Genomic DNA, 57,671 nt, shown 5'->3' on the forward strand with positions numbered 1-57,671 from the left:
CCGCATGTGGGCGAGACACCAGGCCTCGTGCGTCAGATGGCCGATCCGTGCCACCTGTGCATTGATATAGACAAGACTCTTCGCGCCGGGCCGGATATGCGGCCGGACCAGGTCGAGAAGCCGCTTGAGATGATGCGCAAGCCGGTCCGGCTCGGTCAGTTCCGCTTTGAAGAGTTCTGTGCGGTCCCGGTACATATGGCTGTGCCTTCGTCTTTTGAATCAAGCACGTGACCATAGCATTGCGAGCAACGCTAGGCGCCGGATTTTGTCAGGCGGCCGCGGCCTTCGGATCGTAGTCGAGGTTGGACGCCAGCCAGCGCTCGACCTCTTCCACCGTAACGCCCTTCCGCTTGGCATAATCGGCGACCTGATCGCGGCCGATCCTGCCGAGGCCGAAATAGCGGGCTTCCGGATGAGCGAAATAGAGCCCCGAAACCGACGACGCCGGCCACATGGCGCAGCTTTCCGTGAGCGAGATCCCGGTCGCGGCTTCGGCGTCCAGCAAACGGAACAGCTCCGGCTTTTCGGTATGGTCCGGACAGGCCGGATAGCCCGGCGCCGGCCGGATACCCCGATACTCCTCGGCGATCAGCTGCTCGTTGCCGAGATGCTCGTCCGGCGCGTACCCCCAGAACTCTTTGCGCACCCGCTCGTGCATGCGTTCGGCGAAGGCTTCCGCCAGTCGGTCGCCAAGCACCTTCATCAGGATCGCGTCATAATCGTCATGCTTCGCTTCGAGGCGTTTCGCCCGCTCGTCGATCTCGGCGCCTGCGGTGACGGCGAAGCCGCCGACATAATCCGGCACGCCACTGTCCAGCGGCGCCACGAAGTCGGCCAGCGCCAGGTTCGCTCGATCCGCGCGGCTGTGGATACGCTGCTGGCGCAGGGTGTGGATCGTACCGAGCTTCTCGCCCCGGCTCTCGTCGGTGAAGAGCGAGATATCGTCGCCGACCGACGCCGCCGGCCAGAAGCCGATGACACCGCGCGCGCGCACCCAGCCTTCGGAGATCATGCGTTCCAGCATCCGCATGCCGTCATCATAGAGCGGCCGTGCCGCCGCGCCGACCTTCGGATCGTCGAGAATGTCCGGGAAGCGTCCGTGCAGCTCCCAGGCCTGGAAGAACGGCTTCCAGTCGATCCGGTCGGCGAGTTCGGAGAGGTCGTAATTGTCGAACACCTTCGTCCCGAGGAAGGACGGCTTCGGCGGCACATAGTTCTGCCAGTCGATCGCCTCCCGGTTCTCCCGCGCCTCGGCCAGCGTCAGCCGTTTGGCGCCGCTGCTGCCGCGAGCGTGATGGGCGCGGATCTTCTCGTACTCATTCGCCACCTCGGCGGCGAAGTTCTTGCTGTTGCTGGCGGAGAAGAGATTGCCGGTAACGCCGACCGCGCGGGAGGCATCGGTCACATAGACCACTGGCCCGTCATAGTTCGGCGAGATTTTCACCGCCGTATGCACCTTGCTCGTGGTCGCGCCGCCGATCAGCAGCGGCACAGCCATCTTCTCGCGCTTCATTTCCGAGGCGACGTAGCACATCTCCTCGAGGCTCGGCGTGATCAGACCCGAGAGGCCGATGGCGTCGACCTTCTCGGCCTTGGCCGTCTCCAGGATCTTCGCGGACGGCACCATGACTCCGAGATCGATGACCTCGTAGTTGTTGCACTGAAGCACGACGCCGACGATGTTCTTGCCGATATCGTGTACGTCGCCCTTCACGGTCGCGAGCAGGATCTTGCCGTTCGAACGGGAGCCGCCGTCCTTCTCCTGCTCCATGTAGGGCAGCAGCACGGCGACAGCCTTCTTCATCACCCGCGCGCTCTTCACCACCTGGGGCAGGAACATTTTGCCCGCACCGAAAAGGTCGCCGACGACATTCATGCCGTCCATCAGCGGGCCCTCGATGACATCGAGCGGGCGGCCCATTGCGAGCCGAGCTTCCTCGACATCGGCCTCGACGAAATCGGCGATGCCGTGCACCAGCGCATGGGACAGCCGCGACGCGACATCCTGTTCGCGCCAGGCGAGGTCCGCTTCCTTTTCCTTGGCCTGACCGCGGAAGCTCTCGGCAATCTCCAGCAGCCGCTCCGTCGCGTCCTCGCGCCGGTTGAGCACCACGTCCTCGGCCCGCTCGCGCAGCTCCTTCGGAATGTCCTCATAGACAGGCAGGGCGCCCGCATTGACGATCGCCATATCCATGCCGGCCTTGATGGCATGGAACAGGAAGACGGAATGGATCGCCTCGCGGACCGTGTTGTTACCGCGGAACGAGAAGGAGAGGTTTGAGAGACCGCCAGAGACATGCGCGCCCGGAAGCTCGGTGCGGATCCGGCGCGCCGCCTCGATGAAGGCACGGCCGTAATCGTTATGCTCCTCGATCCCGGTCGCCACCGCGAAGATGTTCGGATCGAAGATGATGTCCTCGGGCGGGAAGCCGACCTTCTCTACCAGCAGATCGTAGGACCGCTTGCAGATCTCGAACTTGCGCTCGGCCGTATCCGCCTGACCGTTCTCGTCGAACGCCATGACGACGACGGCGGCGCCGTAGCGCCGGACCAGACGGGCCTGTTTCAGGAACGGCTCCTCGCCTTCCTTCAGGCTGATGGAATTGACCACCGACTTGCCCTGCACGCATTTCAGTCCGGCCTCGATCACCTCCCACTTGGAGCTGTCGATCATCACCGGGACCTTGCAGATGTCCGGCTCGGAGGCGATCAGATTGAGGAAGCGGACCATCGCCTCCTTCGAATCCAGCATCGCCTCGTCCATGTTGATGTCGATGATCTGGGCACCGTTCTCGACCTGCTGGCGCGCCACTTCGAGCGCGGTCTCGTAATCGCCCTCAAGGATCAGACGCTTGAAGCGCGCGGAGCCGGTGACGTTCGTGCGTTCGCCGATATTGACGAAACGGGCGGTGCTGTCGGTCGCGTTGCTCATGCCGGCACCTCGAACGGCTCGAGGCCGGACAGCCGCATGCGCCGCGGCGGGACAGGAATGTCACGCGGCGGCACGTCCTTCACCGCCTCGGCGATGGCGCGGATATGATCGGGCGTCGTGCCGCAGCAGCCGCCGACAATATTGACCAGCCCGTCCCGGGCCCAGGCGCCGATCTCGGCGGCGGTCTCCTCGGGAGTCTCGTCATAGCCACCGAAGGCGTTCGGCAGGCCGGCATTGGGATAGGCGCTCACATGTGTCTCGGCGACCCGGGAGAGCTCGGCGAGGAAACCGCGCAGCTGCTTCGCTCCGAGGGCGCAATTGAGGCCGACGCTGACAGGCTTCGCGTGCCGGACCGAGTTCCAGAACGCTTCCGGCGTCTGGCCGGAGAGCGTGCGCCCGGAAAGATCGGTGATGGTGCCGGAGATCATGAGCGGGAGGTGAAACCCCATCTCCTCCCCGAGTTCGTCGATGGCGAAGAGCGCCGCCTTGGCGTTCAGGGTATCGAAGATGGTTTCGACCAGCAGCAGGTCCGCGCCGCCCTCGACAAGGCCGCGCGCCGCCTCCTTGTAGGAAGCGACCAGCGCATCGAAACTCACATTGCGGAAAGCGGGGTCGTTCACGTCCGGCGAGATCGACGCGGTCCGGTTGGTCGGGCCAAGCGCTCCCGCGACGAAACAGACGCGACCCGGATTGTCCGCTTCCACCTTGTCGGCAGCGAGTCGCGCGAGGCGCGCGCCCTCGACATTGATCTCATAGACCAGGTCCTCGGCGGCGTAGTCCGCCTGGGCAATCGAGGTGGCACTGAAGGTATTGGTCTCGACGATGTCCGAACCTGCCTCGAAATAGGCGCGGTGGATCTCCTCGACGATGTCCGGGCGAGTCAGGTTGAGGATGTCGTTGTTGCCGCGCAGATCGTGGCCGTGGTCCTTCAGCCGCTCGCCGCGATAGCCGGCCTCGTCCAGTTTGTAGCCCTGGATCATCGTGCCCATGGCACCGTCCATCACCAGGATGCGCTCGCCGATCAGCAGATCGAAGGCGGCCCTGCGCTGTTCGCGTGTCATGTCAGTTTCTCCGTTGAATGACCGCCGCGGCGGTTCCGAGGCTCGTCTTGATGACGCGTCTCAGGTCGCGCGGCGAGGAAGAGGGAAGGAAGGCGAGACGTCCGCCGAGCAGCGGATCCTCGCAAAGCGTACGGACCGTCGCCGCATCCGCCGCCGGACTGAGGGCAATCGGCCCTTTCCAGAACGGCAGCACATGCTCGAGCAGTTCCGGTGCCGTTTCGGGAAGGTCGCCAGGATTGACGCCCAGTGCCGACACGCGCGCCGTGGCGGCCACCACCGCGGCTTGGGAAAGCTCGTCATGCAGCCGGTCCCGGTCGATCTGGCCGGGCATCATCGCGGGGCGCAGGAGGAGTAGCAACGGCACTCTACGTTTCGCCTCGCTCATGCCCCAGCGCGCGCCGTTGAGCACCGCGGCGAGCTGGGCCGGACGCGCCGGGAGATCGAGCAGGACCGCGTCGACCCCGCCCGCAACCTGCGCCGAAACCAGGCAGCGCGCGGCCGAGCCGAGTTCGTCTTCGGTCATGAAGCCCGTCACCGGTACCCGCGACGGCAGGCGCACGTCGCCGATCACATGCACCCGGTGTGCCGCCTCGTCCGCAACCGTGCGGGCGAGCTCGGCACCGAGATAGCTGACGGCGAAGGCCTCGTCGAACATGCGGAAATTGCGCAGCAACTGCGGCGCCGCATTGCCGGAATTGGTGAAGATGATCTCCGCCCCCGCCTTCACGAAGCGGCGGTGCACCTTCATGACAAGCTTGGGCCTGTCGATATTGAGCGCTTCCACGCAGCCGCTCTGTCCGACCCAGCGCGCAAGCTGGGCCGCCGGCGCGGGCGCCGCGTGCGGAATGCGCTGTCCGCCTCCGGTCATGCCGCCTCCGAGACGTCCGGACGGATGCCCAGCAGATGACAGACCGCATAGGTCAGGGACGGCACATTGAGGGTGTAGAAGTGGAAGTCTCGCACTCCTTCGGCCATCAGTTCGTGGCAGAGATCGGCTGCGGTGCTGGCGGCGACCAGCTCGCGGGTCTCCGGGTCCTCGTCCAGCCCCTCGAAGCGCTCGTGCAGCCAGGCGGGAACGGTCGCGCCGCAGGCCTTGCTGAAATTCACCGTCTTGCCAAAATTGGTGATCGGCATGATGCCCGGCACGATCGGCACGTCGATCCCCGCCGCGGCGACCTTGTCGCGGAAGCGCAGGAACAGCTCAGCATCGAAGAAATACTGCGTGATCGCGCGCGCAGCGCCATTGTCTACCTTCGCCTTCAGGTTCTCGATGTCGGCCGCCTCGGACGGCGAGTCCGGATGCGCTTCGGGATAGGCCGCGACGGAAATGTCGAAATCGCCGATCCTGCGCAGCCCTTCCACCAGCGCGGCGGCATTCGCGTAGCCGCCCGGATGCGGAATGTATTGACCGCTACCCTTCGGCGGATCGCCACGCAGCGCAACGAGATGCGTGATGCCCTCGTCCAGCCAGCCGCGCGCGATGGCATCGATCTCCGCCTTCTCCGCGCCGACGCAGGTCAGATGGGCCGCCGGCACCATGCGGCCGTCGCGCTTCAGGGTCCGCACGATGTTCAGCGTGCGCTCACGCGTCGTACCGCCGGCCCCATAGGTCACAGAGGCGAAGGCCGGACGCAGGGGCGCCAGCTTTTCGACCGTGTTCCAGAGGCGTGCTTCCGCCGCTTCGCTGGTCGGCGGGAAGAATTCGAAACTGACGGACAGATCCTGGGTCATCAGAGGGCCTCCGCAACGAGATCATTGGCGACTTCAATTCGGCTACGGCCGGTCCAGATGCAGACGGTGAGCGTGCCGCCATCGATCCGCTCGACATTCTGGAGTTCGAGCCCGGCCTTCTTGAACAGACGCTCGACGTCGCTGTCCGAGAAACCGAGCCAGCGATGAGCATGGCGTTCGCGCAGATCGGTCAGGTCGTGGGTCGCGAAATCGACCACCACCAGCCGGCCGCCCGGACGCAGCACCCGTGCCGCTTCCCGTACCATCTCGCCCGGATTGTCGGCGTAATGCATCAGCATGTTCGCGGTCACCGCATCGAAGCGGTGGGCGGGGAACGGAAGGCGGTACATGTCGCCGTGCCGGACCTGGCAGTTCCGCAGCGTGTCCTGGTCGAGATAGCTTCGGGCGATGGCCAGCATCTCGCGGGAATTGTCGACGCCGACGGCGGAGCGCACCTCGTCGCCGACCAGCCGGAGCACACGCCCGGTGCCGGTACCGATGTCCAGCAGGTCGCGGACCGGCGCGCTCAGAATCCGGCGTTTCAGCCGCGCATCGACATCGTCATCGTCGATATGCTCGCCGCGCAGATCGTCCCAGTTCTTCGCGTTCCGGCGGAAATACTCCTCAGCCACCTGGGCCCGCTGCACCTTTATTTCTTCAAGGCGTTCCAGGTCGACGGCAATGACGTCGTCATCGTCGGGGGTGAGGTCGACCAGGATGCGGGCCAGATCGGAAACCTCGCTGTCCTCGGCGAGGCGGTAGAAGGCACGGCTGCCTTCCTGATGCCGGTCGAGCAGGCCGGCATCCACCATCAGTTTGAGATGGCGGGAGACCCGGGGCTGGCTCTGTCCCAGCACCTGCACCAGTTCGGTAACGGACAGTTCGGCATGGGCGCAGAGGACCAGGATACGCAGCCGCGTCGGCTCGGAGACGGCCCGCAGGCCCTGCAGCAATGTTTCCATGATCAACCGATACAATCATATAAAGATGTCTTTATGTTTTTATGCGTTGATGTTTTTCGAGTCAAGCGCGTTCACCCGGAACGCCTCGGCTGGATCATGATTTCTGGGGAGAAAGCGGAAGCTCGCGAAGCAGGCCTGCAGAAAAACCACCGAAGTCAGAACACCGCAAATTCTTTGACATTGCGGCGCCGAGATCCCATAGAAATGTCAATTCGGATGCTCGATCACCTCACGGAATGGCACTAAGCAATGTTCCTGGAATTTCTTGAATCCGCCGGGTCGGTTGTCGCGATTCTCGCCGGGATCGCTCTCTTCTTCTGGACAAGCCTCACGCTCGCGATTAACCGCCTCAAGAAAGGCGGAACCGTAGTGAATATGGCGAAAGAAACGGAATCGCTTGAAAAAGAGATCGACGAGATCATCGTTGAGATGCGGAAGAACAACGGCCGCAAGACTCATCCGCCGATCACTGCCTGACAGCCACCGGCGGTTTCTCATTTTTTAAATATGGTCTCTGGAAGCAGACGCGGCCAGGCTACCTGACCGCGTCTGCTTCCGGTTTTCAGCTGTTGCTGCCGGCGTCCAAAGTCCGTCCGATCGCAGCCGCGACCGGTCGCATAGCCTTCATCATGTCGTCGAACTGCTCGAAGGAGCTCGCCTGCAACGGGTCCACCGCGGCATTGCGCGGATCGGGATGCACTTCAAGCATCAGCGCATCGGCGCCGGCGGCGAGCGATGCCAGCATCATCGACTTGACCCAGGGCTGCCAGAAAGTGGCGTGCGACGGGTCGGTCATGACCGGCAGGTGGGTGACTTCCTGCGCCGCGGGAACGACCTGAAGGTCGAGCATGAAGCGGGAGGTCGCACGATGGGTATGCGGCGCAACGACACCGCGCTCGCACAGCACGATCTGCGGCTCCATACCGAGGCGGTCATGCTCCAGAGCGATATATTCCGCCGCCATCAGCCAGTCGCGCAGGGACGAGCCATAACCGCGCTTCAGCATCACCGGCATGCCGGCCTTCCCGACCTCGGTCAGCAGCGGATAGTTCTGCATGTTCCGCGTGCCGATCTGCAGCATGTCAGAATGCTTTGCGACGATGTCGATCTTGGAGATCTCCATCACCTCGGTGACGATCGGCAGGCCGGTTTCCTGCTTCGCGACGGAGAGCCATTTCAGGCCGTCTTCCCGCGGCTCGAAGAACTTTGGGCTGCGATAGGGGAAGCTCAGCGGCTTGAACGCGCCACCGCGCAGGAAATGGCCGCCCGCGGCCTTGATCGCCTTGGCGCTCTCGACGATCAGGTCCTCCGTCTCGACCGTGTTCGGACCGGCCATCACCGGGACCAGCGCACCGCCAATTTCGATGCCCCCGCAGGTCACGATCGTCTTGTGGTCGGGCGACTTCTTGGCCACCAGAGGGATCTTGCCCGCGATATCGTCCTCGCTCAGATCCTTGCCCGGAAACTTGTTCTCAACAGCCATGGTTCATTCCCTCCTGGTGGCTCCTTGGGTGTCAGCGCCTTGCCAACGTCGATAGGATATAGTCGGTGATCTCCGCAAGCAGATTGAACGGCCCGCGGCGTGCAAGGTCGTCTGCGGCGCGGTGGGCCCTTTCGGCAAATTGCGGTCCGGTGAGCACGGCCGCGATGGCCTGGTCGGCGTGATCCTCGGTGAACCGGTTCGAGCTTCTGAGAACAGTCGCGGTACCGAGCTTTCCGGCGAACTCACCGTTCTTCTGTTGCTCGAAGTGCCTGGGCACGATGCATTGCGGCCGGCCCAGCGCCAGAACCTGCTCCAGCGTTCCGAGCCCGCCATGATGGACGACCGCCCGAGAGCGTGCGACGACCTCCTCGATCGGCTGCGGCGCCGCGTGGATCTTGAGACCGCGTTTGCGCCAGGCGGCGCGGATCTCGTCATTGGCGTCGCGCAGGAAGATCTCGCCTGTCCAATCCTTGCCGGCAAGCGCCGTCAGGACCTTAGGCGTTCCCGGATAGCTATAGGACAGATAACCGAAATAGTCCTGCGACGGCGCCACTGTTGCGGGCGCCGGAAGCGGGCTGAGCGGCGAGCTCGAGGTGTTTTCCCGGAAGGCGTGGTAGGGGTCGAGTTCAGGGATGGTGACAACGAAGTTCCGCTCGCCGTGCATCAGCGCCGGAACGCGGTCCGGGACCGGCTTGCCGCGGCGACGCTGCACTTCCTGGACCGTCTGCAGCAGCTTCGCCGGGTCGACCCTGTTAGGATGGTCCTTGAAGGTCCGGAACTCCGACCAGTTGCCAGGCGGCAACGTGAACCAGTCGCCGACCGGGACAACCGGACGTTTACCGAAAGCTGCGAGCCCTGCCGTCGGAGAATAGTCCGAGACGATGAGGTCCGGATCGAAGGACTCGATGATTGCCGACCAGCCGTCTGTCAGGGCCGCGAGGAGATCCGCGTCGATATACCCCACCGTCGCCAGCACGTCGCCGATCGAGGCGATCGGTTTGCCTTCGACCTCCTTCGACACGTAAGGCTTCACCAACGGACACTGGAACACACGGAAACCGTCCCGTGCGATGACCGGGTGGGTCACCGTCAGATTGCGCACGGCGAAGGCGCAGGTGACGCCTTTTTCCTTCAGGACTCGCGCGATCGGGAGCAGGCGGTTCACATGCCCGAAGCCGTCGCCGAGTTCCCAGGCAAATAAGACGCGTGTCACGATATCCCTTTCGCATCCCTGAGGTCCGCGAGGGCGGCGCCGACTCTCTCAATCACCCCGGCCCAGTCTCCCGGTTCGGATTGGCGGAACAGGCGGGCCGAAGGATACCAGGGACTGTCGTCACGATGCTGCAGCCAGCGCCAGTCCGGATTGTGCGAGAGCAGCACGAAGACCGGACATCCCATCCCGCCGACGAGATGCGCTACAGACGTGCATGTGGTGACGGTGACATCGAGCTGACGGACGATTGAGACGGTATCGGCGAAGGACTTGATGTCCTTGCTCAACGGCACGAGCGAGGCCGGAGCCCTGTCGATATCCGCTTCCCGCGGCCCCTTCTGCAGGCTGTAGCACTGGACGCCGCCGAGGTCGAAGAGCGGAAGGTAATGTTCGACCTTCGACGACCGGATATCGTCGCCCGGGAAAGCCGGATTGCCGCCCCAGACGACGCCGACATTGAGCTTTCCGGTATCGAGGCCCGGGACCGGGAACCGCTCCGGACCGATCGCATTGATGTAGGGGGCCTTCGGAAGATCATCGACGGTATCGATGCCAAGCAGCCGCGGCAGGGAAAGCTGCGGATAGTGACAATCAAATTTCGGTTCTTCGCCAGGCTTGCGCGGCACCAGTTCGACGATCGACTTGTAGTCGGAATAGACCTCGAGAATCTCTTCGTGGGCCTCCAGAAGGATCCGGCCCTTTTTCTTGCCTGCTTGGGCACGTTCGACGGCCGCGGGCACAAACCGCAGGAATTGCAGTGCATCTCCGATCCCCTGTTCCGCGAGGATCAGGAGTGTGCGTCCCTCCAGCGGAGAACCATCCCATTCGGGCTGTTTCAGATCCCGCTTCTTGGTCGGAAAGGAGGCGGTTTGCCAGCGCCACTCATATTCCTCGAACCCTTCCCGCAATTCGCCGTCTGCGAGAAGCGCCAGCGACAGGTTCCAGTGGAAGGTCGGCTCGTCCGGCCTGAGCACGAGGGCCCGCCGGAACGACCGGATCGACTGTTCCAGGTCAGCCGTCTCCTTCTTCAGATTACCGAGATTGTAGAACGCCCCTGAATTGTCCGGCTCGATCATGATCGACTTCTTGAGAGCCCGCTCCGCCTTGTCGAAAAGGCAGGATTGCCGGTAGACGGAGCCCAGGTTTGAATAGGCCGACGAGAATAGCGGCTCATATGCCACGGCCAGTTCGTAGGCTTGGATCGCGCCCGGGAAGTTCGGGATCTTGTAGCGCTGGTTGCCGATCTCGAGGACCTTGTCCCGTACCTTGGGATCGAATTCGCAGGCCCGCCTGAGAACACTGACCGCCCGGTCCCTCTCGCCCATCTCGAAGTAGAGTATCGCGAGGTCCCGCATCGCATCGATGAAGCGCGGCCGCAGATTGACTGCAGCCTCGAGGTGGGCTCGAGCCGCCGGCAAGATACCTCTGCGGTAACAATAGCCTCCGGCGGCATAACGCACGGCGGCATCGCTGGGGACTTTGTCGAGCGCGATCCGGAACACGTCCTCGGTGAATTTGTTGTCGCCGATCTTCCGCGCCAGGTCGATTGCCACCCGAATGAGCGTCAAGTCCCCCGGGGAGGCCATCTTCAGGGCATCGCCGAGCAGTTCGCGGGCACGGGCGGGGTTCTTGCGCTCGAAAGCCAGTCTGGCCTCAATACCGGCCTGGATCGCGGTCCGGCCGACATCCTTGAGCATCTGGGCAGAAGTTTTCTGCGCCTCGTCGAGTTTGCCTTCGGCAATTTGCGCCAAGGCTGCTTTGGTATCGTTGTGCAGCTTCACGCGTGCCTGCAAGTCGATTGCTTTCATCTTCAGCTCAATTTGATCAGGCCGAACTTGGCCAGCCACGGCAGGGTACGGCGGAGATGCCGGCGGAGTTCCGGAGCGACACTGCTCTCCATGTCACCGGCCGAAAGCGGTCCCTCAGCGGCCAGACGGGCGAGCATGTCCGGCAGGAGCCGGCTCGGAAGCATCAGGTCGCTCGAGAAGGTGCAAAACGGATGACGCGCGAGGTCCTCGATCCTGTAAAGGTCCGATTGCGGATCGATGCTGACCAAGGTATCCGCGGAAAGGACCGCGCTCGGATGCGGCGCGAAGATGCCGAACGGATCCGGGTAGAGTGGATGAGGGCTTTCCTGCGTGCCCCGCGGAGCGACTTCGGGAGCCGAAGCCCGCAGCTCCCGCAATTCCAGCCAGAGATCCTCATAGGCACGGATCACGACCGACCAATCATAGTGGGTCCGGGCCCTTGCCCGCCCCGCCTCGCCCATGCGGGCGCGCAATTCCGGATCCTTTGCGAGCTGCACCAGGGCATCCGCCGTCGCCTGCAAATCACAGGACGTCGACATGCAGGCCCGGCCCACGAAACGATCATAGTCGTCCCGCCGGGTCTGATACTTGACCGCGAGATCGAGCCCGCTCCCGGCGCCGGGAGCGGCTGTCGGGACGCGGAACCCGGTCTCGCCATGAATGATCGTGTCTTTGTAGCCGTCCCAGTCGCTCACCACCGACGGCAAGCCCGCCGCCATGGCCTCGATCGGTGTCAGCCCGAAGGTTTCCTGGATATTGTCGGAAAGGGACAGGAAAACATCCGCGCCTTGCCAGGAGCCGTTGACGAGATTGTCGTCCCGTCCGTCGACAAAATGGACCTCGGCCACATCGGTGTAGGTTTCAGCTCCGCTCTTGAAGAGCTTCAGGATGTTGTCGTTCGGCGCCTGCCCGACCATAACGAGATGGACCTTCCGGTCCGTGAGCCGCTTCGCCGCCCGCTCGGCCGCGAGATACATCGGCACCGGATGGGCCTTGGCGTGGAAGGTGAAGCGACCGAGAAACAGGATCACGAAATCGCCGTCGCGCGCACCGATCCCTGCACGGAACGACTGTCGGGCCGCCTGGTTTTCTGAATAGCGCGCACCGTCGACGCCGAGCGGAATGATCGGAAGCTTCAGGGACGTCTCGCACCTGGCTCCGGTCCTGCGCGCCAGATAATCGGCGTAGGTCTCCATCGCGTTCTCGACCACATCGCGGGCGACACGGGAGGTGCAGACCAAGGCATCCCAGGGCTGCAGCGGCAGTATGTGAAAATTGGCGAGGCCGGCAATGATCCGGTCAGAGGCCAGGGTATGCGTAACGCCGCAAATACTATAGGCGCGCTGGTCCCTGACCCTGCGTTCCCAGGCGAACTCGTCGAGAACCGGACCTGGAACCATGAGGCACTCGGCCGCGGAACCGGCCGCCAGCATGGTCTGGAAGTTCCGGATTTCGCGGGCCCGGGGGTCGCGTTGCCTGGCCGCCTCGGCGAACTCGGCCGCATGACGCTCGTTCGGCGTCACGCTGACATGCATAGGCGCACGCCCATGCCGAAACAGTCCGGTCAGGAACCCGCTGCCTGCGGAATGGCGGCCCTTCACTCCGACGCGATCCGCCTTGTAGGCGTCGGGATGATAATGAATGGCGCAAACAGGGGTGGCTGACACGAAGAACCGTCCGGCAACGGAATAATATGAAGACGAAATCTGAAGCGTTGCGTTTATAGAGGATGGCTGGACCGGTGCAAAGCGCTCTCGCCCCTGCGACAAAGCGAATCCTTTGGAGCCGCCCGCACGCATGCTAATGAGACGCACATGCAATTCGTCCGTTTGGAGTAAATCATGACTGCAGTTGCTGGCTCCCGCCCCCTGCGGATCTATATCGGATGGGACAGCCGCGAGCCCATCGCCTACGACGTCTGCGAGCATTCCCTGCGGCGCCACAGTGACGCGGATCTGGAGATCATTCCTCTGAAACAGGAGGAACTGCGGGCGGCGGGACTCTATTCCAAGGAAGCGGATCCCTTGGCATCCACCGAATTCACCTATACCCGTTTCCTTGTTCCCCACCTCGCAGGCTACGAAGGCTGGGCGCTGTTCTGCGACTGCGACTTTCTCTGGACGACCGACGTCGCGAAGCTGTTCGCGCTTGCGGACGACGGGAAGGCTCTGATCTGCGTTCAGCACGATTATCGCCCGACCGAACGGACCAAGATGGACGGCAAGGCGCAGACCGTCTATCCGCGCAAGAATTGGTCCAGCATGATGCTGATCAATTGCGGCCATCCGGCCAATGCCACGCTCACTCCGGAAGTGGTCAACCGGGAGGGAGGCGCCTATCTGCACCGCTTCCAGTGGCTTACCGACGAACTGATCGGCGCCGTCGACCATACCTGGAACTGGCTCGAGGGCTGGTACGACAAGCCGGCGGACGGCTCCTATCCGGCAGCGATCCACTACACGCGCGGCGGCCCCTGGTTCGAGAACTGGCAGGATGTCGATTACGGCGATCTCTGGCTCGCCGAAGAGGCCATGGTCAAGGCGAAAGAAACCGCCTGACGCTTTTCAAAAGATCCGCGATCGGAGCGGCCCAGCCGTCATCGGAGCGGCGGAACAGACGAAGACTCGGATACCAGGGTGAGTCGCTTCCGTTGCGCCCCCAGAACCAGAGCGGCAGGCGCGGCAGCAAGATGAAACCCGGGCGCCGGAGCGCACCGGCCATGTGTGCATTGATGCCCGAGATCGAAACCGTGGCGTCGAGACAGGCTATGAGGGCGGCCAGCCCGTCCAGATCGTTCCGCAGATCGCTGACCGGCGACTGGAGAATGCGCTCCGGCAGTTCGCTGGACACGCCTGCGCCCGTGTACTGAAGGCTTACGGGCCTGATCTCCGGAGAGGACAGCAAAGGCTCCCATTCGGCGAGTTCAGTGGATTTCGACCAGGACGTCCGTGCGCCGCCGCCGCCCCAGGAAAATCCGACCAGCCGCGCGCCGCCGCGGGCAGATCCGAGCGCCTCGCGGAGTTCGGACACACGCTCCGTGTCAGCCCTGAACGGATGCAGATCCGGGGAGCGGCCCGACCTCTCGTAAAAGCACGCCAGCAGAGCCGACGGGACATGATAGTCGAACCGCTCAAGACGTCGCGGCGCCTCCTCCCGCGCTTCTGCTGCGACCCCGGGAAAACTGCGCCGGCAGAGTGCGACCAGACGCGGATCGGTCTCCAGAGTCACCTCGGCGCCCTGCTCCGCCAGCCATTGCGCAAGCGGCGCGAAGATGATCTCGTCGCCGATCCCGAAATCGCCCCAGACCAGGATGCGCCGCCCCTTCGGCGGCTGTCCGAGCCAGAGCGGGAGAGAACCGAACGCGAGGCTGCGGGCACCTTCGTGAGGCTCCGTCCAACGTACATGATGCGCCCGGTATCCGCCGGTCAGATCGCCGGCGCCAATCCGAAGGCAGGACGAGAGCCACAAACCGTCGCGATGTTTCGGATCGAGTATCAGGGTCTGCCTAAGCTCGGTTTCGGCGGCCTCCGCTTCGCCGCAATCGACCAATGCCGCGGCGAGATTCGCACGGAGGCCGGCGGACCCCGGCACGCGCGCCAAAGCGGTGCGATATAGATCGACAGCTCGGAGCAGATCGCCCGACGCGTGCACATTGGCGGCAAGATATTCGCACGCCGCAGCCATCTCCAAGCTCTCCGCACCCGCGGAGAAAAGCGCCTTCTTGAACATGCGGCCTGAATCGGGGCCACTGTCCCCTTGCCGCTGCAACCCGAGTTGCTGATAAAGGCGCGGACGGTCCGGCATCTCGATCAAAGCGCGCCGGACAACCCTTTCCGCGCAAACCGGCCGCCCCAGACGGTGCAGATGGATCGCGCGAGCGAGCGCCACGTCCTCGGTAGCGCTATAGCGGGACATTGTATCCTCAAACTCCGCCGGCAAAGCTTCCTGGCGCTCCGCAAGGGCTGTAAGGAGAGCCGCCATCGGGCTAGGCACTGACGGAGCCAGGCAAAGAGCATGACGGGCAAGACGAACAAGCGCGGCGCTGTTCATCTGGGTCCGGCGAGCCACGGCGAGCAAATTGCCGTATCCGCCGGCATCCTCCGGAAAGAGGCATGCGTAGCGTCGGAGCACGTCGATGGCGGAACCCAGATTGCCGGTGCGAAAAGCCGCTCCCGCTTCCGCCTTGAGCGCCGCACGTCGGGCCTCGTCACCCGGCGAAGGCGTCATGCCCCCAGTTCGGACCATAGCGCAAGGTCGCTTGTCTTCGTCGCGTTCCATCCCATCGCTTCGGCGATGTCGGACGGGATGGTGCTGGTCGGTTCGGGTTTCTCACCTCGCCCGAGCCGTTCGACGATGTCTTTCTGTATCGGCAGGCAAACCCTCTTCAGATCGTACCGCTCGACGACCGTCTCGCGCGCAGCCTTCCGGACCGGGTTCAATTTCTTGCCTTTCGCGAGAGCGTCGATCACCGCGTCTGCCAGGAGATCGGGATTGCCATAATCGACGAGCAGCCCGTTCTTCCCATGCCTAATGACTTCGCGAACCGGCGCCGTATCGCTCGCGACCACGAGACATTCCTTCGCCATCGCTTCCAGCATCGACCAGGAAAGCACGAAAGGATAGGTCAGATAGATATGAGCGCTGGAGATCGATTGCATCCGCCCGAACTCCCCGTAGGGCAGACGGCCGAGAAAATGGAGCCGGCTCGCGTCCAGTTTCCGGTGCGGAATCAATGCGTCCTTCCAGCTGTCGGCATAGCCGGGGCCCGTGCCGTAACTGATCTCTTCGCCGCCTGTGATCAGGATATGAGCATTCGGCCGTGCCTGAAGGATTCGTTCCAGCGCGCCGGCGACCACGTCAAAGCCTCGATAAGGTTCAAGGTTGCGGGCGACATATGTGACGACCTCGTCCTTCGCAGTCAGCCGGCGTCCGTCGGCGAGATCGATAAAGGCGTCAGGCTCGCGCACACATGCGTCAGTATCGATTCCATCATGAACCACCGTCATGCTCTCGCGGAAGGCCTTGGGATGGGTCGACCATTGCCAATAGGTCGGCACATATCCCCAATCAGCCGCCGCCATACTAAGGAGCATATGGGCATTGCGCACGCGCGTCCGACAATCCCGGTCCATATCTGGCTTCTTGTTGACAAAATCGGTATCGGTGCCGTGGGAGCGATAAAAAAACTCGTTAAAGGCAAGCAGGCGGGCCTTGGGGAATACGTCCTTGAGAAACATCGCCTCACCCCAGCCGGTGTGGGCGCAGATCACGTCCGGTGAGAAACCTCCGGATTGCAGCTTCAGGGAAGCTCGGGTGATCGCCTGGCCGTGCAGGATCTGGTCCTCGAAACGGTCGAAATACCGGTGCGGAGGAGTTCCCGCCTGACGGTGCAGTTCATACTCGACCTTGCGAACGCCGGGCATGCTCGGACGCCTAGGCTTCGTCAGGAAGACCACTTCATGCCCATCGGCGGCCAAAGCAGGCGCCAGATGCTTGAACTGTCCGGGCATATTTTGATGGACGAAAAGGACTTTCATAAGCATTGAACCATGTTGTCACAGGGTACGAATTATCGTTGATACTCTTACCGCACGCGCTTATGAATTCCCCGACGTCGCGATGCAAGCTCGGTTCCTGTGACACACGGGGAAATTCGAAACGTCTCTCATTTCGGATAGCATCGCTTTGTTCTGCTATACTCCAGCGATAGATCAATTTGTACGGGCAAGACCTTTATGGCGAAACCAAAAACGCCGATAGATGCGAGTCAAACGATCGACGACCCGCTGCAGCGCATTTTCAGCACCTGCCGTGATGCCTTCGTGACTGCGGGTGTGTTCAGCTTCGTCGTGAACATGCTCATTCTAACGATGCCGCTCTACATGTTCTCGCTGTTCGACCGGGTGCTCGGCACAGGCAACATGGCGACGCTCACACTGTTGGCTCTGATGGCCACGGGAGCACTGCTCGTCCAAGCCCTGGTCGATATTGCCCGTACTTACGTCTTCACGAAGGTCAGTACCTGGATCGACGAACAGATCTCGCCGCAACTCTTCGAGAAATCTGTGACAGGCGCTCTGACGCGCGGTGGCAGTGGCGGTGACGCCCTAGAGCAATTGCAAGGCCTGCGCAGCTTTCTCGCCGGTCAGAGCATCTTTATGCTCATGGACATTCCGTTCATTCCGATTTTCATGTTGGTGCTGTTCCTGCTGAACTTCGGGATCGGCATGACGGCCGCTATTGGCGGTTTGATTTTGTTCGGCTTGGCTATTGTAAACCGGTCGATCTCAGACACGCACCTGACGCGGGCAACCGCAGCCGCGAATCGCGCGCGGAAGATCAGCCGCTCAGCGACAGAAAACGCCGACATCGTCGAAGCGATGGGAATGCGGAAATCGCTCATGAGCGCCTGGACCGCATACAACCGTTTGTCCCTAACTTTGCAGAGCGACGCCAGCCGCGCTTCCGGAATTGTCCAGGCCTTCATCAAGATGGTGCGCATGGGCGTCATGATGGCCGTCATGACCGTTGCTGCGGTCCAGATCGTCGACCCGGCGAGCGGCCTTTCCCGCGGCGCAATGATGGCGTCCGTTATTCTGGTTTCACGCGCGCTCATGCCGCTGGAAGTCGTGGTCGGATCCTGGGCACAGGTCTCGGATGCAATTCAGAAATACAGGTACCTTTCACAAATCCTCAGAGGCGAAATAGGCAAGCCCGAAGACAGTGTCTATCCGCTGGAGCCAAAGGGCGCACTTTCGGTCGAGAATGTTCACTACAGCATTCGGGGCATGAAGCGGAATATTCTTTCCCGGGTGTCGTTCGAACTCGAACCCGGTGAATCCGTTGCGATCATCGGCCCCTCGGCGGCCGGAAAGACCACACTCGCGAGATTGATGGCAGGCATCGATCAACCTACCGCTGGCGTTGTCCGACTCGATGGCGCGGACGTTTACAGGTGGCCAAGCGAGGATCGTGGGCGCCATGTCGGATACCTGCCGCAGCAGGTGCTCCTCTTCGAGGGCACGATCCGCGACAACATTTCAAGGTTCGACGATTCGATCACGAACGAACAGGTCATCCAGGCCGCAGAAATGGCCGGCCTGCACCGCATGATCCTGGAAATGGAAAAGGGGTACGATACGGAGGTCGGCCACAACGGCACCCTTCTTTCCGGCGGTCAGCGACAGCGCGTCGGCCTCGCCCGTGCCCTGCTCGGCGACCCCAAGCTGGTCATTTTGGACGAGCCGAACGCCAATCTGGATACCGAAGGCGATACGGCGCTCAAGAACGCGATTGAGATCCTGAAATCCCGAGGTGCGACAGTTGTCGTTATCCTGCACCGCCCCAATATCCTGCAGATCGTGGACAAGATCCTCGTTCTGAGGAATGGGATGGTGCAGAAATTCTCCAATCGCGACGATGTCATGCCGTTGATCGGTGGTGTCGCGAATCAGTCGAGGATCGAACAGACGTCCGCCAAGGCGATTGCGGAAAGTTGATAGGAGCTTTCAATGGCTAATTCTGTGCCCGCGATTGACGGAGATTTGCTCCAAAAGCGGCTGCCGATCCCCGCACGGGATCAGGTGACCGCAACCTCCGGCGAACTTCAGCTCACATCAAAGAGCTGGACCAGTGCATCCCTGTTTGGCTGGAGCATTCTTGTTCTCTTCCTTGTGGTCTTTGGCGGCTGGTCATACGTAGCGCCGCTTGCGAGCGCGGTCCGGGCTCAGGGCAAGCTCCATGTCGTCAGCGAAGAGCAGGTGATCCAGCATTTCGAAGGCGGGATCGTCAAAGAGATCCTCGTACATGAGGGACAGATGGTCGAGCAGGGTCAGGTACTGGTTAAGCTCGACCCACTTCAGACAGAGTCTCAGTACGCCCAGCTCCAGAATCAGATTCTGACGTTGCTCGCCGAGCGTGCGCGCCTGGAAGCGGAACGCGACGACCGACCGGAAATCGAGTTTCCCGAGCGGATCCTCAGCCAGATTGACGATCCCCAAATCGCGGCTTTGGTAGCGCGGGAAACGAACCTATTCGAAAAAACGCGCCGCTCCACAAATGACCAGAAAGCGCTGGTCACCGAAAGGATCGGACAACTCCAAACCCAGATCAGAGGATCAGTGGAACGTCTGGAATCGACGCGCCGGCAAATCGAGATCGTCGAGGAGGAACTGGACGGAGTCCGGGCGCTGTACGAAAAAGGTCTCGAGCGCAAACCGCGGCTTCTAGCGCTGGAGCGGGGCAAGGAATCTCTGAGGGGTACGGCCGGCCAGCTTGAAGCACTCATCGCACAACTCAAGCAGGAGATTAGCGAGCAGAGGTTAAGACTCGAGGCCTTTGCGAATGAGCGGGAAAGAGAAATTTCGGATCGCCTCAGGGCCAATGCTGTCAGGCTCGTTGACTTTCAGGAACAGGAAAATGTCTGGCGAGACCGCCGCGAACGCATTCAGGTAAAGGCGCCTCGCAGCGGACAGGTGGTCAACATGAGTATTCATACGCTGAATGGCGTTATCCGTCCGGCCGAACCGCTGATGACCATTGTTCCCCTCGATGACGAACTGATCGTAACGGCAAAAATCAAGCAAAAGGATGTCGACGTCATTCTGGTCGGCGCGCCGGTGCAACTCCAACTCGCCGCTTTCAATCCCCGGATAACGCCGCCGATCGAAGGCACTTTGACGTCGGTTTCGGCCGACGTCGTTCGAGATGAGAGAGGACAGGAGTTCTTCGAAGCACGTATTTCGATCGATCCGGATTCGCTATCGCAGAATTTGCCCGGCGTGAAACTCACAGCGGGCATGACGGTTTCCGCACTGATCTCCGTCGGTGAACGGACTTTGTTCGAATACATCGTCACACCATTGAGCCAGAGCCTGAATCAGGCGATGCGTGAGCCATGACGCAAACATGCTGACGGTTCAGTATGTCTAAGCATGCGGCTGACGGAGATGAGAGAGCTGACGTGATTTCCGATGCAGGAGTGACCGTTCGGTCTATGCCACTACGCGTCATCCTCTCCACCGCCGAAGAAGTACTGAGAAAGAAGAATTTCCCAATCGCGGAGCGCCTTTTCGAGGAAGCGCTCCGGATAAAGAATTATTCGATCAGAGGCCTGAGCGGCTTGGGCCGCCTCTATAACGAGATAAACGAACCGACAAAGGCATCTTGTTGCCTGACCCGGCTGATGACTTACCGACCAGGTGTTCCAAACGCCTCCGCCCAATTCGCGCATGCATGCTCCATGCTTGGTAATTTTTCCGGAGCGGCAAGATGGTATCGTCGGGCGCTCTCGGTCGCCCCGGATGACCGGGCTACTGCCATCGCACTCGGCATCACCTTGCTGCGGTTGGGCGAATGGGAGGAAGGACTCGCCCTTTACGATCTGCGCGAAGGTGTGGTTTCCCTCGAAAAATCTATCGGAAAAGAAAAAATCTGGGATGGTACCGCCGATCTGTGCGGGAAAAACGTACTCGTGGTCGGCGAACAGGGACACGGCGACCATATCCAATTCTTGCGTTATTGCGCGCTCCTGAAGGACAAGGGCGCACGCGTCACATTCTTCACCAGGGAGCTCCTGGAAAAGCTTTGCGCGTGGATGCCCTCAATCGACGAGGTTGCGCTCAACGATGACAAGGTCTCGTTCGATTACGCAGTGATGGCCATGAGCCTGCCCAGGCTGTTCAAAACACGGCCGGACAACATTCCTTTGCGTTCCGCGTATCTCACCGCGCCGCCGGATGCTGCAGTGCGCGTCGCTTCCAAGCTTTCCGGTAAAAGGAAGATTGCTCTCGCCTGGAAAGGCAACCCGCAGAATTCCCGGGACGCGGTCCGGTCCTGTCCGCCGGATCTGTTCGCCCGCCTGATCAAGAACCGGCCCGACGTAGAATTCTACGCCCTCCCTTTCGATCTTTCATCCGAGACCCACGAGCGGCTTTCGCAGCTCCGGCCTATATGTGAGCCGGGTAGCACTTTTGCGGATGTAGCGGAGCAGCTCCTCTCGTTCGACCTCGTCATTTCCGTGGATACCGGGTTGGTGCATCTTGCGGGCGCCCTCGGAATTCCGACCTGGCTCATGATCGGCCACCAGCCGGACTGGCGCTGGCTTGCCGTGGGAAACGAGAGTCTCTGGTACGATTCCGTCCGGCTTTTCCGCATCACCGACGGCTGGTCGGACCTCATAGACCAGGTTGGAGAGGAACTGGATCATTTCCTTGCAAATCCATCGGAACGCAGCCAATAGAATTCTGAATTGGGTGACAAAGGACTGAATTGTGGCTGTTTCTGGAATCCTGAACGCAATCGACCGAAAAGACGCCTTTGTGCTCCTTGAGACCCCGAGCGATTCGAAATGCTGGGATCTGACCGGCCAGCAATTGATACGGGGTCAGGACGTCCACTCCGCTCTCCGGTTCTTTAAACGCTCCACGATTTCCGGCCCCCCTTATTCCGAGAACAGCCTTTATCGTCTCGCGATGGCCTTTGAGCTCACCGGAGATTTCGAGTCGGCAGCCGATCATTATGTGAGCGTCGCCAGAAACGGGTCCGCATTTTCACGCGACGCGTTGCGTCGAGCGGTTGGCTGCTTCGGCCGGCTTTCGCAATGGGACAGGATCGTGGATCTGATGTCCGATGAATCCGCCTCGGAGTGGGTGAACTTCAATAGAGACGTTGCGATGCTCGTCGGCATCGCTTTCGGAAATTGCGGGCGGGTCTGCCGGGCAATCAGTTGGCTATGCATCGCTCCTCAGATTGCTGACAGGGACAGCGATCCGGCCAAGGTCGTCAGCAACCTGCTCGACGGCAACGCGGATCCCGGATCTTCCGAAGAGGTCGAGAAATTCATCCAGGAGACAGCACATGTCCTGTTTGCAGAGGATTGGCTCGCACGGAAGGTATTTCGCTGGATTCTGCGTCATGGGCATCACGAAGCACTCGAAAGGGCTCTGGACTCGCACGAACTGATCCAGCGGAGCGGGGGCGATAGTCTCGGTTATACCGCAGCATATCACCTGGAACTCAAGCACGACCGGAAAGTGATCAGAAATGCGGGACGCCGGGCTTTGATCTGGCAGCCCGACCATCGGATGGGAATTCGGGCGATTTTGCCGAACGAACATGACTTTGCGCAACAGAACGCGGAGTGGCTTCTCCGGTGGGCAAAGGTCGCGGCCATCCTCCCGAACGTTGAGGATCATACCGCCAACGATGCCGCCATTGCCCTTAAATTTGTAGATCAGGAGATATGCCTAGTTTATCTCGAACGGCTGGCGAATAGATTCAAAACGAGTCCACGGCTTCTTTACAACATCGCCAGCCATTTCAATGAGAAATCGTTCGCGGAGACGGCATATCCGATGGTCCGACGGGCGATTCTCATGGAACCCGCTTATGCCAAAGCACTGAGCGCCTATTCGGTATCGCGATCGATAATGCTGGACCCCGAGCCAGGAGTCGTTGCTGCGAGACGCGCCTTAGTCTGCGATCCGTCTCTCCAGTCTGGCCACACTAATCTTGCAATGGCCTACCGTGGGCTGGGAAATTTGGGGAAGGCGATCGAAGCCGGTCTCAAACAGTTGGAGTATCATCCGAGAGATGCCGTTGCCCGGATGGGAGTTGCGTTCAATCAACTGACCATTGGCGCCATCGAGCAGGGTTTCCACAATTACCGTAGCCGTTGGGCGCAAAAAAACTTTCCCTCGCAAAAGCGCCCGTTCCCCCAGAGAGAATGGGCGCTTCAAAAGCTTCCCCCCGGTAAGAAGGCCCTTATTTATATGGAACAGGGGATGGGGGATGAGTTGATGTTCTCCTGGTTCCTGCGCTACGCTGACGCAGTTGTTCCCGGTCAGCTGGTTGTCGAATGCGATTCGCGCCTTGTTGCGGTGTTCGAACGCTCTTTCCCTTCGATAGAGTTCAGAGGCCGGGACGCTCCGGTGGATCGTCGCCTCCTCGCCGATGATGTGCTCTACAAACTTCCGATCGGGCATTTGCCAAGCCTCTTTACGGCAGAGCTAAGGACCTTGATTAGGGAAAGATGGGCTCTGGCGGTCGAACCTCGGGTGGCCGGACACGGCTGGATTGTCCCGGACCCAGACGGAGTAGCGCACTGGAAAAGCAAGGTACGTGAAATTGCCTCTGGCGATCGGCTGGCAATCGGGGTGGCGTGGCGAAGCGGTCAAATAACGCGGACCCGGAAGCTGCAATATCTGGCGCCTGAGGAACTTGCGGCGAGCTTGCCGGACAACACAGTGGCAATCAATCTTCAATACGTGTTTGAAGATGATGAGATTGAGCAATTTGAACGCGCCGCGGCTCGCCGCGGGATTACATTAACGACGTTCGAGGGGCTCGATCTGAAGGACGACTTAAGCGATGTGATCGACCTTATAGCAGCATTAGACGCCGTCGTGACGCCGATGACTTCCACGGCGTTTATGGCAGGCGTTTTGGGGGTACCGACTTGGGTCTTTCGTACGTCCGAATTCAAGGCGACATGGCATCAGCTCGGGACACCACACATACCTTGGATTCCCGAGATCAAGCTCTGCTTCAGGGATCCGCGTGTGAGTTGGGATGACGTTATTATGCGTATTCACGATGACCTGCTGGCGGCGCGGAACTGGCTCCTGTCGCGACGTTCATGACCGCGCGAGAGAAATCGGATGGACAGGCTGTTTTGAGTGAACCTGACATTCTCAGGCTACCTAAACGGCTTTTTCACGATGGATATTTTCATTTGCCGTTGAAACTCCCGGGCCATTCGGAAAGCGGTCCGGTTTTACGGTTTCCGGTGGCCAAGCTCTCGGACCCGGGTCTGCAACGCTTTGTTTTCGAAGAGTTCCACCAATCGGGTTTTGAAGCCCGAGAGCGTGCGATCCTGGCTCAATTCCTGTCGGACGACGCAATTTTCATCGATATCGGGGCCCATTTTGGGCTTTATCCGCTCGTGCTTTGCGCGCGCTTTCCTAGGATACTCTGCGTCGCGATAGAACCCTCTCCCGATAATTTCTCCGTCCTGATGGAAAATGTCGCCCTCGCGGGGTTCAAAAGCAGGATTCAATGTTTCGAGTGCGCTCTGGGTAGCGGCACAGGATCCGGTCGGCTGCGCCTTAATTCGAGCATGGGCCATCATCTTGTGACGCAGCTTTCAGCGTCAGGGCCCCCGGAGATTAAAGTAGAAGTACGAAAACTTGATTCTTTACTTGCGGGTCTTCAGGCGGATGCTTTTTCTCATCGGCCCGTCTGGCTGAAGATTGATACTGAAGGCCGGGAGCTTGATGTTCTGTCCGGAGGACGTGAGCTGCTCGGTTCCGGACGGGTGGATGGCATTCTCTGGGAGTATCGCATCGGTATGGAGGAGAATCCCCGCAAGGCTGAGATCCTGAGCTTTCTGGAAGAATGCGGTTTTGCGTCGAGGGAAATTACCGACGGCAATATCCTCTCGCTTAGATGCGCGGAGAATTTTGAGAAGCTCAAGGATCTCCAGCCCTGAACAGCGTGGTTTTTTGCCTGTACTAGAGATCGCGGGCTTTCGCTATCGCCATTGCGATGAAGACGTCGTCTTCATAATCGATGTCAAGCGAGCGCCAGTTCGGCATGACATGAATAGCTGAATTTTCGTCGTAGAGTTTTCCTGATCTGCCGAATTCGTCTGCTTGAAATATGTATATCGCGCCGTTGATGGCCCAGTGGTTGTTGTGGATTTCCCGCATTGCTGGGTAGTCGATTCTGGGTGATCTTCCCAAATTATGGGTGTTCGAGACCGGTCCAAATGGCTTCGATGGCGGAATGCGCCATCGGCAGACTGCGACGCCGCTTTTGGCTCCTGTCTTGCGCATTTCATCAAGTAGGGCTGCGATATCCTCGCCAATACGAAAGGGCGACGTTAGTTGCAAGAGTACGATTGTGCTCTTAGCAAGATTTTCGGTCCGGATCAGATGCCTGATCACGTCCTCGGTGGTTGCTTCGTCGCCGGCGAGATGATCCGGGCGGTCCGCAACCCGCATATTTGGGTAAATAGCTGCGTCCCGGGCGAGTGCAGTATCGTCTGTGGAAAGGATGATCCGGCCAATACGACCCGAGCTTTCGATGCAGTCGACGGTCCGGTCCAGGAGGGATCTGTCGCCAATGACGATACGGTTCTTTTGGGGAACGCGTTTCGATCCGCAGCGCGCGGGAATGATAGCGACCAGGTCCTCTACTTTTTTCACTTAAGCTGATCTCTTGAACGCAAACGGGCGGACCGATTGGCCCGCCCGCACGCTTTAAGTTAAACGACTGGACTTAGCTGAAAGTGAAGTCGTTCAGGTCGAGGGTCGTGACACCGAAGACCCGGATCACCGCGTAGTCAGTACCCGCAGTACCGTTGATACCGACCAGCACAGAGTTGGTCGCAGTGCTCGCAACCTGCGTGATCGAGTTGGCGGCACCCGTGATGGAGGCCGAGGACGTCGCGAAGGCCGGAAGACCACCGCTCGAGAAGCCAAAGCCCGAGAGGTTGATCTTGTCGCTGCCATCTTCGAACGAGAAGATCATCGCGACAGTGGCACCAGCCTGGATGTCCGTTGCCGGAGTGGTCCGGGTGATGTCGTTGATCACGAAGGTATCGCTACCACCGTCACCATACAGGAGGTCGGTACCGCCGGTCGCCCCGATGTCGGCATAGAGAACATCGTTGCCGTCACCACCGTAGATCGTGTCATCGCCAGCGCTGGAGGCATAGATGATATCGTTGCCAGCGCCACCAGAGATGAGATCACCGTTGGTGCCTGCCGCGTAGATGATGTCGTTGCCATCTTCACCGAAGAGGGTGTCGCCACCGGTACCTGCGTAGAACAGGTCGTTACCGGCACCACCATACATCAGGACGGTGGTCAGGTTGCCCAGCGCGGTGAGGGTGTCTTCGCCGTCGCCGGCATAAAGCGTATCCGCACCGATCGTGCCCTGCAGGCTGTCGTTACCGGCGTTGCCGAACAGACGGTCAGCGTCGCTACCGCCGTTGACGACGTCGTTACCGGCACCACCATACAGCGTGTCGGCACCAGACGAACCGAAGATGGTGTCCAGACCAGCGTTACCGTAGATCAGGTCGTTGCCGTCACCACCAGAGATCGTATCGTTGTCCTGGCCACCGAAGACCGTGTCGGCACCGGCGAAAGCCGTAATACCGTCTGCGCCGGTGTTACCATAGATAAGGTCGTTGCCGCCGGCGCCACTGATGACGTCGTTGTCGGCACCACCGAAGACCGCGCCACCGGTACCAGCGGTAATCGTATCCGCGCCGGCACCACCGTAGAGCGTGTCCGCACCACCGGAACCGAGGATGACGTCGCCACCGAGGTTACCATAAATAAGGTCGGCTTCTGCACCACCGGAGATCGTGTCGTTGTCCGCACCGCCGAAGATGGTGTCGGAACCGGCACCGCCGAGGATCGTGTCACGCTCGGAGTTACCGTAAATCAGGTCGGAACCCGCACCGCCGTCGATGTTGTCGTTACCGGCACCGCCATAGATCACGTCGGAACCGTCGTTGCCGAGGATCGAGTCGCCACCGAGATTACCGAAGATCGTGTCCGCACCCGTACCACCGGAGAGCGTGTCGTTACCCTGGCCACCATACAGAAGGTCAGAGTCGCCATCGCCCAGAATGCTGTCGTTGGCGAGGTTACCGTACAGAACGTCATTACCGTCAGAACCGGACAGAACGTCCGCATCCTGGCCGCCGAAGACGGTGTCTGCGCCAGAACCAGCGAGAACAGTATCGCCGCCCTGGTTACCATAGATAAGATCCGCACCACCGAGCGCGGAAATGATGTCGGACCCGCTAAGCGCGGTGATCTGATCAGCATTACCCGTACCAGTGATGGTATCCGGTGAACTGGTGCCCGTTATCGTTGCCATTACAACCCCCTAGTTAGCATCAAAGCTACACCAAACTGTCTGGGTTAGCTTTGGTGCTGCAGTCGGATTTCGTCAACCAAAAAATCCTGCACACCAAGCGAACGCCAGTCCTATTACTAGCCGCGACGAAACGGCTCGGGTGGTTTATTACACCGCTTGCCTAATGAACGCAAGCGGTTAGACGGCGGTTTTAGCCCGCCGCCGCACCGATCCCGAAAGGCCACCCGCATCTGCTTCCCCGCTTTTGGATGATGCCGTGATCTCAGATATTTTTGTTTTTTTTCAGATTACTAAGCGCTAGCTGCGAGCGTCATGCATCTGTCATGCAATGGATCGGGCATCTCCACGCGGACGGAAATTATCCGATATCGGGCAATTCAGCTGAAATTCCGGTCCTAGACCGTGACTTCTCGGCAACAGACGCGCCCGGACGAGCCGACCGTCAGCCACCGTGATCCGTCGGAAGCCGAAGCGTCACGGCGTCGAGCAACGCTTCCTCCGGCGTCGCATCCGATGGCCATTGTAGCACGCTGAGGGGAAGCACCGGGGAAAGCTCTGCTCCCACCCGGTATCTCCAGTCTTTCTGTTGTTCGCGCAGCAGGACGACAGACGGCGTCCCAACGGCGTTGGCCATCGGAACCAGGGCCGTCGCTACGGTTGCGACCAGATCAATAGCTGCAAGCGCTTCGGCCAGCGCTTCGAGATCGTCCCTGACATCGAATTCGGGCCAAGCGATGCGGTCGTCGCCCAGTACCGCTTCAAGTCGATTCCGGTCTGCGTCGACCATTCCGTATTGCAGCGGGACGAATCGAATGCGCTCTAGCGCGCTCAGTGAGGCAAACCGTTCGATCTCCATTTCGAACGACCGATGCTGGAGCGGCTTGATGCTGCGCCAAGCGAGACCAACCAGACGGTATCTGCCGTCCGCGGACATTGTCCGGCGAAGGCGCGCGACCCGGCCCGGATCGGTCTGTAGCCAAGCCGAGGGCGTCCTCTCCATTTCCAGTCCCAGCTTGTGCGGAAGGCTGAGCAGCGGCAGCTGAGAGTGAAACCCGGAAATGTCGAGATCTGCATCGGGACGCCTCGGCACAACTTTCACGAATGGAAAAGATCTCTCGACCAACGGCACCAGCCGCGCATCGACCTCAACCGTGAAATGCTCCGGGCGACCGCGAAGCGCGGTCAGGTAGGACAATCCCCAAACCTCGTCCCCCAGACCTTGCTCTCCCCAGATCAGAATCTCTCGGTCGGCGATTCGACCGCTCTCCCAAAGCGGCAGGTCGAACGATGCCTTGGGCCAGAGCGTCCGCTCTCCCAAAGGCGCCTCAACGGGAGTGTACCATCTGTTTTCGTACACCTTCAGACCCTCGGCGTAGCGTCCTAACTTGAGCAGCGCGAGAGCAAGGTTGTTCTGGAAGCGCAGATCTTCCGGCGCCAGCTGTGTCGCACGCATCAGATATTTCAATGCTGCATCGACGGAGCCCAGCTCCATATGGATTGTCCCGACGGTGAAATACCGTTCCGCATTCGCCGGATCGGCGATCACATGGCCGCGGGACAGGGCGAGAGCCCCGTCAAGATCTCCGGATCTTTCAACGATCGCCGCGCGGTTCATCGCAACCGCTTGCGTGCCGGGCGCAACAATGTCCGCGAATCCGAGCAACCGCCGCGCACCGAGAAGCTTTCTGGAATCAATAAAGTTCCCGGCCGCCGCGATGTATCCGTTCACGGCAGACGGATCGCAAAGGATCGACCGGCAAAGGCCGAGACGGCTTTCGGGAATCTCATGAAATCGTTGATGAATGATACCGCGTAGCCGCCATGCCTCACTCGACTTGGGATCCTGCCGCAGAGCCGCCAGCACGTTTTCAAGTGCTTCGACGACCCGGCCGCGCTCCAACTGGCGTTCGGCCATCGCGCATCCGGCACCTGGACCAGAGGCGCTGCTCGAGACCCAAGCCCTGGCATGAAGCTTCCGGGCCTTCGCCGCACTTTCCGACAAGGCCCCGAGATTTCCGAAGACACGCCCATCCCCGGGCTCCAGCAAAGCCGCCCGTTTGAGCGCCGCGACCGCCGCAGGAACAGCTCCGCGCTGGAGCATTTTGTTCGAAAGGTTCACGTAGAGCCGGAAATCCTCCGGATCGGCAACGATCGCCCGTGACAAAAACTCGTGCCCGCGCTCGGGCCAGCCCCCGGCGAGAGCCGCCCAGCGGCCGGCTTCGGGCGGATCGATCATCGCCAGACTGCGCCGGGCAGCACGCTGATTCTGCCCGCCGGCCCGTTCCTGCAGTTCCTGTTTCAGACGACCGATCGGATCTCCACCGTCACCGCTGCTCGCGCGCGTCATACCGGTAGACCTCCGGCCATGATCTAGAGTCCCAGACGCTCCGACTTCGGGCCGTCCTTCAGTTCGACCCAGCCGCCGACCTCCATGCTGCGATAGAGCGCATGAAGGAAGGCGAGCGCCTTGCTGCCCTCGTCGACCGAAACCGGCACATCGGTCTTGCCGGCACGCCAGCAATCGATCACCTCGCGGATATAGGGTCCGTGCCCAAGCCCGTAACTGGTCGGAACCTCCTGCGAGCAGGTCTCGATCACGTCTTCATCGCCGGGCTGCGGCTCGACCGATTCCCAGGTTTCCACCAGGTTGATCGCGCGGCCGCCGACCTTGGCCAGCGCCTTGTCCCCGACAATATGGAGCGAAGCCTCGAAATCCCTCGGCCGCGCCGCAGTCGTCGCCTCAATCGTGCCCATGGCCCCGTTCTCGAAGCGCACGATCGCGGTCGCGGTATCCTCGGCCTCGAGCTTGTTGATGACTGCGCGTCCCTGAGCGCAAACAGCCTCGATCGGACCTCCGAGCCAGCGCATCGCGTCGATATGGTGGATCGCCTGCTGAGACAGTACGCCCCCGTCCATCAGCCAGCGGCCGTGCCAGGGGTCGTCATAATAAGACTGGTCACGGCTCCAATGCACCCTGATGCCGACCGTCACGAGTTTCCCGAAGCGGCCCTCGTCAACGGCACGGCGCAGGAACCGCATCGCCGGATTGTAACGGTTCTGCTTGATCTCTGCGCAGATCAGCCCGCGCGTCCGGGCGATCTCGGAAAGCTCGGCAGCATGCTCGAGACGGAGAGCGACCGGCTTCTCGACGATCACATTGATCCCGGCTTCGAGGACTTTCTTCGCGTGTTTATAATGGTTTCCCGACTCGGTCAGGATGCAGATCAGATCCGGTTTCGTGGCAATCAGCGCGTCGATATCCTGCACCACGGGGCTGCCGCCGACATCCTTGGCGAAGGCGGCCGACTTGCCGGCATCGAAATCCGTGACGGCGACGACATCCGCGATATCGGTGAGTTCGTCACGGAACACCTCGCGATACCGCGCCGACACCCGGCCACATCCAAGAACCCCGATCCGGGCCCGATTCGCCCCCGCCGCATTCATCGTCGTCTCACTCCACCCGTTGGATGCCGGCGCCGCGGGAGCGGCAACGGCCATGCCAAGCTAAATGGCATGGAAGCCGGTGCTAAGAAAAGGGATTAAAGGCTTCTGACTCTGCCCACACGAGGCATCGACCGAACAGAAGTTCAAGCCTTCCGGCCATTACCGAGATAAGTGAACCAGGTCTTGGTCGCGTTTGCGATCGAATCCGGATCCCACAGCGGCGCATCCTTCCAGCGCTCGATGTCGGCCAGCATGCGGCGCACGCCCTCCTCGAACGGAATCTCCGGCGCCCAGCCGAGTTCGCTCTGGATCTTGGTGATGTCCGCCCATGTGACGTCAGGCTCGCCCGGCCGTTTCGGCACATAGACGACCTCACCTTCAAGCAACTCGACGAGCCGGTTGATCGATTGCGGATTGCCGCCACCTGCATTGTAGATCTCGCCGCTCTTCTCGGTCCGTGCCGCCGCCAGGAAGGCTTTCGCCAGATCGGATGCATAGATGAAATCGCGTTCCTGGGTGCCGTCTCCGACGACTGTGTACGGCTTGCCGGCAAGTTTCTGACGCAGGAATACCCCGAACACCGCGCCGTAGGCCCCGGTTGTTCGGACCCGCGTGCCGTAGGCATTGAAAATTCGGACCGAATTGGCCGGCAGACCGTAGACCTGATGCCAATGCATCACCGCTTCCTCGCCCTGGAACTTGCTGAGGGCGTAGGGATATTGCGGGCGGATCGGATGGGTCTCCAGCGTCGGCGTCTCGGCAAGCCCGTAGCATGAGGATGAAGCGGCATAGACGAGCTTCTCGATCCCAGCCGCGCGGGCACATTCGAGAACGTGGACGGTGCCCTGGACATTCGTTGCCATGTAATCGATCGGCCGCTCGATCGACGGCACGATGTCGCCGATACCGGCAAAGTGAAAGACATAGCGCGCGCCGTCGAACGCCGGGCGGATCGAGTCCATGTCCCGAATATCCGCGTCGAAGACTTCCAGATTCTCATCGCCTTTATGGTGTTCGAGATTGCTCCGGTGTCCGCCAACGAAATTGTCGACGACACGGACATGCAAACCTTCCGACAGCAGAAGATCGACCATGTGGCTGCCGATGAAGCCCGCCCCGCCGGTGACGACTGCGATGCCCTGCACACTGGTTCCGCTCATGAAGCGCGCCCCCCTCTGTTGAATTTCAGGCGCATAATTCGGATAACTCGCTCCATATCACAAGAAGCAGGAACACGGACAGTTTAGTATGGCGGATCGCAATCAGAGCCGATGGGCTTGAAATGCCGACGAAATGGGTACTTGAATCAGACCTGCTCTTTCTTGAGCCGGCGGTCAGGTTCGCGGGCATTAATCCGAACGCAATCAGGGAATATCCCGGCCCGACGCGGGTCTCGGCGCTGACCTATCCGACGCCGTTTTGCCGGAGTTCGGTTCTGTGGATGCGCGCCCTGTCGCACCTTGTCGTCCGCAACAGGGATTTCGAGCTCTTCCTGATTGAAGTGAACTCCGAGAACGACATGAAAGAGACCAGTCGCACCCGAATCTATCCCGTGCTAGACGACCAGGTCATTCAATTGCTTACGCAGATCAACCGGGCCGATGCGCGCGACCTTAAGATCCAGAGCCAAAGGGTTGAGCACGTCCTTGAGCAACTGAAACACCGCGCATCGGATGCGCTGAAAGACGAAATCATGCAGCTCTACAGCAAAGATCCGCAATGAGTGCCCGCACCGCGCCATTTCGCCGCCAGACTCGTGTTTTGGCTTGGACTCGAGAGTAACGCGGCGTATCCGGATACAAGAGTCGCACATCTGCGACGCCGAAATCGCAACAGGTTCCCTCATGAAAAAGATTCTCGCGACCCTCGCCATTCTGACCAGCCTCGCCGCATGCACCTCGGATGAGGAAAGGATCGACGGCAGGTGGATCGGCACGATCTCCGAGGACGCGCGCAAAGAACTCCAGATCGAGGGTGAAATCGACGGCGATGTCTTCGTGGTACAGTTCGAACCCGATGCGGTCCATTTGAACGACACCGTCCGTGCGGCGGAGTATTCCACGAACAAAGGCCGCACCCTGGTCAAATTCGAGAACGAAAACCGGGTGCTCACCATCTATCACGATGAGACAAACCCGAATAAAATACGGATGACAGCCGTCGGATATTTCCGCGGCAAAATCTATTCGTTCGATCTGGAACGCGACGGCGATTGAACCAGGCTCAAGCGCGGCAGGACCAGATCAGAATGGCGGCGGACAAGATCGGCATAGCCTGGACGGTGGATCCTAAATCCGGTTGGGGCATCTACGGATACAACATCATCCGGCACCTCTGCCTTCACACCCCTTATACTCCGGTTGCTCTGGAGGTCTCCGACCTCGGCTTCGCGGATCCGCTCGAGGCAGAACTGATCAAGGACAGGACCTCCACCCCGCTGAACGAAAACCCGGAATGCCTGGCGCCCTACGCCGGGACCGGAAGACGTCTTCCATTCCCGGTTCTCCACGCCCGCGGCGGCAACGTGGCTCCTCAATTCTCCAAACTTTCCAACGGAGTCATCGGCCGGAGGAACCATGCTCTGACATTTTTCGAGAATGCCAGGATCACGGCGCGCGATGTCGAGATTTACAATCGCTTCGCCAGTGTCGGCGCGGGATCGACATGGAATGCGAACCTCCTGACAGCCGCCGGTGTGAAGAATGTCGCGGCCATCCTGCAGGGCATCGATCCGTCCCTATTCCACCCTGCGCCGAAGCGGGGGATTTTCGAGGGCAGGTTCGTGATATTCGCCGGTGGCAAGATGGAATACCGCAAGGGACAGGATATCGCGCTGAGGGCGGTGAAGATCTTTGTCGACCGGCACCCGGACGCCCTGCTTCTCTGCGTCTGGGGAAATCACTGGCCGGAAGCTTGGTCATACAAGCAATTCATAAGTTCTCCATATATCGACTTTGTGCCGCCTCCGGACGCGGAAGGCCGCCTCCAACTTCCGAAATGGTTTGAGGCATTCGGCTTGAATCGGCAGAATCTCTACGCTTTCAGCTCCTTTCCGCACATTCATACCGCGGCCCTGATGCGTGAAGCCGATGTTGGGCTTTTCCCGAACCGCTGCGAGGGCGGAACCAACCTCGTCGCCATGGAAGCCATGGCTTGCGGGCTGCCGACAATCATTTCCCACAATACGGGCCACCTCGACATCATTCATGACGGCGCATGTCTGCCATTGAAGTCTCAGGATGCGGTACCCGCATTCCATAGGAGCATCGATACCGCCGGATGGGGCGAATCCTCCATCGATGAGATCGTCGAGGCACTGGAGTTCGCCTATCAGAACCGGGATGAAGCGGCGGAGATCGGCCGTAAAGGCGCGAAGCGGATGCATGAACTTTCGTGGGATCGGCAAATCGCCAAACTGCTCGCCTTCATCGAAGCCTATGGCCTTGACTGAGGAAGGCCGCGCGAAAAGCACAAATCCGCCGGTCCATGCGATCGGCTGGTTTGAAGGGCGTTTCGGCTACAACGTCCACACGCGCAATTTTTTCGACAGCCTCTCGCGCTTGATTCCCGTCACAGCCTCTCCCCTGATCGGGCAGGAGGGGCCATGGCAAGCAGACCGGGATATCCTGCGCCATATCCCTGCCCTCTCGCCACGGGCGACCGTGGCGCTGCTGTACGCGGAGATGATGGATATCCTCGACGGCGCGCCGGGCCGGAGAATCGCCTATACGGTCTGGGAGTCGACCGTCTATCCGCCCAACTGGATCGAGAAACTGCGCTCTGCCGACGAGGTTTGGATCCCGAGCAAGTGGGGGCGCAGTGTCCTGATCGAAAACGGTCTTGCGCCGGGCTCGGTACATGTCGTTCCGGAGGGGGTAGATCCTGCGCTCTTCAATCCCGCGATTGCGCCCACCGACGCGCTCCAGACCTTTCCCGGGTTCAAATTTCTCAATGTCGGACGGTTCGAGACGCGCAAGGGAACGCGCCTCTTGATCGAGACCTTCGACCGGGCCTTTGGGCCGAACGACGAGGTCTATCTCATCCTGGCCTGCGACAACCATCATGATCCAGATTTCGATATTGCCAGGATTCTTCGTTCGCTGAATCTTCGTTATCCGAACCGGATCGCGTTCATACCTCCCGTGCGCAGCCACGCGCGCTTTGCCGAGCTCTACCGGGCCTGCGATGCTTTCGTCGCGCCTTTCCGGGCGGAAGGCTGGGGTCTGCCGGTCTGCGAAGCGATGGCCTGCGGCTTGCCAGTGATCGCAACGGATTATAGCGGCCCGACGGAATTCATGGATAAGTCGGTTTACCGGATCGGCTGCGAGATCGAAGAGATCTCTGACCCTCTCTACCTATCTTCTGCAACCGCGGGAGGACGCTGGGCCGAGCCGGACCCCGATCATCTCTGCGAACTCCTGCGGGCAGTCTACCGGAACCGAGAAGATGCAGCCCGGCGCGGTATGGCGGGTTCGCGCCATATCCTCGGACATTTCACCTGGGACGACGCGGCAAACGTGGCTCTCACCCGCCTAGGAACGTGAGGCAGCGAGCGTCAGGAGTTGTTTCCAGCTCGGCAGATTCGCTTCGAAAGTCGTATCCGCGTCGAGTGCGAGCGCCGAAGCCCTCGCATTCTCCGCCAAGCTTCGGCGCCACTCCGGATCTGTTCGTGCCCGTGCCAGTCCGTCTATCAGGACCTCGACAAACCTGTCGGCTGTCGCGCTGTCGACCCACAGACCGTTTTCCGCCGTCGCGACGTCCCTCAGCCCCCCGCTATGGGTACCGCAGACGACAACACCCGCAGCCATCAGGTCGAGAAGAGGCAATGCCGACCCACATAGGCCGCGCATGGAGAGGAACAGATCGCATTCCGGGACAGAGCGCCGCCACGCAACGGGGTTCTCGTAGTCCATCTCGATCCATTCGACACCCACGAAATCCGGGCTTAGCCGTGTTACCGCACCGCGTATATGAGCGAGATAGGGCTTGCCGGCCGGAAAGTACCCGATCCGTGAGACCAGCCTCGGAGCGGGCTGTCTGCTGCCCGACTCACGGCCCGGAAAATCAGTCGTTACCTCGACGCCAAGGACATGTTTTCCGAGATGATAGCGGCCGAGTTTCTGGCGCCAATACTCACCTGGCGCAACGGCGGCCACGGTCGCCGCAGATTTGCGTATCCGTGCTTGAGGCCCCCCGAAAAACGCGTAGGGATTCCAAACAAGCGGCGCCTGGAGATGTCCGGATTCGTCCAAAGCGGCTTGCAATGCCGGAGGGCGGTTCACATCGAAGACGACGAGCCAACCCGGCTCCGGGAGCGATTCGACGGCACCGGTGAAATTGAAAATCCGCGCATCGACCCCCGCGGCTCCGAGCCGCGCTATCTGGCTGCGGTAAAAGGCCAGCTTCTCTTCTCGGGCCCCTTCCTCCTCGGTCAGAACAAAACCGATCAACAGAACGCGCTCCAAAAATCGAGCAGCTGCTTTTCCATGTTCGACTGGGAGTAGCCGGCTGCCGTCTGCCGACCGGCCTCAATCATGGAGGCGAAACAGTCCGGGTCGGCTCGAAGACGCCTCAAAGTGTCGCCCAGCAGGTGCACGAGATTGTCCGGCGTCGCTTCGTCATACCAGCGGCCATTCTGCTCGGTCGCATAGTCGAGACCGCCGCCACCATGATAACCAACCACCACGCAACCCGCCGACATCGCTTCCAATGGAGGCAACCCGAGGCCTTCATGCGTGCTCAACGATAAAAAGATCGCGCTTTCCGCCATGCGCTCGGCGACCTTGTCGGGATGCATCTTATGGATACTTGCAAAGGCGATTTGTCTCAGTTCGGGATACTCAAAGCACAAGCCATACATCACCGTTCCGAATTCAACGACCCGCTTTCTAGGCATGTAGCAGACCTGCAGCTTCTTGGGCCCGTCGACCTTTGGAGCGGGACGAATTGCCGGACTGACAATAACCGGATTCTCGACCTGGTGTACCTTTCGCAGATACTGCGCAATCGGCTCGGAGACGCAGAGGAACGCGTCGATTGGAAAATCCGACAGTCGTTCATGGGGCTGGAGCGTGCTGTCCAGGAAATAATGGTTCTGGCAGAAGAAAACCCGCCTGACGGGCAGAGATATGAAACGGTCAAAGATATGCCGAGGCAGGGAATCGTGCAGCACGAGGGTATCGCCGGGCCGGATTGGAAGAAGCTTTCCGTTTGCGAACGACGCATCCGGATTGATCCAGTCAGGGCGTCCTCCTTCGAAAGTGCTCGAAACCTTCGCGTCAAAACCCGCGCGACGGAGTGTGGCGACATGCTCGGCCTGCACCATTACGCCTCCGATCGGAACCTCGAGGTTCTTGACTGAGAGATAGATAATCTGAGCCATGTCTGGTTCGCCCGGACCCCCGGCTTCAAGCGTCGAAGAACCGTTTCATGTCGAGGTTTTCGAACGGCATGAATTTTCTGAGAGCCGCGAGCACACGTTCCGTGGCGCGTCCGTCGCCATATGGGTTGACCGTTCCCGAACAATCCATTTGGGCAGCCGTGACCATGGCAGCAGCGATGGCACCGCGCTCAGGTGGACAGTCGATAACCGACGCCGCCTTGAGGCGGCCGTCCTGGCGGCAACCTATATTCACCGTCGGAATCCCGAAGGACGGAGCCTCATAAAGGCCGCTCGACGAGTTGCCGACAACCATCGTGGCATGCTTCAAGGCAGCGAAGTAGAGATCCTGCCCGAGCGAGTCGCGTGCAATGATCCGGTCGGACTCGTGCGCCATCGCCTCCAGAAGACGGTTGAGCTCTGCTCCTCCAGAATCGGCGTTGGCGTAGGTGACAAGCGCAGTCATGTCGTCAGGCAGCTCCTCGAATGCCGAAAGCAGTTCCGCAAACTGTTCCGAGGGCGATCCCTTGTCCGCCGTAGCCGGGTGGAATGTCGCCACGAGAAAACGCGTACCGAGAGACGCTCCGACCCGGCGTTCCACCTCCTCCCGTGTGAGCCGTTCGCGCGACAAGATGGCGTCGAGTGCAGGCGTTCCGGTGTTAAAGACTGTGTCCGGATGCTCGCCCATCCGGATCAGGCGCTCCCGCGCGGGCTGGTTTGTCGTCAAATGCAAATGAGAAAATTTCGATATTGCATGACGTAATCCGTCGTCCAGCGATCCGGATGTGACGTCCCCGCCAATCATATGGGCGATCGGGATATTGAGCAGGTAGGCCGCCGACGCGGCGGCAAATGTCTCAAAGCGATCACCAAGCAAGAGAACCAGATCGGGCCGCCGCATTGCCCAGGCATCGGCAAATCCGGCAAGGGCGACGCTGGTCGAATGCGCGACATCGAGATCGCTGCCACCGGAAGCATCGCAATCGATCTTGCCCGCGATCTCGAAGCCCGCCGCCTCGACCTCGTCCACCGTGTTCCCGAAGCGGGGGGAAAGATGCATACCGGTCACGTAGAGGTCGAGATCAAAGTCCGGCGCAGCGCGGAGCGCGTCGAGCACCGGTCTCTGGATTCCGAAATCGGCGCGGCTTCCCGTTACGCAGGCAATACGTTCCGCCATGATGCGCTACACCCTGCGGCCGAGTTTTGCGCTGCTCGGAAGGTTGACGATCCGGTCCACCAAGGCTTCGGTCACCCTCAGCGAGGTCCGCGGGCAATCGCGGTTGAAGGACAGTTCGTGCATCGGCGTCCAGCACGGACGGGCCTGAATCCCCTCGTCGTTCAGCCTTGCGAGCAGACTGTCCCGTGCGGCACGGTCGGGAACCAGCACTGCATTCAGCCAGTAATTCCCGCGACAACCCTCGGGCTCACGGAAAAACTCCACTCCCGGAATTCCGCTCAGCGACCGGTCATATTCAGCGGCCAGAACCCTCTTCTCCTTGAGGAACCGGTCAAGCATCTCGAACTGCGCGCAGCCCAGCGCGGCATTCAGGTTCGGCAGCCGGTAATTGTAAGCGATCTCGTCATGGTCGAAGGCCCAGCGATGCGGCAGTTTTGCCGTCGTCGTCAGGTGTTTCAGGTGCTTCGCGAGAGCTTCGTCGTCGGTCACGACGGCGCCGCCGCCGCCGGTCGTGATCGTCTTGTTGCCATTGAAACTGACCGCGGCGAGCTTGCCGAAACTCCCCATCGGGCGGCCGTTCCGGCTGGACCCGAGGCTCTCCGCAGCGTCTTCGACGACGACGATATGCCAGCGCTCCGCAACCTCGGCGAGCCGCTCCATCCGGACCGGATGACCGAACACATGCATCGGCACGACGGCGCTGATCCGCCGTCCGGTCGAGCGGTTCCAGGCCGCGCCGTCCCGAAGCTCAGCGATCTCCTCCAGGTAGGCGTCGAGGGCATCCGGATCAAGCCCGAGCGTGGCATTCTCGCTGTCGACGAAATGCGGCACGGCGCCCGCGTGATAAACCGCGTTGGCCGACGCGACGAAGGTCAGGGCCTGCACCAGCACCTCGTCGTCCCGCGCCACTCCGGCGGCGACAAGGGCGATGTGCAGGGCGGCCGTTCCGCTGACGCAGGCGACGCCGAACTTCGTGCCGGATTTCTCCGCCACGAGCTTCTCGAACCGGTCGACATAGGATCCGACCGAGGAGACCCAGCCGGTCTCGATGCAGTCGGTCACATATTCCTTCTCGCGTCCGATGAATTCCGGCTCGTGCAGCGGCAGCGGGCGGTTCTCGGGCAGAACCGAAATGACGGCGGCGACAAGCGCGTCCTCGTCGTAGCTGCTGTTCTTCAATACGGCCGTCATCAGACCTGGTACCCTTCGGGATAGCGCGCGAGATTGGCGGGGTCGGTGAACCATTCGATGGTCTTTTCCAGACCCCGGTCGAAGCCGTCGCGGCCGCCATGCGCCGGCGCCCAGCCGAGGATCTCCTCCGCCACCGCAACGCCCGCAAAAAGCCGCTCGACCTCACTTGCCTCGGGCCGGAGACGCTCCTCGTCCGAGACGATCTCCACATTGCGTCCCATGACCCGGCCGATCGCCGCCGCGGTCTCGCCGACGGAAATCTCGAAGCCGCTGCCGATGTTCGTCACCCGGCCGATCGCCTTGTCCGCCCGCATCGCCGCGACGAAACCGGCAGCGGTATCCCGGACGAAGGTGAAGTCGCGTGTCGGCGAGGTGGCGCCGAGGCGGATTTCCTCCGCGCCGCGCGCAAGCTGCGTGATGATGGTCGGGATCACCGCGCGGGCGGACTGGCGCGGACCGTAGGTATTGAAGGGGCGGAGCACCGCGACCGGCAGGCCGAAGCTCTTTTCGTAGGAGAGCGCCAGATGATCCGCCGCCGCTTTCGAGGCCGCGTAGGGGCTTTGCGGATTGACCGGATGTTCCTCCGTGATCGGGACGAACTGCGCGGTGCCGTAGATCTCGCTGGTCGAGGTGCAGACCACCCTCTCCGTCTCCCAGAGCCGGGCTGCTTCCAGCACGTTCAGCGTGCCGGTCACATTCGTGTCGATATAACTTTCAGGTGCCCGGTAGGAGTAGGGAATCGCGATCAGTGCGGCGAGATGCAGGATTGCCGAGGCGCCCTTGGCAGCGCCGACGACGCAGCTCCGGTCGCGGATATCGCCGAGCACAATCTCGAGCCCGCCGCGCAGCTCCTTCGGGATCGTCTCCAGCCAGCCGGTCGCACCGAAGGAATTGTAGAGCGCGAGCGCGCGCACTTCCCTGCCCTCTTCCAGCAGCGTCTCGACCAGATGCGAGCCGATGAAACCATCGGCACCGGTCACCAGAACCGGACCCGTCATACCTGTCCCCGAATTGATACGTGCGCGGCGACGATACATGAAAGCCCGCGCGGCGCGAAGATGCGGAATTGTATCGATTTTGTCCCGCTACCGGCCGTCAGGCGGTGACGATGCGATCCCCTTCGTGACCACGCGCCCGCATGGCGTTGCGGGTATCGACCACCAACCGCGCCCGATCCGCGATCAAGGCATAATCGACATCGTCGTGATCGGTGACGATCAGCACCGCGTCCGCCGCGGCGACCCGCTCGGCCGTCAGCGCCACGCCGGTCCGTCCGGCGAGATGGCCGAACTCGCGGCTCGGCAGGATCTCCGGAATCCAGGGATCGTGGAAGGAGACCGAAGCGCCCGCCGCGTCCAGCTTCTCCAGGATGGTCAGCGCCGGGCTCTCGCGCTGGTCGGCGACGTTCTTCTTGTAGGCCATCCCGATCAGCAGGATGTCGGCGCCGCGCAGCCCCTTGCCCGATTGCAGGTCCACCGCCTCGCGCAGCCGGTCGATGACGTAATCCGGCATCGCCCGGTTGATCTCGCCCGCGAGCTCGATGAAGCGGGTCGTCTGGCCGACGCTGCGGGCCTTCCAGGCGAGATAGAAGGGATCGATTGGGATGCAGTGCCCGCCGAGGCCCGGCCCCGGATAGAATGGCATGTAGCCGAAGGGCTTGGTCGAGGCCGCTTCGATCACCTCCCAGACATCAATGCCCATGGCGCCGTAGATCAGCTTCAGCTCGTTCACCAGCGCGATATTGACTGCGCGGAAGACATTCTCGGTGATCTTCACCGCCTCCGCCGTCGACGCGGAGGAGACGGGTACGACCTTCTCCAGCACCGCGCCGTAGAGTGCCTCCGCCGCCTGTCCGGAGGCCGCGTCCATCCCGCCGACCACCTTCGGGATCCGGCCGATGGAATACTGCGCGTTGCCGGGATCCTCTCGCTCAGGGGCGAAGGCGAGGAAGAGATCTTCGCCGAGCTTCAAGCCCGCGCCTTCCAGGATCGGCAGCAGCACCTCTTCGGTCGTGCCGGGATAGGTGGTCGATTCCAGCACCACCAGCGCGCCCTTCTTCAGCACCGGCGCCAGCGCGGCGGCGGTGTCGCGGACATAGCGGAGATCCGGGTCGCGCTCCGGCGTCAGCGGCGTCGGCACACAGATCAGCACCGCGTCCGCATCGCCGAGGTCTGCAATCACACTGGTCGGGCGGAAACGCCCGGTCGCGATCTCGTCTCCGACGCCGTCGACCGGGATATGCGGCAGGTAGGAGCGCTCCGCCTTCAGCATCTCCACCTTGGACCCGTCGATATCGTAGCCGGTGACCGGAAAGCCGGCCCGGAGGCAGGCCAGCGCCAGGGGCAGGCCGACATAACCGAGGCCGATCACGCCGACCCGCGCCTCTTTCGCCGCCACCCTGTCGAGGAATGCTTGCACGCTCATGGGCACTGTCCGTAGCCTGAAGCCGGACGCCACGCAAGCACGGGAGAGTGAGGATGGCCGGTCTCAGCGACATGCAAAAGGACGCCTTCTGGCGCGACGGCTACCTCACCATCGAGAACGCGGTCTCTCCGGATCTGCTCGGACGGCTGCGCAACACCTTCGACGGCTGGGTCGAGGAGAGCCGGGCGCATGACACGCCCTACGGCGAGACCATCAACAACAAGCCGCGTTTCGACCTCGAGCCGGGCCACACGGCCGAGAAGCCGGGCCTCCGCCGCGTCAACGCGCCGGTCGAGGTTTCCGAGGCCTACTACGAGGCGATGGCCTCGAGCCGGATGACCGACTGCGTCGCCGACCTGATCGGCCCGAACGTGAAGTTCCATCATTCCAAGATCAATTCGAAGCTGCCCGGCGGCGCGACCCAGGTGAAATGGCACCAGGACTTCCCCTTCACCCCGCACACCAACGACGACGTGATCACCGCGCTGCTGATGGTCGACGAGGTGACGGAGGAGAACGGACCGCTCGAGGTGCTGGCCGGTTCGCATCTTGGCGAGATACACGGCCTCTGGCACGAGGGCATCTTCACCGGCGCGATCGACGACAATGTCGCCGCCGAGTGCAAGAAAAAGGCGGCACTCTGCACCGGCCCGGCGGGTTCCGTCTGCCTGATGCACACCCGTCTGCTGCACGGCTCGGCCCCAAACCTTTCGAACCGGCCTCGCACCCTCTTCATCTCAGTCTATTCCGCCGAGGATGCGGTGCCGGTCTCGCCCAACCCGATGCCGAACAGGTACGAAGGCACGATCGTGCGCGGTGTGCGTACCGGCCGGGTGCGGTCGATCCCTTACGAGATCACGCTGCCTCAGTTGCCCTCGACCGCGTCCTTCTTCGACCAGCAGGCCAAGCACAAGGCGTGATCGGGACCACCCCGAAGCGAGAACGCGAAACCGGAACCACTTCGATGTTACCGGAGCGGCCATGCCGGGGTCATCAGGCGAGCATGCCCGGTGGCCTCCCCACCAGGACTTCGAACGGACAACAAAAACATGAGCGATACCGACACCTCCGCCAGAGATGTTCAGAAAAACAAGCACGCCCTTGGACTTAAAAAATCCGACTGGGACGAGATTTTCAATTACTTGCGGCGGCGTCCCCAGACCCTGTTTTTCTCGCGCGACCTGCGGGTCTATATCGCGAAAAAGCGGGCCGGAATGTTTGCAAGTTTCCAGCGGACGGCGAGCAATCCGAGCGGCAAAGCGATAGATATCACGATCCCGCACAACAAGCGGATGATGGACAATTTCGTCGAGTCCCACGTTGAACGCCTCATCCGCCCGCTTTCCGTGATCGATCCCGTCTATGAGAAGGCTTCAAACATGCGCGTGCTTTCGATCGGCCCGCGCAACGAGATGGAAATCTTCAATCTGATCGCCCACGGCTTTCATCCGGAGAATATTTCCGCCATCGACCAGGTATCGAACTCTCCCCTGATCGATATCGGGGACATGCATGCCATCCCGCACCCGGACAACAGTTTCGACGTGATGATCAATGGCTGGGCACTGCCCTACAGCACCGATCACCAGACCGCGGTCAACGAGATGTGCAGAATCCTCAAACCGGGCGGTCTCTTCTGCATCGGCTTCACCCGCATTCCTCCGGGCACGGATGAGTTCAAGCGCGCGGAAGCCGATGGCGGTATCAACAACACACACTCGGATGACATTCTCCGACTTATCGGCGAGGAGCGGATTGACGAGGTCGCATTCCGACACGATCCTCTGGATAAGTCGCGGAAAGGCGTCATCCTCCTGATCGTGCGCTTGAAGTAATCGGGACCGCATGCCCAGAACTGTTGAGGCCGTTTGTGAATAACCTGATCGATAAAACAACGCCGATAGCCAGATTCTTCCAGTACGACAATCTGGACTGGTACCGCAGGTTTCTCCTCTCTTTGCGCTACAACATCAATCCGCGCGACTACAACAATTTCGCCGACATCATCGCGAAGTCGATGAACCAGATTCATGGCTTCGGCGCCCCGTCATACGACGGCGACGACGCCACGACACTTGAGGACTGGGCACGCGGCATACGTCAGGAAGGTTATGTCGAACTCGGACAGATGATCGATCAGAAGTCCATCGACGAAATCCTCGAATACCTCAAGGGGCGGAAAACCTCCTATCTCTGGGACAAGTCCCTCCCGCCTTTCCTGCCGGACGACGCGCCCGAGCAAGTCAGCGTCGCAAGCTATGACCAGACCACGATCGCGATGGCACCGCACCTGGTCCGGCTCGCCAATCATCCCAGGATCATTTCGGTGCTTCACCGGTATCTCGGAATGTATCCGTCCCTCATGTCGCTCGAGGCCTTCTGGTCGTTTCCGCGGGATCAGGCCGAGCACGCCCAGCTTTTCCACGTCGACCAGCACTGCTACCGCTTCTGCAAGCTTTTCCTCTATCTGACGGATGTGGACGAGGAATCCGGCCCGCACGTCTATGTCAGCGGCAGCGGCGACTACGCCGCACATGGCAGGCTCCTCAAGGAGAAGTCCGGCGGCGATCCTGCGCTGTTCGCCAAATACCAGGAGATGCTGAGGAAACAGCGCAAGACGGATGCCGAGGTCGAGGAACTCTTCGGAAAAGACCGGATCGTCACCAAAACCGGCAAGGCCGGCACGGTCCTGCTGGGAAACACCGGGAGCCTCCACAAGGGTCAGCTGCCGAAATCGAAAAAGAGGCTGATTTTCTCAGCGCTCTACACGATGCTGCCGACCATCAAGGACGAAGTGTCGATCACGCCCCTGGCTCACCTCCGAGACGAGATTAACGCGGCCTATCCGGGCGTCTATACCAACGACCAGATCGCCTATCTGAACCGCCTGGTCGCCGTCTAGTTACCGGAAAAGTCGGGGACCGCCGCCTCAGATCCCCGTCGCGCCTTCCCGGATAAACGTTCCCTCATTGAGGTCGCGGATCGCCTGCATCAGCTCCTCGCGGGTGTTCATCACGATTGGGCCGTGCCAGGCGACGGGCTCCCTGATCGGCTTGCCGGCGACCAGCAGGAAGCGCACGCCCTCCGGCCCCGCCGTCACGGTGATCTCGTCGCCCGTGTCGAAGCGCACCAGCGTCCGGTTGCCGGTCATGTCGCGGAGGTTCAGCTCCTCGCCCTGGAACTCCTTCTCCACCAGCACGCCGACCGGATCGGAGGCGTCGCGGAAGCGGCCGGCGCCGGCGAAGACATAGGCGAAGGCGTTCATGTGGGTGTCGACCGGCAGCCGCTTCGTGCTGTTCGGCGGTACCGAGATGTCGAGATAGAGCGGGTTCGCCGCGATCCCGTCGACCGGGCCGCGCTTGCCCCAGAACTCGCCGGTGACGATCTTCACCTTCGTGCCGTCGTCGTCGATGATCTCCGGGATGTCGGCCCCGGAAATGTCCTGGTAGCGCGGCGTCGTCATCTTTTCCGACGAGGGCAGGTTGGCCCAGAGCTGGAAGCCGTGCATCTGCCCCGCGGCGTTCCCGCGCGGCATCTCCTGGTGCATGATGCCGGAGCCCGCCGTCATCCACTGCACCGATCCCGCGCCGAGCACGCCGTGATTGCCGAGCGAATCGCCGTGCTCGACCTCGCCCGCCAGCACATAGGTGATGGTCTCGATGCCGCGATGCGGATGCCAGGGGAAGCCGGCCTTGTATTTCGCCGGATCGTCGTTGCGGAAATCGTCCATCATCAGGAACGGATCGGACTCGGTCGGATCGCCGAAGCCGAACACACGGTGCAGATGCACCCCCGCGCCTTCCATCGTCGGACGGGCAACGGACTCGGATTTCACAGCGCGGATCGACATGGCTTGCCTCCAGTTCTCAGGGCACGGCCGGATGGCCGCGCAGACTGAGAGATGGGCCGATCATAGCGCATTTGGAGGGGGAGATTGTTCGTGGGTGGGGACAATCTGTTTGCCTGCTTCATCGTCATCCCGGCCGGAGAGCCGGGACCTTTCGATCGAAGCGCTCATCGCCTCTCGTCATGAGGTCCCGGGTCAAGCCCGGGATGACGATCAAGAGGAGAGTTCTTCACCCTTCCCTCCCCCGCCCCACCTGCGCTAAACCATCACCCAGTTTTTTCGGCGGGATTCCGCCGCCTGTCGCACTGCCAACCGGGACGCTCTCCACGTGCAGGACTTTCTCGACAACGACCCGAACATCACGACCTCGAAATATGCCGCGATCCTCGGGCTGACGCCGTCCAAGGGTGCGCGCTCGCCGCTGCTCTGGAACGCCGCCTTCAAGGCCGGCGACATCGACGCCGCGATGGTGCCGATGGACGTGACGCCGGGAAACCTCGCGGGCCTCGTCGCGGCGCTGAAAGCCGATGCGCGCTATATCGGCGGCGCGGTTGCGGTGCCGCACAAGCAGGCGATCGCGGCGCTGCTCGACCGGCTGGAGCCGGAGGCGGAACGGATCGGCGCGGTGAACGCGATCTACCGCGACGGCGACGCACTCGTCGGCGCCAATACGGACGGCGCGGGCGCGCTCTCGCAGATCGCCGACGCACTGCCGGATCTTTCCTCCCGCAAGGCGGTGCTGATCGGGCTCGGCGGCGCCGGGATCGCGGTCGCGGCCTATCTTGCTGGCGCGGTGAAAGAGCTGGTGGTCGCTAACCGCACCGAGGCGAAGGCGAAGGAAGCGGCGATCCGGCTCGGCGCGAACGTCTCGTCCGTTGCCCTGCCGCTGACGACGGAGCTGATCTCGGACTGCGGCCTGCTGGTGAACTGTACCACGGCGGGCTACCAGGACGGCCAGGCGGGCACGCCGCTCGGCGCGGAAGCGGATGCGCTGCTGGCGGCACTGCCGGCGGACGCACTGGTCTATGACATCATCTACCAGCCGTTGGAGACCGAGCTCCTCTCAAAGGCGGCAAAGCGCGGCCTCAAGACGCGGAACGGGCTCGGCATGAATCTCGACCAGGCGGTGATCGCTTTCCAAAAGGCCAATCCAGGCGCGCTGACCATCGACCAGGTGCGCGACGCGATGCGGAACGCGGGGTAGGCGGTGCGATGAAGATCCGGCCTCTCGGCGAACACGAGCATCCCTTCGAGCATGGCGTGATCCTGCTCGGCGACCATGCGGACACGGTGGAGGCGGAAGCCTGGCCGATCCATCTCGACGCCATCCGGCACGAGGAGCTGAACGAGGTCGCGGCCGATTTCGACATCGTCATCCCGGCCGATCATCTGACCAAGCCGCCCCTGCTGAAGGCGGGCACCCGCGCTGCCTATCTGGTGCACGATCTCGACGCGCTGGAACGGCTCCGGGTGCTGGAGGAGACGGGCGAGCTGAAGGGCCCGATCCTCTTCGCGCCGACGCCTGTGGCGCGGCTCGAGCTGCACCGCCTCGCCCGGCCGACGCTGAAGGCGGCGCGGCCGATCCCGCTCGGTAAGGTGCTGGAAGCCGCCGATATCGCCGAGGAGAAGGGCGGGCCCGGGATCTGCGCCAGCCTGAAAGAGACGATCCTCGGCAAGAAGGCGCTCTACGATCTCGGCGAGGGCGCGGCCCTCGATTTCGGGGTCGTCGACGAGGACGATTGGAGGAAGCCATGATCAGCGTCGTGCTCCGGGCCAAGAACGAGGCCGCCTGGATCGGCCGCTGCCTGACCGCGCTGAAGCACCAGCGGGTGAAGGATATCGACGTCATTCTGGTCGACAACGACTCGACCGACGACACCCTGCCGATCGCCGAGGCCTACGGCGTGAACATCAAGTACATCAGCCGCGAGGAGTTCTCCTACGGGCGGGCGCTGAATATCGGCATCGCGGCGGCGAAGTACGACACGGTGGCGCTGATCTCCTCGCACTGCGTGCCGGTGGACGAGCTCTGGGCCGACTACCTGCTCGCTCATCTCGGTCCGAACGGCGACCCGAAGCTCTGCGGCATCTACGGCCGCCAGGAGCCGCTGCCGGATACCAGCGCGGTCGACCGGCGCGATCTCTGGACCACCTTCCGCGACGAGCGGGTGCGCCAGCGCCGGGACTACTTTTTCCACAACGCCAACTCGGGCATCCGCAAGTCGATCTGGGACGAGCATCCGTTCGACGAGGAGATCCGCGGCGTCGAGGATAGGGAATGGGGCAAGCGCATGATCGCGCTCGGCCACGAGATCCTCTACGAGCCCGGATTGCGCGTCTATCACCATCACGGCATCCACCAGGGCCGCGACGAGGGCCGCGCCAAGCGCGTTGCCGAGGTCATCGACTATATCCGGACGAGCGCGCCATGAGCGATACGCTGATCATCATCCCGGTCTATTCCGGCGCCAGCTCCACTCCGCGGATCGTGAAGCCGCTCGACGGCACCTCCAGCCTTGTCCGCACCATCGAGGCGGCGCTCGAGGACCTGCCGGACGCGCGCATCGTGCTGACCGCGGACGACAATGCCGTGAAGCAGCAGGCCGCGCCCTATGCGGACCGCATCACCATCCACGACCGGACGGCCGAGTCCTATACCGACGCACTCGTCGACGTGCTGGACGCCTTCCCGGCGGAGCAGATCGTCGTGATCGAGCCGACCCACCCATTCCGCCCGCGCGGCCTGATCCGGCGCACGGCGGAGAACCTCGCCGCGCGCGAGCATCTCGACAGCGTGGTCTGCGTCCGCCAGTTCGACGCCAGCCTCTGGCGCCTCGATCCGGACAAGACGATCCAGGCCCTCGGCCCCGGCGGCGACCGCCGCAGCTCGACCTATTTCCAGGAGGTCGTGGGCCTCGCGCTGGCGACCCGTCCGGAGCTGATCCGCGAAGGGCGCCGGCTCGGCGACGCGGTCGGCTTCGAGGTGGTCGACCAGTTCTGGGCCCTTGTCGATATCCGCGACGACATGAGCCTCGCCATGGCCGAGATGGTCGCGGACCGTTTCACCGAATTCAGGAATTCCATCGCATGAGCAAGTCTGACCGCGTTCTCGCCATCCTGCCCGCCCGTGGCGGCTCAAAGGGCCTGCCGGGCAAGAACGTGAAGCCGATCGGCGGCAAGCCGCTGATCGCCCATTCCGTCGAGCATGCGCTCGCCTCCGGCGTCTGCGATCGGGTTTTGGTGACCACCGACAGCGAGGAGATCCGCGACGCGGCCGTCGCCGCCGGCGCCTGGTGCCCGTTCCTCCGCGAAGGCACGCTGGCCGAGGACCTGACCCCGACCGAGCCGGTCCTGAAGGACGCGCTGGAGCGCGCCGAGGCGCTCGACGGCCCGTTCGGCATCGTCGTGTTCCTGCAGCCGACGGACATCTTCCGCAAGCCGGAATGGATCGCGGAATGCGTCAAAAGGCTGAAGGCCGACGACAGCCTCGAGACCGTCTTCGTCGCCAACAAGACGCACAAGAATTTCTGGTCCCGCAACGACGCGGGCGAATGGGAACGGGTGTTCGACTGGATGGCGATCTACGGCCCGCGCCAGACCCGCAAGCCGCTGTTCCGCGAAGATACCGGTCTCGCCTCGGCGATCCGCGCCGACCTGATCCGGGCCGGCAAGCGCACCGGCATGAAGGTCGACATCCTGGAGATCGACGATTTCGCCTCCGGCATCGACATCCACGACGCCTTCGACCTCTACATGGCCGAGAAGGCGCTGGAATATTTCGCCAAGCACGGGGGTCGGTGAACCGGTCCGTACGACCGCTTCTTCCTGAGAGGCCCGGCCTCCTCTACCATGCGGGCATGGCTGAGGATCCCGGGAACGAGGTCGATATTCTGCGCGAGGCCGTCGGCTCCGGCGATTGGGCGACGGCGCTCCCCATCCTGCAACGCAAGGCAAGAGACGAGGCCGGCCACTCCCGGCACTGGTCGAACCTGGCATCCGCCCAGCGCGCATCGGGACAGAGTCCGACCGCGGCTCTCAAGCGGGCCGTTCTCATCGATCCCGGTATCCCGTCCTACCTGAACGATCTCGGCGCCGACGACAGGGAAGGCAAGACGGCCGCCTCGCGGCTTCTCGTGCTCGATCCCCTGCATGGCGCGGCGGCACTGATGAGCGCCCTCAAAGCTCTCGGCGAGCAAAACCGGACGCACAGTTTCCGGCTCCTCAGGCGGCTCCGGATCTCCGAGCCGGCCAATCTCGACGCGACCTTCATTCTCGGCCAGTTCCTGGACCTCGCCGGACGCGCCGGGGAAGCCATCCGGCTTTACCGGGCGACGCTTTGCCTCGCTCCGGACGACCCTATGGGGGTGCGCCGTGATCTCGCGCGCCACGGCGTCGCTCCGGTGCGCCAGGCCTACAGCAGCGCCTACGTGAAACGGGTGTTCGACGGCTATGCGAAGAATTTCGACGCGCACCTGACCGAACGACTCAAATACTCCGGCCCCGAGGAGCTTCGGCGTCTCGGGCTCGCCTCCGGAATTCTGCCAGACGCACGCAAAGTCGAGCACATTATCGATATCGGCTGCGGAACCGGTCTCTCGGGCGCAGCGGTCCGGCCTCATTGCGCGGAATTGACGGGAATCGACATTTCTCCCGAGATGCTGGGCATCGCCGGGGAAAAGAAAATCTACGACCGGCTCGTAGAAGGAGAAGCCGTCGCCGCGCTTGAGCGGGAAGACACACTCTACGATGCCGCAATCGCGGCAGATGTGAGTTCCTATATCGGCGATCTGGAGCCGTTTTTCCGTAAGGTCGGCGCCAAGCTGCAGCCAGGCGGTGGGCTTCTCATGACCGCGCATGAACTGACCGGAACGGATGAAGACGGGATCGGCATCGGTCTCGACGGCGCCCACAGCCATAGTCTCGACTATCTCGAAACTGCCGCCAGGACTGCGGGACTGACGCTTCTTGACGCCCGTCGCGGCTCGATGCGCGAGGAAGGCGGGGTCCCCCTTTCCACCCTCTTCCTGGCATTCACGAAACCCGTCTGAAACCGCTCCGGCTCGGCTTTCACAAGGCGGGGCCGCGCCCGAAAGCGGCAGATCGGGAGCCGGGCTATCAGATAAGGTCGCCCTGAATAGTGTCAAAGCGGTTCTTCAGTTTGTGCTCTGCGCGTGTCTTCATCATTCCGGCCACTGCCAGATCGCGCAGCGCGTCCACATCCGCTAGGGAATCCTCGATATATTCCTTGAGATGCTTCAGATCGAACGGATTGAAGGTGAAAACCTCTTTTCCGACCTCGAAGTTGTTCTCGATAAAGCTGTTGCGCTCCGAGAGCACGGCGCTTCCCCTGTTCTGGGCGTTGAAAAAGCGCTCCGTCACTCCGTTGGTATAATTCGGGAGGTGGTTGAAGGTCATTTTCGCAAGACACATCGTAAAGAGGCCGGTGCCGAAACCCGGGCTCAGGTTGGAATATGTAACCGGCCGCTCGATAATCCTCTCGATAAGTTCCTTTTGCGGCGAGACCACGGTCAGTTTGTCGAACCCCTTCAGAGCCTTGAACATGCGAAGCCGGTTTTCGGCGCGATAGAGGTTGTCAATCCAGCAGAGGATCCGCCGCAACGCCGGCTTGTCGGAAACGGATATGTCGAGTCCTAGGTCCCGTTCCGTATCGAACGCCAATTGCGTAAGGGACTTCCGCTCTCCGCTTCGCAAGCGCTCCGATACGCCGGCCGCGAATTTACGATAGGGCGGCTGCAGCGCGTTCAACCTCTCGCTGGAGGGGTTCAATTTCTCCAGATCGATGCTGCCGACGAAAAGCAACTCGACCGGGCGCTTCCGGAATGTCCGGGAAACGAAATCCTCGTCGGCAACCATCGGCCCGAGGTCCGTGGCCCAATGGGGAAAGTGACGCGGCGCGTTCGTCGATCCGAACCAGTAGGGAATATCCTCGATCGTATCTCCATCGGCGCACAGCCAAAATTGCCTCTCTGATGTACCCTGCACACGCGAATGATGGATCTGAAACGGGTTGTCCTGATGCCAGCTCAGCGCTTTGAAATTCCTTGGCAATCCGAGGGACTCTGCCGAGTTGTTCATCAGGAAGCAGATATCTTCGCCAGTAATATCCTCGTAAGCATATTCCACAAAACTGTCGAATGGCCCATTGACGACGTTCCATCTTTCCGCACTCAACTCATTTGCGATGTCCTGCGATGCAAAATAGGTAAATTCATTTGTGCGATTGATAATGTTGACGAACGCTTTTCTTCCCAAGCCTTCAAACTCCCAGACCAGATAGGCAACTAACCATTCTCATTCTTGAAAACACCGAAGCGCCAACCGCTAGCGTCGACACAACCATCCGTCCGTCAACCCGATCGGAGCGAACCAGCCCAGACTATAGCGATCGAAATTCTTCGCTGCAGCGCTGAAGATCGCATTTGCCGTCGCATCGTGAAGCCGACGCCCAAATTGCCCGCTTCACAAAACTGGGACAATCCGGGGTTTGACCCCATCGCGCCGACCCATGCTAATCATACCTGAACCGCAAGGCTTGCCGAGGGGGGACCGGCCGATGGAGCTCAAGTTCGATTCACGCACCGACGTTCTGGAGGTCTTTCCGACGCGCCTCTTCATGTTCTCGATAGACGGCGCCGAACCGCTCAACGATGCACTTAAAGCAGCGGTGCTGACGCGGGAGGCTTCCGGCGAACTGGGTGCGGCTGGGGTGATCGGCGGCTGGAGATCGAGCGGCAACCTTTTCGGCTGGGCAGATCGCGGCATCGATACGATCCGGCAGACCGCGACCGGCGCCCTGCAAGCGGTCATTCCGCAGATTACCGGCGGTGCAATCAGCTTCGAGACCGAGCTGTCCGGATACGCCAGCGTCCTTCGCTATGGTGGCTACGAGAAGCGCCATCTTTCGCCAGGCCACCATCTGACGATGGTATACATCATTGATGCCGGCGACGCGCCGAACGAGGACGCGCCGGAGAGCGGCACCATCGAAATCGACGATCCGCGCGCCCAGGCGGAGCTTGCCGGCCTGCCGATCGATACGGTGGGGCGTTCCGTGATGATCACACCCAAGAGCGGTCAGATGATCGTATTGCCAAGCTGGCTGCATATACGCACCAATCCTTATTTCGGGGACGGGGAGCGCGTGACGCTGACGCTGACGGCAACAGTGACCAGTTTGGGGAAAAGCGACACCACTCCTTAGGCCCGGCATCGGTTTACCGCCATCGAGACGCTGACATCCGGCCGAACAGGTGCGTATTAGTGCGTCAACGAAGCCGATCTATTGGAGGATCAAGACTCTTGAACCATCTCGATCAGAAAGACGGACTGCATCTTGGCTGCGGAAGCCAGATTCTCGATGACATGGTCAACTTGGACATCGTTGCCGGCGACGGGGTCGATCTTGCGTTTGACTTGGATGCAGTAGCCTCCACGCCGCTGCCGTTCGAGGACAACCGCTTCTCGAGATTTCTGATGCATCACACACTCGAGCACTTGCACCGTCCGCTGGACGTCATGCAGGAGCTTTATCGCGTCGCCAAACCAGGGGCCGTATTTCAAATCGCCATCCCGCACGGGTTTCATGAGGACGCTTGGGTCGATCCGACGCATACACGGCCATATTTTCCGAAAACTTTTCAATATTTCGGGCAGCCGAAATACTACGGCATGGACTACGGCTATACCGGCGACTGGGACGTGACGCGGTGCGAACTCCGCATCGAGCGGCGCATTGTCCAAGGAAAAACCAAGAACGAAGTCATGACGATGGTCAGAACGTGCAACAGCATCGTAAAGGAGCTTTATGTGGAGCTCACAGCGATCAAGCCCGCGAGACCGAGAGAACGCTCCCTGCTGAAGCCACCCGCTGAAACACTGGTGATTATCTGAAGAATTCCGGGCGTCCCGATACTTCAGGATTCGCCGCTGGCCTCTGACGAGGTTCAGACGGAAATATTCACCAGCGAGCCGCGTTCGAGCTGCTCGGCAAGTGCAACGCGTTCCGCCGATTCCGCATCGAACAGGGCCTGACGCCTCTGATCGGCCGTATCGGAAGCGGTATCCACCGCGCTTCTGGCCTCCCGCAGGTCGGCCTCGCGCTGGGCGACGACCCGCTCGGCCGCCTGAAGCGCCGATTGCGCCTGCGAGACAGCCGCACTCTGCTGGCTGGAACTGCCAATGACGGAACTCGCCGCGACGGCGGGACTTTCCGCGGCGGATACGGGCTGCGGGGTGGTGGCCGTCGTCGAACTGCCCCCGGGAGCCGCCGGTTGCGCCGCGCCGACAAGGTTGAGCGCACTGAGTTGCTGGGATACCGAAGTCGTTGATGCAATCGCCATCTGGTGACTTTCGATTCTCGTCCGTCAGGTCGGGACTACTTGTCTTTTCAAGGGCAATGTAACCGATGTTCTCCTCAGGAGTCGATTCCGGCTCGGACGGTCCTTGACTTGGACGCCGCCCCATCCGACAAAAGTCCCGCAGACGGTTCCCCTCGGGGATCAAAAGGGAACGCGGAGGTCCGGTCCAACAGGACGGTCCAGGCCGCGGCTGCCCCCGCAACTGTAGCCGGCGAGCGCTTCGACCGGAGGCCACTGGAGGCAGGAAACTGCCGCCGGGAAGGCGGACGGAGCGCGTGGACCCGGCGAGCCAGGAGACCTGCCGTCAGCATCGTCGCCCGCTTCGGTCCGGGGTGTGTCCGGGGCACGGTCTTCCGTTCGGTGACGAGACGTGACATCACCGGCCTGTGGAAGGCCCGAGGAGGCAGACATGAGTGAGAAGATCCCCGCGACCGTCATCACCGGATTTCTCGGTGCCGGCAAGACCAGCATGATCCGGCACCTGGTCGAGAACAACGGGGGCCGCCGTTTCGCCTTCATCATCAACGAATTCGGCGATCTCGGCGTCGACCGCGAGCTGCTGACCGGCTGCGGCATCGAGGGCTGCAGCGACGAGGACGTGATCGAGCTCGCCAATGGCTGCATCTGCTGCACGGTCGCGGACGATTTCCTGCCGACCATCGAGGCGATCCTCGCCCGCCCGGACAAGCCCGACCACATCATCATCGAGACCTCGGGCCTCGCCCTGCCGAAGCCGCTGGTGAAGGCCTTCGCCTGGCCGGAAGTGCGCACCCGCACCACCGTCGACGGCGTGATCGCGGTGATCGACGCCGCCGCCGTCTCCGAGGGCCGCTTCGCCGACGATCACGAGGCGGTCCAGGGCCAGCGCGAGGCCGACGAGTCGCTCGACCATGAGAGCCCGCTCGAGGAGCTGTTCGAGGAACAGCTGCAATGCGCCGACATGGTGGTGCTGAACAAGACCGACCTGCTCGACGAAACCGGCCTCGCCAAGGTCCGGGAGACCGTCGCCCCCTATCTCCGGGGCGGGGTAAAGACCGTCGCCAGCGCGCACGGACAGCTCGGTGCGGACGTGCTGCTCGGCCTCGGCGCCGCGGCGGAGGACGATCTGGAGAGCCGCCCGTCGCACCATGACGACGGCCACGAGCACGACCATGACGATTTCGACAGCTTCGTGCTGCCGCTCGCCTCGGTCGAAGACGTGGACGCATTGGAGGAACGCATCGTCGCCGCCGTCCGCGAGCACGACATTCTCCGTGTGAAGGGCTTCCTCGATATTCCGGGCAAGCCGATGCGCCAGGTGATCCAGGGCGTCGGCCCGCGCATCCAGCGCTATTTCGACCGCGACTGGAAGGGCGGCGAGACGCGGGAATCCCGCCTCGTCGTGATCGGCCATCACGGGCTCGACCGCGACGCCATCGCCGCCGCCATCGCCGGGTAAGAAACCCGGCCTCTCCTCACCGGAGGCCCCATGCATCTTCTGGCGGCAACACCCGGCACGGTCACCGACGGCAGCGAGGCGGTCGATCTCGGCCAGACGCCGGGCGACATCCTGATCCTGAGCGCGGCGGACACGGAGCTGTCCTGCCTCGCCCAGGGCTATGCGCAGGTGACGGCAGCCCATGACGGCCCGTTCCCGAGCCTGCGCCTCGCCAACCTCATGCAGCTCGGGCACAACCTCTCCGTCGATCTCTATGTCGAGGAGATGGTGGCGCACGCGAAGCTCGTCATCGCGCGGGTGATCGGCGGCACCGGCTACTGGCCCTACGGCGTCGAGCAGCTCTCGGCCCTCTGCCGGCGGAAGAAGATCCCGCTCGCCTTCCTGCCCGGCGACGACCAGCCGGACCCGGAGCTGACCGGACACGGCACGCTCGACACCGCCGCCTGCCAGCGGCTCTGGCGCTACCTGATCGAGGGCGGGATCGGCAACGCGGCGGAAGCGGTGCGCTATGCCGCGAGCCTCGTCGGAACCGAGACGGACTGGCGCGAACCGGCACCGCTGCCGAAAGCGGGCTACTACCTTCCGGGCCGCAATCACCCGTCTCTCGAGGAGGTGCTCGCCGCCTCCGCGCCGGACGCGATCCCGGCACCCGTCGTCTTCTACCGGGCGCTGGTGCAGGCAGGGAACGCGGCCCCGGTCGACTCGCTGGTCGAGGCGATGCGCGCCGAAGGCTTGGCTCCGGTGCCGCTCTATGTCTCCAGCCTGAAGGACCCGGTTTCGGCCGACCTGATCCGGGACACGATCGAGGGCGCGCCGCCCGGCGTGATCCTGAACGCCACCGGCTTCGCGGTCTCCAAGCCCGGTGCTCCCGGCAGCGCAACACCGTTCGATCCGGCCGACTGTACCGTGCTGCAGGTGATCTTCTCCGGCGGCAACCGCGAGGGCTGGGAGGCCTCCACCGCCGGTCTCTCCGCCCGCGACATCGCCATGAACGTCGCCCTGCCGGAAGTGGACGGGCGGGTGCTCGCCCGCGCCGTCTCCTTCAAGGCCGAGGCGCGGCGGGACGCGGCAACGGAATGCTCCATCGTCACCTACGCCCCGGTCCCGGACCGCATCGCCTTCACGGCAAAGCTCGCGGCGGGCTGGGCGAAGCTGCGTGCGACGTCGGCCGGGGAGCGCCGGATCGCGCTGGTGCTCGCCAACTATCCGAACCGGGACGGACGGCTCGGCAACGGCGTCGGGCTCGACACGCCGGCGGGGACGGTGAACGTGCTCCGCGCGATGAGCGATGCCGGCTATGGCGTGCGCGATATCCCGATCAACGGCGACGCCCTGATCGGCCGCATGTCCTCAGGCCCGACCAACGATCTCTCCGACCGCGCCAACCGCAAGGGTGGTGCCACGCTCCCTCTCGACGCCTACAAGGAAGCCTATGCGGCGCTGCCGGAGAAGGTCCGGAGCGAGATCGAAGGCCGCTGGGGCAAACCCGAAAGCGACCCCTTCGTCACCGGCGAGGCCTTCCGGCTCTCGGTCCTCACGCTCGGCAATGTCGTGGTCGGAATCCAGCCGGCGCGCGGCTACAACATCGACCCGACCGAAACCTACCACTCGCCCGACCTCGTCCCGCCGCACGGCTATCTCGCCTTCTACATCTGGCTGCGCGGTGAGTTCGGCGCCCATGCGGTCATACACATGGGCAAGCACGGCAACATGGAATGGCTGCCGGGCAAGGCGCTGGCGCTCTCGGAGGAGTGCTATCCGGAGGCCGTCTTCGGCCCGGTGCCGCATCTCTATCCTTTCATCGTCAACGATCCGGGCGAAGGCACGCAAGCGAAGCGCCGCTCCGCTGCCGTCATCGTCGATCATCTGACCCCGCCGCTGACCCGCGCCGAGAGCTACGGACCGCTGAAGGAGCTGGAGGGGCTGGTCGATGAATACTACCAGGCGGCCGGGGTCGATCCGCGGCGCCTGAAACTGCTCTCGGAACAGATCCTGGAAAAGATGGCCGCCATCGGCCTCGACAAGGATCTCGGTCTCTCCGTCACCGACGACGCGGCGGAGAAGCTGAACCGGCTCGACGGCTATCTCTGCGAGCTGAAGGAACTGCAGATCCGCGACGGGCTGCACATCTTCGGCGCGGCGCCCGAAGGACGGCTGCTGGACGATCTGCTGACCGCGCTGGTGCGGGTGCCGCGCGGACAGGGGGAAGGCGGCGACGCCTCCCTGCAACGGGCGCTCGCCCGCGATCTCAGGCTGGAAGTCGCAGGCGAGCCCTTCGATCCGCTGGCCGCGGACATGACCGA

The 57,671-nt window shown here is 61.9% G+C and carries 48 protein-coding genes, 1 pseudogene and 1 riboswitch (1 of these 50 running past the window's edge); of the genes and pseudogenes, 24 read left to right on the forward strand and 25 right to left on the reverse strand.

The annotated features are described in order from the left end of the window. The 5 genes and pseudogenes from JJ959_RS16760 to JJ959_RS16785 form a co-directional block, all read right to left on the reverse strand. Window positions 1-195: hypothetical protein (locus tag JJ959_RS16760; RefSeq protein WP_292886108.1), on the reverse strand; the 195-nt coding region annotated here is incomplete at its 3' end. Between the two features lie 73 nt (window positions 196-268). After that, window positions 269-3,993, reverse strand: a pseudogene (gene metH, locus JJ959_RS16765) (methionine synthase). A 1-nt stretch (window position 3,994) separates the two neighbouring features. Further along, the gene (locus tag JJ959_RS16775) at window positions 3,995-4,861 is read right to left on the reverse strand and encodes a homocysteine S-methyltransferase family protein (RefSeq protein ID WP_292886117.1); all 867 of its coding nucleotides are present in this window, start codon (window positions 4,859-4,861) and stop codon (window positions 3,995-3,997) included. Beyond that, window positions 4,858-5,724: a methylenetetrahydrofolate reductase [NAD(P)H] gene (gene metF / locus JJ959_RS16780; RefSeq protein WP_292886121.1), complete on the reverse strand. Its 867-nt coding sequence runs from the start codon at window positions 5,722-5,724 to the stop codon at window positions 4,858-4,860. Before metF ends, JJ959_RS16775 begins: the two co-directional genes overlap by 4 nt. Further along, entirely contained in the window at window positions 5,724-6,686 is a 963-nt protein-coding gene (locus JJ959_RS16785) for a metalloregulator ArsR/SmtB family transcription factor (RefSeq protein WP_292886123.1), read from the reverse strand. The genes metF and JJ959_RS16785 overlap by 1 nt, the downstream gene beginning before the upstream one ends. Before the next feature lie 249 nt (window positions 6,687-6,935). On the opposite strand from JJ959_RS16785, the gene JJ959_RS16790 reads away from it, so the two are divergent. Then, window positions 6,936-7,163 carry a hypothetical protein gene (locus tag JJ959_RS16790; RefSeq protein ID WP_292886126.1) on the forward strand — a complete coding sequence of 76 codons (228 nt, stop codon included), beginning with the start codon at window positions 6,936-6,938 and terminating at the stop codon, window positions 7,161-7,163. 85 nt (window positions 7,164-7,248) lie between these two features. On the opposite strand, the gene aroF is transcribed toward JJ959_RS16790, so the two are convergent. Genes aroF through JJ959_RS16810 form a run of 4 tightly spaced genes read right to left on the reverse strand, consistent with a single transcriptional unit; the run spans window position 7,249 to window position 12,857 of the window. Beyond that, a complete protein-coding gene (gene aroF, locus JJ959_RS16795) occupies window positions 7,249-8,169 on the reverse strand; it encodes a 3-deoxy-7-phosphoheptulonate synthase (protein WP_292886128.1) in 921 nt (306 codons plus the stop codon). Window positions 8,170-8,200: 31 nt separating this feature from the next. Further along, window positions 8,201-9,382 (reverse strand): nucleotide disphospho-sugar-binding domain-containing protein, encoded by a 1,182-nt coding sequence (locus JJ959_RS16800; RefSeq protein WP_292886131.1) that lies wholly within the window; start codon window positions 9,380-9,382, stop codon window positions 8,201-8,203. After that, window positions 9,379-11,190, reverse strand: coding sequence for a tetratricopeptide repeat protein (locus JJ959_RS16805; protein WP_292886134.1), 1,812 nt, complete (start codon window positions 11,188-11,190; stop codon window positions 9,379-9,381). The genes JJ959_RS16800 and JJ959_RS16805 overlap by 4 nt, the downstream gene beginning before the upstream one ends. A gap of 2 nt (window positions 11,191-11,192) precedes the next feature. Beyond that, window positions 11,193-12,857 (reverse strand): glycosyltransferase family 4 protein, encoded by a 1,665-nt coding sequence (locus JJ959_RS16810; RefSeq protein ID WP_292886137.1) that lies wholly within the window; start codon window positions 12,855-12,857, stop codon window positions 11,193-11,195. Window positions 12,858-13,031: 174 nt separating this feature from the next. On the opposite strand from JJ959_RS16810, the gene JJ959_RS16815 reads away from it, so the two are divergent. Next, the gene (locus tag JJ959_RS16815) at window positions 13,032-13,748 is read left to right on the forward strand and encodes a hypothetical protein (RefSeq protein ID WP_292886140.1); all 717 of its coding nucleotides are present in this window, start codon (window positions 13,032-13,034) and stop codon (window positions 13,746-13,748) included. Here JJ959_RS16815 and JJ959_RS16820 read toward each other — a convergent pair. Together JJ959_RS16820 and JJ959_RS16825 are read right to left on the reverse strand one after the other, a co-directional pair. Beyond that, on the reverse strand, window positions 13,726-15,417 hold the full coding sequence (locus JJ959_RS16820; protein WP_292886142.1) for a tetratricopeptide repeat protein: 1,692 nt from the start codon (window positions 15,415-15,417) through the stop codon (window positions 13,726-13,728). The two genes, JJ959_RS16815 and JJ959_RS16820, sit on opposite strands and share 23 nt — an antisense overlap. Beyond that, window positions 15,414-16,733, reverse strand: coding sequence for a glycosyltransferase family 4 protein (locus JJ959_RS16825; protein ID WP_292886145.1), 1,320 nt, complete (start codon window positions 16,731-16,733; stop codon window positions 15,414-15,416). Before JJ959_RS16825 ends, JJ959_RS16820 begins: the two co-directional genes overlap by 4 nt. A 192-nt stretch (window positions 16,734-16,925) precedes the next feature. On the opposite strand from JJ959_RS16825, the gene JJ959_RS16830 reads away from it, so the two are divergent. The 5 genes from JJ959_RS16830 to JJ959_RS16850 all read left to right on the forward strand — a co-directional run bounded on the left by JJ959_RS16830 (window position 16,926) and on the right by JJ959_RS16850 (window position 24,679). After that, window positions 16,926-18,689 (forward strand): type I secretion system permease/ATPase, encoded by a 1,764-nt coding sequence (locus JJ959_RS16830; RefSeq protein WP_292886147.1) that lies wholly within the window; start codon window positions 16,926-16,928, stop codon window positions 18,687-18,689. A 12-nt stretch (window positions 18,690-18,701) separates the two neighbouring features. Further along, window positions 18,702-20,090, forward strand: coding sequence for an HlyD family type I secretion periplasmic adaptor subunit (locus JJ959_RS16835; RefSeq protein ID WP_292886150.1), 1,389 nt, complete (start codon window positions 18,702-18,704; stop codon window positions 20,088-20,090). A gap of 62 nt (window positions 20,091-20,152) precedes the next feature. After that, window positions 20,153-21,430, forward strand: a complete 1,278-nt coding sequence (locus tag JJ959_RS16840; protein WP_292886152.1) for a tetratricopeptide repeat protein — start codon at window positions 20,153-20,155, stop codon at window positions 21,428-21,430. A gap of 31 nt (window positions 21,431-21,461) precedes the next feature. Then, window positions 21,462-23,831 carry a hypothetical protein gene (locus JJ959_RS16845; RefSeq protein WP_292886155.1) on the forward strand — a complete coding sequence of 790 codons (2,370 nt, stop codon included), beginning with the start codon at window positions 21,462-21,464 and terminating at the stop codon, window positions 23,829-23,831. Between the two features lie 32 nt (window positions 23,832-23,863). Then, the gene (locus JJ959_RS16850; RefSeq protein WP_292886158.1) at window positions 23,864-24,679 is read left to right on the forward strand and encodes an FkbM family methyltransferase; all 816 of its coding nucleotides are present in this window, start codon (window positions 23,864-23,866) and stop codon (window positions 24,677-24,679) included. Window positions 24,680-24,701: 22 nt separating this feature from the next. Here JJ959_RS16850 and JJ959_RS16855 read toward each other — a convergent pair whose 3' ends face one another. From JJ959_RS16855 to JJ959_RS16875, 5 genes are all read right to left on the reverse strand, one after another. Then, complete coding sequence (locus tag JJ959_RS16855) at window positions 24,702-25,397, reverse strand: acylneuraminate cytidylyltransferase family protein (RefSeq protein ID WP_292886161.1); 696 nt, start codon at window positions 25,395-25,397, stop codon at window positions 24,702-24,704. A gap of 73 nt (window positions 25,398-25,470) precedes the next feature. Then, window positions 25,471-27,087, reverse strand: coding sequence for a calcium-binding protein (locus tag JJ959_RS16860; protein WP_292886164.1), 1,617 nt, complete (start codon window positions 27,085-27,087; stop codon window positions 25,471-25,473). A 442-nt stretch (window positions 27,088-27,529) separates the two neighbouring features. Further along, window positions 27,530-29,434 carry a tetratricopeptide repeat protein gene (locus tag JJ959_RS16865; RefSeq protein WP_292886167.1) on the reverse strand — a complete coding sequence of 635 codons (1,905 nt, stop codon included), beginning with the start codon at window positions 29,432-29,434 and terminating at the stop codon, window positions 27,530-27,532. 23 nt (window positions 29,435-29,457) lie between these two features. Then, window positions 29,458-30,588 carry a Gfo/Idh/MocA family oxidoreductase gene (locus JJ959_RS16870; protein WP_366817077.1) on the reverse strand — a complete coding sequence of 377 codons (1,131 nt, stop codon included), beginning with the start codon at window positions 30,586-30,588 and terminating at the stop codon, window positions 29,458-29,460. Between the two features lie 89 nt (window positions 30,589-30,677). Then, a complete protein-coding gene (locus tag JJ959_RS16875) occupies window positions 30,678-31,694 on the reverse strand; it encodes an NAD-dependent epimerase/dehydratase family protein (RefSeq protein WP_292886172.1) in 1,017 nt (338 codons plus the stop codon). Window positions 31,695-31,816: 122 nt separating this feature from the next. Here JJ959_RS16875 and JJ959_RS16880 point away from each other — a divergent pair, with 122 nt between their 5' ends. The 4 genes from JJ959_RS16880 to JJ959_RS16895 all read left to right on the forward strand — a co-directional run bounded on the left by JJ959_RS16880 (window position 31,817) and on the right by JJ959_RS16895 (window position 35,078). Beyond that, a complete protein-coding gene (locus JJ959_RS16880) occupies window positions 31,817-32,257 on the forward strand; it encodes a hypothetical protein (protein ID WP_292886175.1) in 441 nt (146 codons plus the stop codon). A 121-nt stretch (window positions 32,258-32,378) separates the two neighbouring features. Beyond that, on the forward strand, window positions 32,379-32,750 hold the full coding sequence (locus JJ959_RS16885) for a hypothetical protein (RefSeq protein WP_292886177.1): 372 nt from the start codon (window positions 32,379-32,381) through the stop codon (window positions 32,748-32,750). Window positions 32,751-32,782: 32 nt separating this feature from the next. Further along, complete coding sequence (locus JJ959_RS16890) at window positions 32,783-33,985, forward strand: glycosyltransferase family 4 protein (protein WP_292886180.1); 1,203 nt, start codon at window positions 32,783-32,785, stop codon at window positions 33,983-33,985. Further along, window positions 33,978-35,078 (forward strand): glycosyltransferase, encoded by a 1,101-nt coding sequence (locus tag JJ959_RS16895; protein WP_292886183.1) that lies wholly within the window; start codon window positions 33,978-33,980, stop codon window positions 35,076-35,078. Before JJ959_RS16890 ends, JJ959_RS16895 begins: the two co-directional genes overlap by 8 nt. On the opposite strand, the gene JJ959_RS16900 is transcribed toward JJ959_RS16895, so the two are convergent. The 6 genes from JJ959_RS16900 to JJ959_RS16925 form a co-directional block, all read right to left on the reverse strand. Next, a complete protein-coding gene (locus tag JJ959_RS16900; RefSeq protein ID WP_292886185.1) occupies window positions 35,067-35,984 on the reverse strand; it encodes a hypothetical protein in 918 nt (305 codons plus the stop codon). The genes JJ959_RS16895 and JJ959_RS16900 overlap by 12 nt on opposite strands. Then, the gene (locus JJ959_RS16905; RefSeq protein WP_292886187.1) at window positions 35,981-36,916 is read right to left on the reverse strand and encodes a glycosyltransferase; all 936 of its coding nucleotides are present in this window, start codon (window positions 36,914-36,916) and stop codon (window positions 35,981-35,983) included. Before JJ959_RS16905 ends, JJ959_RS16900 begins: the two co-directional genes overlap by 4 nt. A 25-nt stretch (window positions 36,917-36,941) precedes the next feature. Then, a complete protein-coding gene (gene neuC, locus JJ959_RS16910; RefSeq protein WP_292886190.1) occupies window positions 36,942-38,090 on the reverse strand; it encodes a UDP-N-acetylglucosamine 2-epimerase in 1,149 nt (382 codons plus the stop codon). Window positions 38,091-38,096: 6 nt separating this feature from the next. Continuing rightward, window positions 38,097-39,281 carry a LegC family aminotransferase gene (locus JJ959_RS16915; protein WP_292886193.1) on the reverse strand — a complete coding sequence of 395 codons (1,185 nt, stop codon included), beginning with the start codon at window positions 39,279-39,281 and terminating at the stop codon, window positions 38,097-38,099. Then, the gene (locus tag JJ959_RS16920; RefSeq protein ID WP_292886196.1) at window positions 39,281-40,279 is read right to left on the reverse strand and encodes a GDP-mannose 4,6-dehydratase; all 999 of its coding nucleotides are present in this window, start codon (window positions 40,277-40,279) and stop codon (window positions 39,281-39,283) included. Before JJ959_RS16920 ends, JJ959_RS16915 begins: the two co-directional genes overlap by 1 nt. 97 nt (window positions 40,280-40,376) lie before the next feature. Next, a complete protein-coding gene (locus JJ959_RS16925) occupies window positions 40,377-41,705 on the reverse strand; it encodes a nucleotide sugar dehydrogenase (protein ID WP_292886199.1) in 1,329 nt (442 codons plus the stop codon). 53 nt (window positions 41,706-41,758) lie between these two features. Between JJ959_RS16925 and JJ959_RS16930 the strand changes: the two genes are divergently transcribed. The 3 genes from JJ959_RS16930 (at window position 41,759) to JJ959_RS16940 (ending at window position 44,607) form a co-directional block, all read left to right on the forward strand. Beyond that, entirely contained in the window at window positions 41,759-42,625 is an 867-nt protein-coding gene (locus JJ959_RS16930; RefSeq protein WP_292886202.1) for a phytanoyl-CoA dioxygenase family protein, read from the forward strand. Between the two features lie 129 nt (window positions 42,626-42,754). Next, window positions 42,755-43,540 (forward strand): class I SAM-dependent methyltransferase, encoded by a 786-nt coding sequence (locus JJ959_RS16935; protein WP_292886205.1) that lies wholly within the window; start codon window positions 42,755-42,757, stop codon window positions 43,538-43,540. Between the two features lie 35 nt (window positions 43,541-43,575). After that, window positions 43,576-44,607 (forward strand): hypothetical protein, encoded by a 1,032-nt coding sequence (locus JJ959_RS16940; RefSeq protein ID WP_292886208.1) that lies wholly within the window; start codon window positions 43,576-43,578, stop codon window positions 44,605-44,607. A 27-nt stretch (window positions 44,608-44,634) separates the two neighbouring features. On the opposite strand, the gene JJ959_RS16945 is transcribed toward JJ959_RS16940, so the two are convergent. Then, a complete protein-coding gene (locus JJ959_RS16945; protein ID WP_292886211.1) occupies window positions 44,635-45,555 on the reverse strand; it encodes a pirin family protein in 921 nt (306 codons plus the stop codon). Window positions 45,556-45,880: 325 nt separating this feature from the next. Here JJ959_RS16945 and JJ959_RS16950 point away from each other — a divergent pair, with 325 nt between their 5' ends. Genes JJ959_RS16950 through JJ959_RS16975 form a run of 6 tightly spaced genes read left to right on the forward strand, consistent with a single transcriptional unit; the run spans window position 45,881 to window position 50,600 of the window. Then, complete coding sequence (locus tag JJ959_RS16950) at window positions 45,881-46,756, forward strand: shikimate dehydrogenase (RefSeq protein WP_292886213.1); 876 nt, start codon at window positions 45,881-45,883, stop codon at window positions 46,754-46,756. An 8-nt stretch (window positions 46,757-46,764) separates the two neighbouring features. After that, a complete protein-coding gene (locus tag JJ959_RS16955; protein WP_292886216.1) occupies window positions 46,765-47,307 on the forward strand; it encodes an SAF domain-containing protein in 543 nt (180 codons plus the stop codon). Beyond that, the gene (locus tag JJ959_RS16960) at window positions 47,304-47,984 is read left to right on the forward strand and encodes a glycosyltransferase family A protein (RefSeq protein WP_193188739.1); all 681 of its coding nucleotides are present in this window, start codon (window positions 47,304-47,306) and stop codon (window positions 47,982-47,984) included. Before JJ959_RS16955 ends, JJ959_RS16960 begins: the two co-directional genes overlap by 4 nt. After that, the gene (locus tag JJ959_RS16965; RefSeq protein ID WP_292886222.1) at window positions 47,981-48,643 is read left to right on the forward strand and encodes a hypothetical protein; all 663 of its coding nucleotides are present in this window, start codon (window positions 47,981-47,983) and stop codon (window positions 48,641-48,643) included. Before JJ959_RS16960 ends, JJ959_RS16965 begins: the two co-directional genes overlap by 4 nt. Beyond that, on the forward strand, window positions 48,640-49,353 hold the full coding sequence (locus JJ959_RS16970; RefSeq protein ID WP_292886225.1) for an acylneuraminate cytidylyltransferase family protein: 714 nt from the start codon (window positions 48,640-48,642) through the stop codon (window positions 49,351-49,353). Before JJ959_RS16965 ends, JJ959_RS16970 begins: the two co-directional genes overlap by 4 nt. A 56-nt stretch (window positions 49,354-49,409) precedes the next feature. After that, window positions 49,410-50,600, forward strand: coding sequence for a methyltransferase (locus JJ959_RS16975; protein WP_292886227.1), 1,191 nt, complete (start codon window positions 49,410-49,412; stop codon window positions 50,598-50,600). A 67-nt stretch (window positions 50,601-50,667) separates the two neighbouring features. Here JJ959_RS16975 and JJ959_RS16980 read toward each other — a convergent pair whose 3' ends face one another. Further along, window positions 50,668-51,825 (reverse strand): glycosyltransferase, encoded by a 1,158-nt coding sequence (locus JJ959_RS16980; RefSeq protein WP_292886230.1) that lies wholly within the window; start codon window positions 51,823-51,825, stop codon window positions 50,668-50,670. 301 nt (window positions 51,826-52,126) lie between these two features. Here JJ959_RS16980 and JJ959_RS16985 point away from each other — a divergent pair, with 301 nt between their 5' ends. Both JJ959_RS16985 and JJ959_RS16990 read left to right on the forward strand, forming a co-directional pair. After that, window positions 52,127-52,774 (forward strand): putative 2OG-Fe(II) oxygenase, encoded by a 648-nt coding sequence (locus JJ959_RS16985; RefSeq protein WP_292886232.1) that lies wholly within the window; start codon window positions 52,127-52,129, stop codon window positions 52,772-52,774. A gap of 98 nt (window positions 52,775-52,872) precedes the next feature. Then, window positions 52,873-53,463: a methyltransferase domain-containing protein gene (locus tag JJ959_RS16990; RefSeq protein ID WP_292886235.1), complete on the forward strand. Its 591-nt coding sequence runs from the start codon at window positions 52,873-52,875 to the stop codon at window positions 53,461-53,463. 53 nt (window positions 53,464-53,516) lie between these two features. On the opposite strand, the gene JJ959_RS16995 is transcribed toward JJ959_RS16990, so the two are convergent. Continuing rightward, window positions 53,517-53,912 (reverse strand): hypothetical protein, encoded by a 396-nt coding sequence (locus tag JJ959_RS16995; RefSeq protein ID WP_292886238.1) that lies wholly within the window; start codon window positions 53,910-53,912, stop codon window positions 53,517-53,519. Between the two features lie 126 nt (window positions 53,913-54,038). Continuing rightward, a riboswitch (cobalamin riboswitch) is annotated at window positions 54,039-54,251 on the forward strand. Between the two features lie 88 nt (window positions 54,252-54,339). Between JJ959_RS16995 and cobW the strand changes: the two genes are divergently transcribed. Together cobW and cobN are read left to right on the forward strand one after the other, a co-directional pair. Further along, entirely contained in the window at window positions 54,340-55,368 is a 1,029-nt protein-coding gene (gene cobW / locus JJ959_RS17000) for a cobalamin biosynthesis protein CobW (RefSeq protein ID WP_292886241.1), read from the forward strand. 30 nt (window positions 55,369-55,398) lie between these two features. Beyond that, window positions 55,399-57,671 carry the 5' portion of a cobaltochelatase subunit CobN gene (cobN, locus tag JJ959_RS17005; protein ID WP_292886244.1) on the forward strand. The gene runs 1,486 nt beyond the window's last position, so the window shows 2,273 of its 3,759 coding nt (coding positions 1-2,273); it begins with the start codon at window positions 55,399-55,401; its stop codon lies beyond the right edge, outside the window.

This window comes from Nisaea sp. (assembly GCF_017640745.1).
Classification (GTDB): Bacteria; Pseudomonadota; Alphaproteobacteria; order Thalassobaculales; family Thalassobaculaceae; genus Nisaea.

Excerpts from the sequence above, each read along its gene's own strand:
- JJ959_RS16775 (WP_292886117.1), bottom strand. The coding sequence starts at position 4,861 with ATGACCGGAGGCGGACAGCGCATTCCGCACGCGGCGCCCGCGCCGGCG.
- metF (WP_292886121.1), bottom strand. The coding sequence starts at position 5,724 with ATGACCCAGGATCTGTCCGTCAGTTTCGAATTCTTCCCGCCGACCAGC.
- JJ959_RS16785 (WP_292886123.1), bottom strand. The coding sequence starts at position 6,686 with ATGGAAACATTGCTGCAGGGCCTGCGGGCCGTCTCCGAGCCGACGCGG.
- JJ959_RS16790 (WP_292886126.1), top strand. The coding sequence starts at position 6,936 with ATGTTCCTGGAATTTCTTGAATCCGCCGGGTCGGTTGTCGCGATTCTC.
- aroF (WP_292886128.1), bottom strand. The coding sequence starts at position 8,169 with ATGGCTGTTGAGAACAAGTTTCCGGGCAAGGATCTGAGCGAGGACGAT.
- JJ959_RS16805 (WP_292886134.1), bottom strand. The coding sequence starts at position 11,190 with ATGAAAGCAATCGACTTGCAGGCACGCGTGAAGCTGCACAACGATACC.
- JJ959_RS16815 (WP_292886140.1), top strand. The coding sequence starts at position 13,032 with ATGACTGCAGTTGCTGGCTCCCGCCCCCTGCGGATCTATATCGGATGG.
- JJ959_RS16820 (WP_292886142.1), bottom strand. The coding sequence starts at position 15,417 with ATGACGCCTTCGCCGGGTGACGAGGCCCGACGTGCGGCGCTCAAGGCG.
- JJ959_RS16825 (WP_292886145.1), bottom strand. The coding sequence starts at position 16,733 with ATGCTTATGAAAGTCCTTTTCGTCCATCAAAATATGCCCGGACAGTTC.
- JJ959_RS16830 (WP_292886147.1), top strand. The coding sequence starts at position 16,926 with ATGGCGAAACCAAAAACGCCGATAGATGCGAGTCAAACGATCGACGAC.
- JJ959_RS16835 (WP_292886150.1), top strand. The coding sequence starts at position 18,702 with ATGGCTAATTCTGTGCCCGCGATTGACGGAGATTTGCTCCAAAAGCGG.
- JJ959_RS16860 (WP_292886164.1), bottom strand. The coding sequence starts at position 27,087 with ATGGCAACGATAACGGGCACCAGTTCACCGGATACCATCACTGGTACG.
- JJ959_RS16865 (WP_292886167.1), bottom strand. The coding sequence starts at position 29,434 with ATGACGCGCGCGAGCAGCGGTGACGGTGGAGATCCGATCGGTCGTCTG.
- JJ959_RS16870 (WP_366817077.1), bottom strand. The coding sequence starts at position 30,588 with ATGGCCGTTGCCGCTCCCGCGGCGCCGGCATCCAACGGGTGGAGTGAG.
- JJ959_RS16875 (WP_292886172.1), bottom strand. The coding sequence starts at position 31,694 with ATGAGCGGAACCAGTGTGCAGGGCATCGCAGTCGTCACCGGCGGGGCG.
- JJ959_RS16880 (WP_292886175.1), top strand. The coding sequence starts at position 31,817 with ATGCCGACGAAATGGGTACTTGAATCAGACCTGCTCTTTCTTGAGCCG.
- JJ959_RS16885 (WP_292886177.1), top strand. The coding sequence starts at position 32,379 with ATGAAAAAGATTCTCGCGACCCTCGCCATTCTGACCAGCCTCGCCGCA.
- JJ959_RS16890 (WP_292886180.1), top strand. The coding sequence starts at position 32,783 with ATGGCGGCGGACAAGATCGGCATAGCCTGGACGGTGGATCCTAAATCC.
- JJ959_RS16905 (WP_292886187.1), bottom strand. The coding sequence starts at position 36,916 with ATGGCTCAGATTATCTATCTCTCAGTCAAGAACCTCGAGGTTCCGATC.
- neuC (WP_292886190.1), bottom strand. The coding sequence starts at position 38,090 with ATGGCGGAACGTATTGCCTGCGTAACGGGAAGCCGCGCCGATTTCGGA.
- JJ959_RS16915 (WP_292886193.1), bottom strand. The coding sequence starts at position 39,281 with ATGACGGCCGTATTGAAGAACAGCAGCTACGACGAGGACGCGCTTGTC.
- JJ959_RS16920 (WP_292886196.1), bottom strand. The coding sequence starts at position 40,279 with ATGACGGGTCCGGTTCTGGTGACCGGTGCCGATGGTTTCATCGGCTCG.
- JJ959_RS16925 (WP_292886199.1), bottom strand. The coding sequence starts at position 41,705 with ATGAGCGTGCAAGCATTCCTCGACAGGGTGGCGGCGAAAGAGGCGCGG.
- JJ959_RS16930 (WP_292886202.1), top strand. The coding sequence starts at position 41,759 with ATGGCCGGTCTCAGCGACATGCAAAAGGACGCCTTCTGGCGCGACGGC.
- JJ959_RS16935 (WP_292886205.1), top strand. The coding sequence starts at position 42,755 with ATGAGCGATACCGACACCTCCGCCAGAGATGTTCAGAAAAACAAGCAC.
- JJ959_RS16945 (WP_292886211.1), bottom strand. The coding sequence starts at position 45,555 with ATGTCGATCCGCGCTGTGAAATCCGAGTCCGTTGCCCGTCCGACGATG.
- JJ959_RS16955 (WP_292886216.1), top strand. The coding sequence starts at position 46,765 with ATGAAGATCCGGCCTCTCGGCGAACACGAGCATCCCTTCGAGCATGGC.
- JJ959_RS16960 (WP_193188739.1), top strand. The coding sequence starts at position 47,304 with ATGATCAGCGTCGTGCTCCGGGCCAAGAACGAGGCCGCCTGGATCGGC.
- JJ959_RS16965 (WP_292886222.1), top strand. The coding sequence starts at position 47,981 with ATGAGCGATACGCTGATCATCATCCCGGTCTATTCCGGCGCCAGCTCC.
- JJ959_RS16970 (WP_292886225.1), top strand. The coding sequence starts at position 48,640 with ATGAGCAAGTCTGACCGCGTTCTCGCCATCCTGCCCGCCCGTGGCGGC.
- JJ959_RS16975 (WP_292886227.1), top strand. The coding sequence starts at position 49,410 with ATGGCTGAGGATCCCGGGAACGAGGTCGATATTCTGCGCGAGGCCGTC.
- JJ959_RS16985 (WP_292886232.1), top strand. The coding sequence starts at position 52,127 with ATGGAGCTCAAGTTCGATTCACGCACCGACGTTCTGGAGGTCTTTCCG.
- JJ959_RS16995 (WP_292886238.1), bottom strand. The coding sequence starts at position 53,912 with ATGGCGATTGCATCAACGACTTCGGTATCCCAGCAACTCAGTGCGCTC.
- cobW (WP_292886241.1), top strand. The coding sequence starts at position 54,340 with ATGAGTGAGAAGATCCCCGCGACCGTCATCACCGGATTTCTCGGTGCC.